This window comes from Bacteroides gallinarum DSM 18171 = JCM 13658, from assembly GCF_000374365.1.
Classification (GTDB): Bacteria; Bacteroidota; Bacteroidia; order Bacteroidales; family Bacteroidaceae; genus Bacteroides; species Bacteroides gallinarum.
In genome coordinates this window covers 1-57671 of record NZ_KB894132.1, presented here as the reverse complement: position 1 = coordinate 57671, position 57671 = coordinate 1, and the positions used below count along the sequence as shown (strand labels likewise).

General features: G+C 43.3%; 55 protein-coding genes and 3 pseudogenes (1 of these 58 running past the window's edge). 16 read left to right on the top strand and 42 right to left on the bottom strand.

What is annotated here, in order from left to right; all coding sequences use genetic code 11:
• The 4 genes in view from C233_RS24840 to C233_RS0111495 are tightly spaced (at most 10 nt apart) and all read right to left on the bottom strand, a layout consistent with a single transcriptional unit that may run on beyond the window.
• Positions 1-1356, bottom strand: the 5' portion of a protein-coding gene (locus C233_RS24840) for a hypothetical protein (protein WP_241217481.1). It extends 1005 nt beyond the left edge of the window; only the first 1356 of its 2361 coding nucleotides appear in the window; the start codon lies at positions 1354-1356; its stop codon lies beyond the left edge, outside the window.
• Entirely contained in the window at positions 1356-3980 is a 2625-nt protein-coding gene (locus tag C233_RS24835) for a hypothetical protein (RefSeq protein WP_241217480.1), read from the bottom strand. The genes C233_RS24840 and C233_RS24835 overlap by 1 nt, the downstream gene beginning before the upstream one ends.
• A 5-nt stretch (positions 3981-3985) precedes the next feature.
• A complete protein-coding gene (locus C233_RS0111500; protein WP_018667739.1) occupies positions 3986-6781 on the bottom strand; it encodes a helicase-related protein in 2796 nt (931 codons plus the stop codon).
• A 10-nt stretch (positions 6782-6791) separates the two neighbouring features.
• Positions 6792-7001: a helix-turn-helix transcriptional regulator gene (locus C233_RS0111495; RefSeq protein ID WP_018667738.1), complete on the bottom strand. Its 210-nt coding sequence runs from the start codon at positions 6999-7001 to the stop codon at positions 6792-6794.
• 428 nt (positions 7002-7429) lie between these two features.
• Between C233_RS0111495 and C233_RS24830 the strand changes: the two genes are divergently transcribed.
• The 3 genes from C233_RS24830 to C233_RS0111485 all read left to right on the top strand — a co-directional run bounded on the left by C233_RS24830 (position 7430) and on the right by C233_RS0111485 (position 9564).
• Entirely contained in the window at positions 7430-7648 is a 219-nt protein-coding gene (locus C233_RS24830) for a hypothetical protein (protein ID WP_018667737.1), read from the top strand.
• Positions 7649-7651: 3 nt separating this feature from the next.
• Positions 7652-8965: an agmatine deiminase family protein gene (locus tag C233_RS22660; RefSeq protein ID WP_018667736.1), complete on the top strand. Its 1314-nt coding sequence runs from the start codon at positions 7652-7654 to the stop codon at positions 8963-8965.
• 98 nt (positions 8966-9063) lie between these two features.
• Positions 9064-9564 (top strand): hypothetical protein, encoded by a 501-nt coding sequence (locus C233_RS0111485; protein WP_018667735.1) that lies wholly within the window; start codon positions 9064-9066, stop codon positions 9562-9564.
• 76 nt (positions 9565-9640) lie between these two features.
• Here the strand turns inward: C233_RS0111485 and C233_RS0111480 are convergent, their stop codons facing one another.
• From C233_RS0111480 to C233_RS22655, 13 genes and pseudogenes are all read right to left on the bottom strand, one after another.
• Positions 9641-10171 (bottom strand): glycoside hydrolase family protein, encoded by a 531-nt coding sequence (locus C233_RS0111480; protein WP_018667734.1) that lies wholly within the window; start codon positions 10169-10171, stop codon positions 9641-9643.
• Positions 10168-12354: a type IV secretory system conjugative DNA transfer family protein gene (locus tag C233_RS0111475; RefSeq protein ID WP_018667733.1), complete on the bottom strand. Its 2187-nt coding sequence runs from the start codon at positions 12352-12354 to the stop codon at positions 10168-10170. The genes C233_RS0111480 and C233_RS0111475 overlap by 4 nt, the downstream gene beginning before the upstream one ends.
• A 16-nt stretch (positions 12355-12370) precedes the next feature.
• Positions 12371-13018, bottom strand: a complete 648-nt coding sequence (locus C233_RS0111470) for an Lcl C-terminal domain-containing protein (RefSeq protein ID WP_018667732.1) — start codon at positions 13016-13018, stop codon at positions 12371-12373.
• Between the two features lie 5 nt (positions 13019-13023).
• A complete protein-coding gene (locus C233_RS0111465; protein WP_018667731.1) occupies positions 13024-13539 on the bottom strand; it encodes a hypothetical protein in 516 nt (171 codons plus the stop codon).
• Between the two features lie 3 nt (positions 13540-13542).
• Complete coding sequence (gene traN, locus C233_RS0111460) at positions 13543-14400, bottom strand: conjugative transposon protein TraN (protein ID WP_009275705.1); 858 nt, start codon at positions 14398-14400, stop codon at positions 13543-13545.
• An 18-nt stretch (positions 14401-14418) separates the two neighbouring features.
• A complete protein-coding gene (gene traM / locus C233_RS0111455; RefSeq protein ID WP_018667730.1) occupies positions 14419-15612 on the bottom strand; it encodes a conjugative transposon protein TraM in 1194 nt (397 codons plus the stop codon).
• Positions 15590-16009 carry a hypothetical protein gene (locus tag C233_RS0111450; protein ID WP_009275707.1) on the bottom strand — a complete coding sequence of 140 codons (420 nt, stop codon included), beginning with the start codon at positions 16007-16009 and terminating at the stop codon, positions 15590-15592. Before C233_RS0111450 ends, traM begins: the two co-directional genes overlap by 23 nt.
• A gap of 1 nt (position 16010) precedes the next feature.
• Positions 16011-16625, bottom strand: coding sequence for a conjugative transposon protein TraK (gene traK, locus C233_RS0111445; protein WP_008781805.1), 615 nt, complete (start codon positions 16623-16625; stop codon positions 16011-16013).
• A gap of 23 nt (positions 16626-16648) precedes the next feature.
• On the bottom strand, positions 16649-17779 hold the full coding sequence (locus C233_RS0111440; protein WP_018667729.1) for a membrane protein: 1131 nt from the start codon (positions 17777-17779) through the stop codon (positions 16649-16651).
• 33 nt (positions 17780-17812) lie between these two features.
• On the bottom strand, positions 17813-18544 hold the full coding sequence (locus C233_RS0111435; RefSeq protein WP_026314840.1) for a DUF5045 domain-containing protein: 732 nt from the start codon (positions 18542-18544) through the stop codon (positions 17813-17815).
• A 24-nt stretch (positions 18545-18568) separates the two neighbouring features.
• The gene (locus C233_RS0111430) at positions 18569-19312 is read right to left on the bottom strand and encodes a hypothetical protein (protein WP_018667727.1); all 744 of its coding nucleotides are present in this window, start codon (positions 19310-19312) and stop codon (positions 18569-18571) included.
• Complete coding sequence (locus tag C233_RS0111425; protein ID WP_018667726.1) at positions 19287-21845, bottom strand: hypothetical protein; 2559 nt, start codon at positions 21843-21845, stop codon at positions 19287-19289. The genes C233_RS0111430 and C233_RS0111425 overlap by 26 nt, the downstream gene beginning before the upstream one ends.
• A 9-nt stretch (positions 21846-21854) precedes the next feature.
• Positions 21855-23054, bottom strand: a pseudogene (locus tag C233_RS22655) (TraG family conjugative transposon ATPase); the annotation flags it as partial.
• 632 nt (positions 23055-23686) lie between these two features.
• Here C233_RS22655 and C233_RS0111415 point away from each other — a divergent pair.
• From C233_RS0111415 to C233_RS0111400, 4 genes are all read left to right on the top strand, one after another.
• Positions 23687-24142, top strand: coding sequence for a hypothetical protein (locus C233_RS0111415; RefSeq protein WP_018667724.1), 456 nt, complete (start codon positions 23687-23689; stop codon positions 24140-24142).
• 28 nt (positions 24143-24170) lie between these two features.
• Entirely contained in the window at positions 24171-24824 is a 654-nt protein-coding gene (locus C233_RS0111410; protein WP_018667723.1) for an exodeoxyribonuclease X C-terminal domain-containing protein, read from the top strand.
• A gap of 18 nt (positions 24825-24842) precedes the next feature.
• Entirely contained in the window at positions 24843-25550 is a 708-nt protein-coding gene (locus tag C233_RS0111405) for a hypothetical protein (protein WP_018667722.1), read from the top strand.
• Positions 25551-25629: 79 nt separating this feature from the next.
• Positions 25630-26358: a nuclease-related domain-containing protein gene (locus C233_RS0111400; RefSeq protein WP_234178416.1), complete on the top strand. Its 729-nt coding sequence runs from the start codon at positions 25630-25632 to the stop codon at positions 26356-26358.
• Positions 26359-26389: 31 nt separating this feature from the next.
• Here the strand turns inward: C233_RS0111400 and C233_RS0111395 are convergent, their stop codons facing one another.
• From C233_RS0111395 to C233_RS25070, 23 genes and pseudogenes are all read right to left on the bottom strand, one after another.
• Positions 26390-27922 carry a mobilization protein gene (locus tag C233_RS0111395; RefSeq protein WP_018667720.1) on the bottom strand — a complete coding sequence of 511 codons (1533 nt, stop codon included), beginning with the start codon at positions 27920-27922 and terminating at the stop codon, positions 26390-26392.
• Between the two features lie 344 nt (positions 27923-28266).
• Positions 28267-28989, bottom strand: coding sequence for a hypothetical protein (locus C233_RS0111390; RefSeq protein ID WP_018667719.1), 723 nt, complete (start codon positions 28987-28989; stop codon positions 28267-28269).
• Positions 28990-29021: 32 nt separating this feature from the next.
• Positions 29022-29369, bottom strand: coding sequence for a hypothetical protein (locus C233_RS0111385; RefSeq protein ID WP_018667718.1), 348 nt, complete (start codon positions 29367-29369; stop codon positions 29022-29024).
• A 4-nt stretch (positions 29370-29373) separates the two neighbouring features.
• Complete coding sequence (locus C233_RS0111380) at positions 29374-29760, bottom strand: helix-turn-helix domain-containing protein (RefSeq protein WP_018667717.1); 387 nt, start codon at positions 29758-29760, stop codon at positions 29374-29376.
• 32 nt (positions 29761-29792) lie between these two features.
• Positions 29793-30899 carry a site-specific integrase gene (locus C233_RS0111375; RefSeq protein ID WP_018667716.1) on the bottom strand — a complete coding sequence of 369 codons (1107 nt, stop codon included), beginning with the start codon at positions 30897-30899 and terminating at the stop codon, positions 29793-29795.
• 31 nt (positions 30900-30930) lie between these two features.
• A complete protein-coding gene (locus C233_RS0111370; RefSeq protein ID WP_025068749.1) occupies positions 30931-31752 on the bottom strand; it encodes a helix-turn-helix domain-containing protein in 822 nt (273 codons plus the stop codon).
• A 228-nt stretch (positions 31753-31980) separates the two neighbouring features.
• A pseudogene (locus C233_RS22650) lies at positions 31981-33348 on the bottom strand (TraG/VirB4 family ATPase); the annotation flags it as partial.
• A gap of 154 nt (positions 33349-33502) precedes the next feature.
• The gene (locus tag C233_RS0111360; protein WP_025068748.1) at positions 33503-33805 is read right to left on the bottom strand and encodes a DUF4133 domain-containing protein; all 303 of its coding nucleotides are present in this window, start codon (positions 33803-33805) and stop codon (positions 33503-33505) included.
• A 27-nt stretch (positions 33806-33832) separates the two neighbouring features.
• A complete protein-coding gene (locus C233_RS0111355) occupies positions 33833-34189 on the bottom strand; it encodes a DUF4134 domain-containing protein (protein WP_018667712.1) in 357 nt (118 codons plus the stop codon).
• 70 nt (positions 34190-34259) lie between these two features.
• Positions 34260-34556, bottom strand: coding sequence for a DUF4134 domain-containing protein (locus tag C233_RS0111350; protein WP_050541679.1), 297 nt, complete (start codon positions 34554-34556; stop codon positions 34260-34262).
• A 37-nt stretch (positions 34557-34593) separates the two neighbouring features.
• The gene (locus C233_RS0111345; protein ID WP_018667710.1) at positions 34594-35067 is read right to left on the bottom strand and encodes a hypothetical protein; all 474 of its coding nucleotides are present in this window, start codon (positions 35065-35067) and stop codon (positions 34594-34596) included.
• A 278-nt stretch (positions 35068-35345) separates the two neighbouring features.
• On the bottom strand, positions 35346-36284 hold the full coding sequence (locus C233_RS22645) for a toprim domain-containing protein (protein WP_018667709.1): 939 nt from the start codon (positions 36282-36284) through the stop codon (positions 35346-35348).
• 77 nt (positions 36285-36361) lie between these two features.
• Positions 36362-37477 (bottom strand): AAA family ATPase, encoded by a 1116-nt coding sequence (locus tag C233_RS0111335; protein WP_009275718.1) that lies wholly within the window; start codon positions 37475-37477, stop codon positions 36362-36364.
• On the bottom strand, positions 37455-37598 hold the full coding sequence (locus tag C233_RS24530; RefSeq protein WP_009275719.1) for a hypothetical protein: 144 nt from the start codon (positions 37596-37598) through the stop codon (positions 37455-37457). Before C233_RS24530 ends, C233_RS0111335 begins: the two co-directional genes overlap by 23 nt.
• A gap of 16 nt (positions 37599-37614) precedes the next feature.
• Entirely contained in the window at positions 37615-37944 is a 330-nt protein-coding gene (locus C233_RS0111325; RefSeq protein ID WP_018667707.1) for a helix-turn-helix domain-containing protein, read from the bottom strand.
• A gap of 168 nt (positions 37945-38112) precedes the next feature.
• Positions 38113-38838: a hypothetical protein gene (locus C233_RS0111320; protein WP_004309761.1), complete on the bottom strand. Its 726-nt coding sequence runs from the start codon at positions 38836-38838 to the stop codon at positions 38113-38115.
• Between the two features lie 214 nt (positions 38839-39052).
• Entirely contained in the window at positions 39053-39433 is a 381-nt protein-coding gene (locus C233_RS0111315) for a helix-turn-helix domain-containing protein (protein WP_008781816.1), read from the bottom strand.
• Between the two features lie 11 nt (positions 39434-39444).
• Positions 39445-40137: a hypothetical protein gene (locus tag C233_RS0111310; RefSeq protein ID WP_004309762.1), complete on the bottom strand. Its 693-nt coding sequence runs from the start codon at positions 40135-40137 to the stop codon at positions 39445-39447.
• Between the two features lie 140 nt (positions 40138-40277).
• Positions 40278-41381 (bottom strand): site-specific integrase, encoded by a 1104-nt coding sequence (locus C233_RS0111305; protein WP_258898367.1) that lies wholly within the window; start codon positions 41379-41381, stop codon positions 40278-40280.
• 182 nt (positions 41382-41563) lie between these two features.
• A complete protein-coding gene (locus C233_RS0111300; RefSeq protein WP_004309764.1) occupies positions 41564-43072 on the bottom strand; it encodes a helix-turn-helix domain-containing protein in 1509 nt (502 codons plus the stop codon).
• Positions 43073-43386: 314 nt separating this feature from the next.
• On the bottom strand, positions 43387-44772 hold the full coding sequence (mnmE, locus tag C233_RS0111295) for a tRNA uridine-5-carboxymethylaminomethyl(34) synthesis GTPase MnmE (RefSeq protein ID WP_025068746.1): 1386 nt from the start codon (positions 44770-44772) through the stop codon (positions 43387-43389).
• A gap of 110 nt (positions 44773-44882) precedes the next feature.
• Positions 44883-45059: a hypothetical protein gene (locus C233_RS24525; RefSeq protein ID WP_018667704.1), complete on the bottom strand. Its 177-nt coding sequence runs from the start codon at positions 45057-45059 to the stop codon at positions 44883-44885.
• Positions 45060-45318: 259 nt separating this feature from the next.
• Positions 45319-45594 carry a hypothetical protein gene (locus tag C233_RS25070; protein ID WP_018667703.1) on the bottom strand — a complete coding sequence of 92 codons (276 nt, stop codon included), beginning with the start codon at positions 45592-45594 and terminating at the stop codon, positions 45319-45321.
• Between the two features lie 965 nt (positions 45595-46559).
• On the opposite strand from C233_RS25070, the gene C233_RS0111280 reads away from it, so the two are divergent.
• Positions 46560-47372 carry a TrmH family RNA methyltransferase gene (locus C233_RS0111280; RefSeq protein WP_018667701.1) on the top strand — a complete coding sequence of 271 codons (813 nt, stop codon included), beginning with the start codon at positions 46560-46562 and terminating at the stop codon, positions 47370-47372.
• 30 nt (positions 47373-47402) lie between these two features.
• Here C233_RS0111280 and C233_RS0111275 read toward each other — a convergent pair whose 3' ends face one another.
• Entirely contained in the window at positions 47403-48443 is a 1041-nt protein-coding gene (locus tag C233_RS0111275) for an alcohol dehydrogenase (protein ID WP_018667700.1), read from the bottom strand.
• A gap of 496 nt (positions 48444-48939) precedes the next feature.
• Between C233_RS0111275 and C233_RS0111265 the strand changes: the two genes are divergently transcribed.
• The 7 genes and pseudogenes from C233_RS0111265 to C233_RS0111235 all read left to right on the top strand — a co-directional run bounded on the left by C233_RS0111265 (position 48940) and on the right by C233_RS0111235 (position 54503).
• Positions 48940-49377 (top strand): DUF6078 family protein, encoded by a 438-nt coding sequence (locus C233_RS0111265; protein WP_018667698.1) that lies wholly within the window; start codon positions 48940-48942, stop codon positions 49375-49377.
• Between the two features lie 757 nt (positions 49378-50134).
• Positions 50135-50518: pseudogene (locus C233_RS22635) on the top strand (GIY-YIG nuclease family protein); the annotation flags it as partial.
• Between the two features lie 11 nt (positions 50519-50529).
• Complete coding sequence (locus C233_RS0111255; RefSeq protein ID WP_018667696.1) at positions 50530-51210, top strand: glycine zipper domain-containing protein; 681 nt, start codon at positions 50530-50532, stop codon at positions 51208-51210.
• A 23-nt stretch (positions 51211-51233) separates the two neighbouring features.
• A complete protein-coding gene (locus C233_RS0111250; RefSeq protein ID WP_018667695.1) occupies positions 51234-51434 on the top strand; it encodes a hypothetical protein in 201 nt (66 codons plus the stop codon).
• Entirely contained in the window at positions 51427-53085 is a 1659-nt protein-coding gene (locus C233_RS0111245) for an RluA family pseudouridine synthase (RefSeq protein WP_018667694.1), read from the top strand. The genes C233_RS0111250 and C233_RS0111245 overlap by 8 nt, the downstream gene beginning before the upstream one ends.
• 49 nt (positions 53086-53134) lie before the next feature.
• The gene (locus C233_RS25165) at positions 53135-54109 is read left to right on the top strand and encodes a GNAT family N-acetyltransferase (protein WP_018667693.1); all 975 of its coding nucleotides are present in this window, start codon (positions 53135-53137) and stop codon (positions 54107-54109) included.
• 4 nt (positions 54110-54113) lie between these two features.
• Complete coding sequence (locus tag C233_RS0111235; protein WP_018667692.1) at positions 54114-54503, top strand: VOC family protein; 390 nt, start codon at positions 54114-54116, stop codon at positions 54501-54503.
• On the opposite strand, the gene C233_RS0111230 is transcribed toward C233_RS0111235, so the two are convergent.
• A complete protein-coding gene (locus C233_RS0111230) occupies positions 54493-55803 on the bottom strand; it encodes a TIGR01777 family oxidoreductase (RefSeq protein WP_026314838.1) in 1311 nt (436 codons plus the stop codon). The two genes, C233_RS0111235 and C233_RS0111230, sit on opposite strands and share 11 nt — an antisense overlap.
• 171 nt (positions 55804-55974) lie before the next feature.
• Between C233_RS0111230 and C233_RS0111225 the strand changes: the two genes are divergently transcribed.
• Complete coding sequence (locus C233_RS0111225; RefSeq protein ID WP_018667690.1) at positions 55975-57273, top strand: rhamnogalacturonidase; 1299 nt, start codon at positions 55975-55977, stop codon at positions 57271-57273.
• The last annotated feature ends 398 nt before the right edge of the window (positions 57274-57671 follow it).

Sequence of the window (57671 nt, the reverse complement as noted above, 5' to 3'; positions counted from 1 at the left end):
AGAAACAGATGTTAAGTCAATGGTATCATAATCGGCTTTTGTATTGCAGATAGATTTTGGTGTTTTATAACTAGGATTACTTACATATATTTGTGGCCCATTGTACACCATCTCATAATTATCTACATTAGGATAGAATGTTTCACGTTTAATAATGCCAGAATCTACTGCGCCTGTTTCGTGATAGCATTCTTGTATGTTAGGCTTAAATTCTCCAACGTGTTTAGGAAATGCGGCAAAAGCTTTTAAAATCTCCATTGTTTGGGTGGTATGAATAGAAACAAGTTTGGCAGACTGTGCCTCTGCTCCCTGTTCAAATGTATCAGCCATGACCTTCAATTCTTTTTCTGTAATGTGAACAATACGATCATGATGACCAGCTGTGTTCCACTCTCCATTAATTTTTATTCCTCCGCAAATACCATATCCATTGTGTGCGAAACAAGAATCGATAGTCTGTGGGGTAAAAAGATTATTAATACTATAAAAACTAATATCTTGATATCCACCATAAATACTTGTTCCATATTTTTCTCGATGACCTATTGGAAATAAATTAAAAGCATTTTGATATTGAAAATGATATCTTAAACGTCTGTATAAATCTTTACGTAAGGGCTGACCATTCGGGTCATCGTACACTCCTTCAGGGTGTAGTAATCCCATGTAACCTTTATCAGACAACATTGTAAAGCCATTCTCCAGAACGCATTTATAAAGATTGGTCTGTTGACCTTCCAATAACGGATAGTTGCAATATGCATTCGTAAATGCTGCAGAACCGGCATTTTCTAGTTCTTCATCATTATAGAGTTTTTTGAGTTGAGGTGATGCGGTAAAGAAATTTTCTCGCATAGTTCTGGCTTGAGGTGCAGAAATCTTACGGATAGCTATTTCTGGATATTTTTCTGAGATAATGCCTTGTTCATCAAATTCCAACTTCAGCCATGGTGGGTTACCACAAATAATGTCAAATCCATCGCGTAGCCAGAATACTTCAAGGAACTCCAGCATCGGGTGGAAGAAATGATAACGTTCTGACAGACGAGCTACTATTTTGAATCGCATAGGGTCATCGTCAGCAAAAAGAGAACGGCTTCCACGAGCCTCAGTGAGAAGTTCTTCTTGGGTACGAGCCACAATCTGAGCTTCTTCGTCTGTAATTCGATTAAACTCTGTATCATCTTCAGCTAACATACCTTTTCCTGTACGCTCCAAGGCCAAACGTGTACGGCGATCTAGTCGGTCATTATCAACAGCCAAAAGAGCTTCGATATCTTTCCAATATTCTTCACGGGTAGGCAGTGATATAGTATCGTCATAACTCCAAAACCAAAGAGCACACCAATAGTCCATCACAAGTTTGAGCTTGCGATAAGCATTGTTGTGACCATAGCGGGTGTCAAACAGTTTTTGTTTCTGAGCATAGCTATCAGCTTGTTCTTCATTTTAAATAACGATTCTTGCGCTGAATGGTCAATACCATCCCACACCTCCTTACGGTTGTTGGTATACTTCTCAATAGTAAGCTGGTCTATAAAATATTCTTTCAGTAAGATGTCAATCTTTGCTGAAATACGCTGTAGTATCTGAAACTCATGTGCACTAATAGGAGCTGTCCAGTCTTTCAGAATAGTTGTCATGCGTCGGTCTTCATTAGGGTATAGTTTTTTTTGTTCCTTGATGCTGCGTACGCCCAGCATATTGGCATCAGGTAAAAGAAAATGATACACTTCGTTCACCGAACGATTAACACTGTTTTTGAAAAATTTCACTTTATGTGGAGCACATTCCCACCACTTGTTTGGTTTTAATTTGGAACCGTAACGATCGGATATGCCATAGAACTGGTTCTTGCTATATACTTTCAGCCAGGCACCAATCACAGCGTTACCCACCGTAAGCCGATTGGCAAAGAATGGCGTTTCCATATCTTTATGTATGACGTTAAGCCAAAGTGAGAGTTTACCCAACTCAATTGCAGTCGGATTTAAATCCACTCCATAAACATTATGCGTTGCAATGTAAGCCTTTACCTTTTGCAATTCATCACGATAATGGTCTGGAGCAATACGCCAGTTGTGGATTCCCTTTTCCCGTAGCTGACGCTGCTGATGAAGCAGATAGGCTTCAGACAATTGATTGATTACTTCGTTCTGAAAAGCTGCAGCACCCATAGCAGGTTCTAGAATCTTCAGCTCCAGTAATTCAGTAGCATGGCGCTTGTTCTCACGAACCTCATCGATAATGGACTTCAGTGTGTATTTTACCGTACTGCGGGTAAGCACTTCTGGTGTATAGTAACTAGCTGACTTTTGGCGGTCACGTCCATTCAAACGATAGACAAAAGTACCCTTGGGTAAAATAACCGGTTCGCCCTCTTGATTACAAAGAACCTCTGAGATATCAAAATCGCTCATCCGGCTATAAGGGACAAGGAATGTTCCATCCTGTGGTTCATTGGCTTTGTGTACTTCAATATAATCTTCTTCTGCATAGAAACCACGATAAGCAAGCAGGCTCTCATACACACTACCTAATTGGTTTACACCTAAGTTTGCATAACTGATTCGGCCACAATAATTCTTTTTCTTTGACAGGGAGAGCGCACGGATTATCTCCTGCCATTTGATATTTCTGATTTTTACATCTCCCAAATGGTGTAGATTTTTATCGTTAAATAGAGGAGAATCAATGGGACGTACCCGGAAACTTTTATTGTTCGATGGTGACAGATCAACATGATGACCTTTTGCAAGCAGAGAGAACAGATGATGTATACTATCATCAAAGAAATAACCATCGCGACTGGACTGAGAGTTAAGACGCATCATTTCGAGATCCCTCAATGATTCAAGAGAATATCCCTGCTTATACACCTCATCTCCAGTAGGCAGAATTTCCAGTTCTTCACGACTTTCTGCATAGAAAAGGAAAAGCAAACGATAGACAATGGTCAGACAATCGTCTTTAACTTCTGCCTCAAAATCATCGTCGGTTTCATCATAAGAATCTGTTTCCTGAATATATTTACCGAAAGGTTTGTTTGCCACATGATGCATATAGTAGAGTGCTTCGTTTGCTAAGGTCTCAACGGCAAAGATTACTCCTTCCTTTAAATCCTTAGTTACCTCGTAGGCATTCTTATAGCTTTCTTCAATAAGTGTATCCATCAAAACCGTCTGACCATCCGCCGCAAGTGTATCTTTGCAGCACAGTAGATGAAAGAGGGCAAAGTAAAGTCGGTAGTTCTTTATCAGACCTTGGAAATATAGCTCGTCAAGAGAAAGCTGAAGATATGCACCTCTGGCCCATTTGTCCTGCTCGAAAAGGAAAACCGTATTACCTGCCAACATCAGAATATAGTGAGGACGTCGCTCTTCCGGCATTAGGAAAATCTGTGTGATTGCCTTGTTGATAATAGCTGGAGAAAAACGATACTTCTCACGATCAAGGAATCGGGACGGAATTACTTGTCTCCATTGTCCTGCATAATACCGTTGCTCGTTAGAAGCACGTTCATCTTCATATTGTTGTTTGAACAGACCGTCCGGCTCTGTATCGTTGACTGTTATCAGGTTTTGCATTTCCATGATAAGCATGGAAATGTGGTCACCACTTCGAATGATGTGGCGCACAGGGATAATCTCTGTAGGTGCGTCAGGACCTCCGTCCTTCACGACGTAAGGCTCCTGGTAGGCGTTTTCTGCATCGTAACCCAGTTTTTTCAGGAGCGTGGTATGCCAGTCATGTGTATGCTTAATTTCATCTTCTTTACGGGCGTGCGCATTGATAATGAAATTTTTATATTCTTCGTACTCTCCACGAATTTGTACATAAGGACTGCACAGCGCTTTCATATTATCCGCACTGTATCCTGCACAACTTTGTACTTTGTTTATAAAATCATCAGTGAAATAACCTGAGGGGAAGTAGTCTCCCACGTTCTGTATAAACCTGTATGTTATATTATCTGCCATAACTATCAAAGATTATGAAATACGGCCAAAAGGCGCATATAGGGTTCTGCATTATCAAGAGAGAAGAGGTCCTGATAAAATTGACTTGATTGGTCGGTAATCTTCTGAATCTCTTCTTGCTCTTTTTTGTATAAATTCTGACGTGTCAGGGTGACATCTTCATCCGGGAAAAGTGTGTTAGCGGTATCAGCCCAAAGTTTTAGTTTCTCTTTATATGCATTGAGTTGTTTCTCCATCTCATCACCAACTTTGGCTTGAGCATCGTACATATACTTCACTAATCCTTCATCTATTGCATTCTCTAGATTTGACTCAATTACTTTTATGTTTTCATCAGTCGAGCCCTGCATGAATTGTGTCAGTATAGGATACTTTTGAGTAAAGTCATAGAGTGATAAGGGACGTTCACGCAAAGCTCCTTCTTTATCTAACGGAACAATAAAGAATTTGCTCACTAAATTCTGTCCCAATCCGTTTCCATGACTTCCATAGAACAGATAATAACTCATCCCTTGTGGCAGAGTTGTACTGTGCACACACATGGCCTGTGTCTTCGGGAGCGATGCTGTAAATTTTGTCAGCAAATAATTGATAATAGGATGAATGTCATACAGCGGCAAGAATTTACTCCACTCACTTGTGGTGCTCTTTCGTGACTCAGCAATACTTTTATTCAGCCATGCTTTATCCATTGTTAAACGGAATATATTATCACGAGGAAAAGCTTCTTTAGGTATGTCGTAAAGAACATCTCTAAGCTCCTCGTTGTTTTTCACTTCTACATAAGGAACTGTTGCATCCTCATGAAGCACAACATCGCCGTGCTGAATGCTACCAACAGCCTCAAGTTCTGCAAATAAGTCTTTATAGTAGCTTAAATCATCAGAATATAATGAGAATCTTCTTTCGTAAATATTACTTAACAAACGTTCTGTTGCAGGAGTCGTAACTACAGCATCGGCTTTCTTAAAACCGCCACGGGCACGGCGACGAGTTGCAGAAGGTTCAAGAACCTCTGTATCACCCGTCATGATAGCTTTCTTAATTTCTTCTTCTTCCTTCTGAACATTATAAAGTTCCATTACACTCATAGCATCCCCCAATGTATCGTGAACTTCTTGTTCTTTCGCTCTGAGTTTGTCTATAATCGTGAAATCAGAACGTAAATCTGTATTATCACTTTGGGCAACCATATAATAGATGACAGGTGTTTGTTTCTGGCCATATCTGTCAATACGGCCATTACGCTGCTCCAATGTTATTAAGCTCCAAGGAATGTCATAGTTGAACATGATATGACAGAAATAGTGGAGGTTGACACCTTGTGAGCCGCTGTCGCTCGAGATAAAGACTTTTACCTTGCTGTCTTCTTTTGCAAAGTCGCTCACCATTTCCTCTTGTTCGGTATCTGAAAGTGAACCATCGAAACGTACTACTTGTTCGGCAGTCAATTTAAACTCACTGCAAATGCGTTTTTGCAGGTATTCCATAGTTGCAATACGTTCTGTGAAAATAACAATTCGTTCCTTGGGGTTTGCTTTCCACAATTCTGCTAACTTAGCTTTAAAAGCATCGTACCGGCTATCTTCTTTTCTATCCACCAATGACCTTACCTGCTCAGTCAATTGCATGAGTTCGTTGCTGTCATTTTTTTTTAAACGTTCCTCCAAGGTTCTGAGTGCAGCGACAGGAGAGGATAGATAACTCTTAAACACGGTTAAGGCAAACAATGCATCATTCTTCTGCTCGTCATGCAGTGAACGGAAACGTGTATGCTGGAAGCTTAAAATGTCTTCTTCCTCTGAGGTGAGTTGTACGGGAATACTCTTTACTTCACGGGTTTGAAACTGACTACGGATACGTTCATCGGATATATCATGCTTGAAGCGACGAACATAATAAGGTTGTATGTCTTCCTTGGTGTATTCTCCGTTCCTCGGTATGGATATAGGTTCAAGCATACGCATCAGGTTGGCAAATGACTCGGCACTTCCATTGTGAGGCGTAGCTGAAGTAAGTATCATTGAATCGCATTTCTGTGCCAGGAACTGAGCAAGGTCTCCACGAAGACTACTGTCGTTTGCCACTTTATGGCATTCATCAATCACAATGATATCCCAATGGGTCTTCTCTAACCATGCGCGGAAACGACCATTGTTTTTAAGTGTATCAATGGAGATGATGGTCTTATCGTAGTAGTCAAACGGATTTTTATTAAGAGGAATTTCATTCTGAATTTTTGCGACGCCAATACTGTCAAGACGTACTAAAGGTATAGCAAAGCGATTCCAAATTTCTTCCTGGAATTGTGCCAATATACTTTTCAATGCACAGACCAGAATCCTTTTACCACGACCACGACGGATCATTTCTGCCAAGAATATACCAACTTCTATAGTTTTACCTAAACCTACACCATCTGCAATCAAAAGACGTGGACGAGGTAATTCAAAAGCTTTAAGAGTAGGTGTCATCTGATAATCTGCAATATCAAAGGCACCTCCTTGTGCAATGGTTATTTTCTTTGAGAAGTAAGCATTACTACGTAAAGCTGATTCTATCAATAAACGGGTTTTTCGCCAACGTGGGTCATTATCACTTACAATTTGGGCATTGGCGGGATTAACAATCTCGATGTTGTCGTCTAAATCAGTATCGAATATGAAACTATGATTTCGTACTAATTCGCTAAGACCTTTCACATGCAACAAATGACCGCCATTATAATTGCGGTCTACATTGATTATCAGGAAATCCTCACCACGCACTGTAATGCGCTGTCCAGGAGAATAATTTATCATATCGCTATTTCTATCTTGATGGGATTAATAATTCTCTGACATCTACTTCAAGTAGGTCAGCAATTTTACGAAGTGTCTCAAGTGAAGGTTGAGAAGTGTTACTATTCCATTTGGAAATTGTAGCAGCATCTTTACCTAATTCTTGAGCTAACCACTTAGCGGTTCTTTTCTTTTCTACAAGAACTACTTTTAGCCGATTCAGTTCTTTATTCTGTTCCATCTTAAATCATTTCTATGAGGAAAATACATTGGCAACAGTTTACAACGCTGTTTTCTATGTGTTTTTCCGTATGTTTATGTTTTTATTTCTTCAATAATGCAAATCTAATAAAATTTGTCGAGATAACGTCCAAAATCTACGAGTAATATGCAAATGGATTTGCGAATTAATCCAATTATCTTGTACTAGATATTAAAAAGCATTGTATTTCTTGCATTTTTAATGGTAAAACTGTTCTGAAATAGTCGTTTTTTTTGTAAATTAGCGTTAGAGAATACTATTCTTTTCGTTTTCAGACATTGGGCAAGTTTAGTGAGTACTTTGGACAAAGTACTGCAGTACCGATGGAAACGTACTCAAGTACTTACATAGAAGTACTGAGAATGATGTTTGAATCGGATTTTTGATGAAAGAAAAAGTACATAAAAATGATAACAAAACTCAAAGAGCTAATGTCTCTGAATGGTGAAATGAATGCAGCAGAGATAGAGTCACGATTTACTCAAATAGCCAAATTGCTGTTTGAAGATTTTGCGATACAAAAGGGAGAAAAAATCTATCTTTTTAAAGAGATTGAGTTTTACTTCTACAATAAGCATCATCGTGACATTATCACTCATCCCCGTTTCTCCGATTCATTATACTGATACGTGAATGACTTTGGAGGTATTGATTTGAACTTCCCAAGTGAGATTTGTAAAAAGGATGGGATTGACAGCACTGGGAAAAAAGTAGATAAGTATATATTGGATGATAGCTCTTACTTTGGGGGCATTCTGATCCGTCAGTTAGTCAGCGAGGATAAAAGCGATATTTTAGAAGGACCCTGGGCTTGTGCAGAGCTGTTCAGACTTCATCATGCCTTAGAACAGGACAATAATTTCCCTTTTCTTGTAGAGCGAAATAACGGTATGATTGGATATATCTGTAAACCCAGATTGAATCTTCTAACCGGTAAGCAGACTATTGAAAGTAAAGTGGATTATATACTTGGAGAATATCTATCACATCCAGACCGAACAGAGTTACACGAAGCGTTTTCCTCTTTTAAGGATAAGCGATACAGATATGTGCGGTGTGACCAGTTGCTACATGACAGTGAAACAAATGAAGTCTATTTGTCACCCTGGCTGAAGGATAAGAAGGATGGACATCCGGAATTTTATCAGCGTCTGACTGATCTTCTGAAGAATTGCGGAATAGAACCCAAAGAGTTGAAATGCACCAGAGATTATTGGGCACGCGACTACATGCCAATTCAGTTGAATGAGAACGAGTTCTTGAAGTACCAATATTATCCGGACTATCTGATGAAGAGCAAGAATCCAGAGGATGCTGAAACAAGGACCGAATGTGCTAACGTACTACGTGGAATGGGGATAAGTTGTCGTTCAACAAAGCTAATAATTGACGGCGGAAATATGGTCCCATGTGGTCCTTATGTTGTCATGACAGATAAGGTGTTTACTGAGAATGGTAAAGAAAAAGGTGATGAAATGTTCAAAGCAGAATTAGAGTCAGAACTTGGACATCCTGTGATTATAATTCCATGGAAAATGCATGGTGACTTTAATGCTCGTGATACAGACAAGTATGGTCATTCGGATGGGTTTGTCAAATGGTGTGGTGGCAACAGTATTCTGATGGGCAATCATGGAGATCAATACCCGGAAGAAGCTGCTGCTATCCGACACATTTTTGAAGAATATGGCTTTGAAGTCACTGAGATGCGATTTGCGGACAAGGTTGGTTCGCCACGAACTGACTTAAATTGGGCTTACATAAATTTCGTGCAAGTCGGTAACAAGATTATCATGCCAATATTCAATATTAAAGAGGATGCTATTGCTTGGCAATATATACATGAAGCATTTCCTAATTGCGAGATTCATCAAATTGAAATGGCTGAAGTAGCAGAGGAAGGTGGTGCTTTACATTGTATCAGCTGGAACATTAGGAGATAATGGAATTTAGCTTAGAGAGGAAGCTGCATTTATATTGACTTATGTAATTTATTTAAGCTAATTCTTTGTAAATTTGTAGATTAAATTAAGGAATTTATATGAGTAGGTATTTAATCATATCAGTATTGGCAATGTTTGTGGCCATCCCTCGAATTTGTGCTCAGTCACAAGTTCGAATGGCTTTACCTAAAACACAGACGATGGTTCACAATTCTCTATCCAAAAGCAGGGCAAACAAAAGGGCAAATGGTAATTTCACTATCCCCAAAGACTTGCTTGCTAAAATGTTTGGATTTTGTGGAGTCTCAGTTTCAAATGACACTACCGGTTTTGCTTTATCCGTTGATACCTGTGCAACCAAAAGAGAGGTGAAGAAGTCTTTGTCAGAAGCAACAAATAACGAACTTACAGCGTTGGATGTTCTGAATATGTTTGTACCTGGAGCATTTTCTGATAAGGAAAAAGAACAATGGAAGTCTTTGCCGAAAGAGACCAGAAAGGCGATAATAGGTATGGTATTAACTCCTGGAGGAACACAGTGGGATGCATTGAATGAGGCTCAGAAGGCTGTTATACATGAATATAGCAATGCCAAATAGCCCTAAAATTGTCTTATTGTTAAATATAAATTTCACTGGTAAGATACAGATGCATTTTACCAGTGGAATTACATATTCATGAATCGAATAACAACAAAAATTCAGCATATCGTCGTCGCTCGATGGAAGCAATCTTCTTGCCACGCCAGTGGCAATACTTCACATAGTCATTTTTTATATTTCTGTCTCCTGAATCGAGTTTTTTCAGGATTATACTCTTTGGGTATTTACCGTCTAATCCTAAAAGCTTGAAAGCTCCAATATTATAAGCTAACGCTGCGAGCAAAAGTGAATCTTTACCATAGGGACGAAACAAGGAACATAGCTCCTTAAGGTCTTTACGGAGAAGGGCTTCTGCTTCAGAGGCAGTCATCTCGGATGAATACCTTTCTCCGGGTCGCAGTTTATGGCCATATCCAACGTAAGGATAATCTTTTTTTCGATGTAGTCCCTCATAGTACCTGATACAACAGACTGCTCTTTCAAAAGGTGGAAGCTCAAAAATAGTTAGGGCTTTAGAGAGTGGCTCAGACGGCATTACCGTCTGGGCGTTAACTCTCATACTAAATAAGAATATGACAAAAGTTGCTATTATCCTGAAATTCATTTTACTTTAAATTTGGTTATCTCGTCAATCATGTTCTTGACATCAAGATTGACACTTACGAAGTTCTGGTACAGAATACGTTCCTTGGCATCCTTTGAAGGGAAGGTGTAGAACTTCGGTATCTGATAATTCTTGTAGTCTGCTTCCTCTTCGGCAATCTTCTTCATGTCGAAATCAGTCTTGCAATAGAACTTGGAAGTTTGGAACTCGGTAGACTCCTGGATATTCATGCTGTCGCCCCGTCCTGTCTTGGTCTTGATAAAATCACGGGCAGACTGGCCGCAGATCCATCCTGTTGGCATATCCGAAATTTTACTTGCCGGAACAAGGCTGTCCATATTCTCATTGAGATTGATGGAAGTCTTGTCACGGTCAATAGTCACACCTTTTTTGAGTTGGACTATCTTACCGAAAATGTCGTTGGAAAGCCACTCCAAAGTCTCTTTTGCTCTTGCTGAGCCACTGACTACGTTACCAACTGTTGTGATAACTTTCTGCATACCTACTTTCCCATAATCGGATTCGAGCTGCGGTAATTCCTGAAAGCCCAGTGTAACACTCACTTTGTTACTTCGGGCGGTACCAATCAGTCGGTCAATCTTGTGAAAATAGAGTGTAGGCAACTCATCCACGATGATGCTCACAGGAATATTCTTACCTTGACCGGTATTCACACGGGTTACAAGACGGTTCAGAATCAGGGCATTCAAGGCACCGATGATGCTTTCCATTTCAGGGTCATTCGCTATAAGCAGATAGCTCGGATTCTTCGGATCAGACACCTTCAAGTCAAAGTCATCTCCATCCTTATGAAATATCCAATAGGATTCCTTGGTGGCCAGGCGGGATGTATAGACACGCAGCGTACCTATCATACCTTCCAACTGTTCCATCGCCTTGTTCTTCATGGCTGTCTGGAACGGTCCCAATAGGGGAGCTACTTCAGGGTCAGTCTCCAATACCTCAAAGATGGTCTGATAGTCTTGGTTCAGGAAGGATAGGATATGAGGCATGTCGCTGTATTTCCCTAACCAATATTCAGGTTCCACTTCCTTGCCTGTCTGGTCAAATACTCGGCCTGTAGGTTTGGGTCGGTGCGTCTTCGGCTCTGTGGTCATCTCTGCTATGAGGGCATGGCCGTCCTTGTCGTAAGGTACTTTCTTATAATTGACAAAGAAATAGATGCAGGCAGCGAGGAAGTTTACGGCAGAAGTCTGGAAGAACTGGTCGCTACCGCCACCGCCTTCTTTCTTTCCTTTCTGCAGTGATTCCAACAGTGTCTCGGCAGTTTCGCTGGCAGCAGCAAGGTTTCCGATATACTTCTGTTGGATAGGATTGACACGTCTGGAATACTCTACATCCACAAAGTTGATAATATTGAACTTACAGTCCTTGGGAACTTTCCCAGCTTTTTGGTTTATCTTATAATGATAGTATAATTTCTGAGCGAGTGTCGGAAACTTATAATCGTACACAACCATGGCAAAACCTTTTGCACTATGCTGCCGTATGAATGGCTCGATAATTGAGAACGTCTTACCTGACCCCGGCGTACCGACAACCCACGTACCACGGAAGGGATTGACGATGTTCACCCATCCTTTACGGAATTTTCCCTTGTAATAATAGCGCATGGGTATATTGACACTGTATTTGTTTTCCTGCAACTCCTGGCATTGTTCAAAAGACTCATTCTCGAAATTAAAACGGTCTTTAAGAAGCCCTTCCTTTAAGAACTTGGATATATTGTCAAGGGCTACATGTATACATATAGTGCCGATGATTGACGCAACCATATACAACCAGTAGTTCAAACTGATCGAATAGAATTTCATACCAATACTCTGGCCGTAAAGCCAAATAGACAATATTATTATAACGAGTCCACCAAATAACGGGTAAAAAACCTGATGACGAGCATCAAATTCCAGATGCTTCTTATTACGTGTTCCTATACAAGTAATGCAGATAAGTATAAAGGTGGCTATTTTACTCCATATAAGGTTGCCGTCCTGATAAATATACCACCGTTTTATACGGTCATGAATATCGCACAGAATGCCACCCCAATAATCCAGTAGTTCAGGATTAATGGCATATTCGAAAAATTCCACTATCAGTGACAGATAAATCAAGTAGCGGAATATTTTATACGTGGTCTGTAGTTCTTTAGTTTCTTCCATTCAAGCGGTTCTTTAATCAATTGTATAATGTGATGATTGGTCTGATTTTATGTGCTTGTGTTTTCGGCGTTTCCTGAATGGCTCCAGAGGCAAGTGAGAACAACCATGCTTTATCGGTTTCCTGCTCCTTTACTTCTGTTGATGTCCAGTACCAGCATTCATCAGGATTGTCCTGTATCTCATCTCCACCACATTTACGGATATATTCATTAATCTTATTTCTTACTTCATACAACAGGTATAGCTGAGCAACGGAAGGGATGTAGGCGCTCTGTCCATATTGCCACATGTCAAAAACAGCTTCGGCTGCAGGCGAAGTATAGGTAGAATACATGGCATGGGTATTGCTGTTCCCATCGAAGGCTGCCAGGTCTGCGGAAGTATCATGCTTTATTCCAATACTATCAGAGTAGGCGCAAGGCTCTATATCTTTCAGATAGACTGCATATCCAGTACCTTCAATATCCTCTTTTTGATTGACATAGAAAACCACGGCTATGGGTGTCTTTTCCTGTGCTTTCATTTCCTCATATCTGACGACCTTTCCATCGGTACACAGGATGTCTCCAATCTTCATTGAGGTATCCGGAGAGTCCTGATGTGCATCACATGATGCTATGGTTGCCGCCATGAAAGCGGCACAAATGGTGTGAAATATCTTCATCTTCTTTATCTTTTTGATGTGGGTATTTTAAATCCTATTACTATACCAGTTCGGAACAAATCCTTACGGTCAGGGACGATAAGGTCGCATTTGGCCTGAATATACAGTCCCCAGCCATGACGGAGTGATAAATTATGCTCGTAACCGGCATGAATACCGGCAATGAATTTATCTGTGTCACTGCCTCCAGAAGCTCCTATGCGCAGATTCCCGTAATGGTTACGTCCTCTGACTAAACAAGGTTTGTATGCGACTCCAATTCCCCATGTCCGATAGTTGTTCCAAAATGAATCAGGACAGATATGACCACATGAAGCACATTCGTCCCATTTAATATAGCCGTTGATGAAATACTCCCAAGCGTTATGGTGACGTGTTTCATGTTCCCATGCGATGGTAGCATCCAGCTCACGTTCATAAAGTGCACCAACTCCCAAGGATAAACGGTCACTGTGACTTTGTGCAAATGAAGAAATGGTACAACTGAGTACCATTATCAATGATAAGATGATTTTCTTCATGGCTTATTCCTCCATCATTAGACATGAGTTGAAAGAGTCCGCATACAGCACATCTTCATAATCGATGTCAAGGCTGATGGTTCGGCCACTGATTTGTTTCTCAGAAAGTTCAATAGTCAGGACTTTGTCATTGGGGAAGGTCATCTTCTTCAGAACTATGACATTTCTGTATCCATGCTTGAAACTTTGGGCCTTTTCGAGTGCCAAGACCGGAGTCAGCTCTATCATCTGTGCGTTGGTTGCCTTGGATATTTTCTTGTCGTTTAGCTTGATGCGCAACTCATCGATGTCAAACCGTATGTTGGTGCGGTTCTCTATGCTGAAATCCAAAAAGAAATATTCACCAACTGAGTAGATGTTATTCAACCGCATAGTCATACGATGCTGTCTGGTACTCACATTACGTATTCTCGCAGGGGAGTTCCATATCGTTCTGGCATATCTGGTCATCTCTTCTGTACTCATTGAGACTGCCGGGTTGTGGTATGGAATTTTCTCTTCCGGCTGGATTTGTTTGTCAGACACTGCCTCCTGCATACGTGTGGTATAGATGAGCGCATATTGTGTACGATAGCGTTCTGTTACAATCGTCACAATGGCAAGAATATCTCCATCGGCATGTATGTCAGCTCCTTCTTTAGGTTTGAGACGGATGGTATTGTTGATGGGCTGGTCTCCAACAACGGCATCAGTAGAGATGTCGACAAAGCGTACTGGTTCTGTGGCTGTGATAACAGTTGTCACATTCTCATTAACGGTGAGCTGTTCGATTTCCTGATACGTCTGCTGAGCCATAGAGGGGAGGGGTGCCAAAACACATACCGCCAATGCGCCGATTCTTTTAAAAGTCTTCAGTTTCATAATATCTACGTGCTTAAATTATTTTTCTTTGTTGTTTGAATGAGAATTAATTAGGTAAACAAAAGTGCCATATTTGAGCTTGGCTTTATTTTTTTTGATTGCCTTGCTGACGGCATTACTGCTTTTCTGGACTGCATTGGAAATAGCTTGCGCTCCCCATGATGCCAGACTGTTTCCAGATGTGGTTGTATTGGTGAGTGTAGATGTATTGCTTAGCGCACCGCTACCCACGTCTTTTGTCGTTTCACGGAACTGGCTGCTTGGAACATACAGTCCTTCTAATCCGTCTGTATCATAGAGGGCAAGGTTTACTTTGATAATCTCACCATCTACCATGATGCTTGTAACATTGCCTTTAACACGCTGTGAGCCAAAACCGCTCATAGTTGCATAAAGGTATGATCCTTTGGGAACAACAACTTCATTGATTTCCACATCATCTATTAATCGGAGACGGACTCTTGAGCCGTCAACTGCCTTGATGTTTTCATCTATGATGGCTTTAATTAACTTCTGCTCTTTTTCATTCTCACAGATAGTATTGAAATAGTCGGACGTTACTCTGACTTTCTTGACCACTTCCAGGGGTTCATCGTTATTTTCTTTTTCATCAGACACTTCCAGATTCTTTTCATTCCTCTTTGTAAGTGTATCCGTATCAGTCGGCAAATTTGTAGCTTGCAGACCTTGTAATCTGGCTTGGGCAATAGCCCGGTTCAGCTCCTCCATGGCTTCTTGCTCACGTTGTTTACTGAGGGCTAAGCGGTCTTCTTCAGAAGTACCGTCGCCTTGTGCGACTTCCTGACCTTTCTGTGCGCTCTCCTGTAGTTGTCTTTGCATCTCAGCGAGTTTCTCGGCTTCCTGTTTCTGAGATTCCAATTGTTTAAGCTCTTCTTCTGAATATTTTGAATCATACTCTTCTTTGTTGTCTTCTTCATTACGGTCAATGTTTCCTAAAGCAGTATAGTCATCTATTTTCCCATATGATTTAAGCATATTGTCATACTTATTGCCAATTCCATCGCCTTTCATGTTGGCATCAGGCAATTCTGGGTTCAGATAATCAGTCGTAGTGAGTCCGTTAGGAGTCTCTGCCTTCTCCGTATGAAACAGATCTATGACAAAGTAACCGACAAACAACAGGGGAAAGTAGATGATTATTGGAATCATATACTTTGGCTGCTTCCAGTTAATTTTCTTCAGTGCGTCCATCGTTCTTTATGTTTACGTTGTTATTATTAGATTCGTCATAGGCGGTAGAAGGTACTTCGTGAACACGGTTGGATGTTTCATTGCCCTTGTTATAATGTTTACGCCATATCAACTCCTGCCTTTCTGTGGCACTTTGGACGGATTGCTGCCTGTTAAACACAAATGCCATTCTGTAGATATTCAGACATAGACAGAGTATGATAAGTCCGAAAACAATGACAAGAAACAGTTTCCTGTGGTTGTTGGCAAAGTTCTGAACCATTCCGGCAAGCACATCAAGTTTCATCATACGTGCGAACTTGCGACCGGCATTGACTTCACTTTCGTATCTTTGCTTATATTTCGGATCATTCTTATCTGGCATCTTCTCTCCGACAAATAATTTTTTCCATCCCATATTAGTAGTTCATTTTGTTCTTTTGTTCAATATCCTTATTCATAAGTGTCCTCCAGTTTGTGATAAGCAATCCGTGAGGGTTATTGTCAGTTCTTGGTACACGTTTCAGTTGACCTGCAGTGACCAGTTCTCTGGTAAGAATGCTTGTCCGTCGTTCAATACGCTGTTTGCCATAATACATGAACTCCATCTTTTCCTTATCGAATTTTATACTGTCGCAGAATATGCTGAACACAGCACTCGTACCCATAATATTCGAGTAGAATCCTTTTTCCTTCAATGTATTATACTGGGCAAGACCCGTTTCGTCCACTAAATACATGGCTTTGTCCATTGTGTACTTGATATATTTGTCGTCTGGAGCCAGGGTGAAAAACAGATGGTGGAACATCTCGATGTGAGACTTAGCTTCTACGTCAAGCGTTTCGTCCATTGTGCTCCGATGAACAAGGATAGGCACATTGCCGTCCAAAACATAGACTTTCTTATGGGCATCCGAGACCATTGTCCTGGCTGTCCAAATGCTGGATATGCAGATGATGATGCAGCCTGCAAGGAAAAGGGAACATATAATCAGCACCAGTTTGATTTTGTTTTCAAGATTCTTAATTACCATAATATTCCATATTGATTTATTGCTTACATTACTTTGCTAATCATGCCTTGGGTTGATACTTTGGCTTGCTGTGCGACTCCTTCACCAAAGTTTCGAGTTGAGAATGCTGTATCACCTTCCGGTATCATCCATGCGGCCAAATCAGGTACAAGGTTGAGACATTTCAGTGCCACAATACTTGCGGCCATGAGATAACCGGCTGAGAAGAACGAGTTCTGCAGATAGGCCGCCATAGTCTGTTCACTTTCGGTAATGGCAGTCAGATTCTCCACCTGTATGCACAGGACAATATCAAATAGGAGTAGAACATAAAATCCAACGAAGTACAGCATAGCTCCGTAGAAGTGTACGGTCAGATAACGTATGAGCCACTTTGCCCAGGCGCCTTCCCATTTGGGCAGAAGACTGAATGCCCACTGTATCGGTCCGAAGATGGTCAGCATTCCCAACAGGATTTGCTGGCAGTAGATGGTTGCCCACCAACCGATGCGATAAACTATCAGAGCGATGAGCATAATGATTTTATCTAGTCCGACCACTGCACCTGCTGTGAGTGAGGTGAACCATAGTCTGGATGCGTCCTTTTCCATGTTAGTCACTTCTTCAACACCGGTCTGTTCCATCGTGGACTCAATAAGATTTGGATCGGACGTTCCTGAATGTGCTACGTCAGCCTGAGCTTGCAAGGATGTATAGAGAGTGTCCCTGACATAAATGAGTTCCTGGACTTCCTCAAACTTATCTTCTATCTGTAAGGATTCTGCCTGATAAAGGTCATGAGTATATGAACCGATACAGTTAGGAATGTAAGAAAGAAAGTCAAGGAAACACCAGCTACTTCCACTGTTGGTTATTCCCGTATCTGCAGGTGGATACCACCAACACAGAATAACGGATATTGCCAATGGCCGGAACAGTTTCATCACGTCCAGAGGCTCGTGCTTCACCATCATCTTATAAGCTATATTTCTTGCCACTACAATAGAGAACAGAGCAGCGAGAGCCATGCACATTTGGAGAATCCACCAGAACGGTCCTTGTGAACCTGTGAATGTGGCATCTGTAAGGAACTCGTTCGTCTGGAAAATCACGTCATCAATCTCTTCTTCAAGAATATTGATACCGAAATCTGAGAGTATATTTGAATCTGCCATGATTTTAGTTTCCTTTTATGTTATAATTCTCTGTTAATTGTGCCCTTCTGAATTTAGTTGCCCGGCTTCTCGCCAACGGCTAAATGCTTCGGTTGCATGAGAAGCAACATCAGTTCGTCTGTTCAAGCGGGCGGCCAACAAGGAAGCTGTCTTGTTCCTGTTGCTTAACTGGATCAGATACGCTATGAGAATTTCATTCTGATGCTCTATATCAGCATATATCGCAAGGTATTGTCTTTTCCTTTGGGCGTTTGGCATATAAGCGTCCTGGGTTTCTTTAATGACTGTCCTGAACATATTGTAGTATTCGTTCCATCGCGTTTTATCATTTACCGTACCTCCAGAACTGATGATGCGGTTGATATTCTTTTCAAAGTCTGATAGCTTGTTATTCACTTTGCTGCCTTCTGCAAGCCAGGCAATATCAATCTGTCTATCGGCAATATTGAGAGCTTCAATTTCTGCCCGCTGAGTCAGTGACGCTTGAATGCTGTCAGCTAAATCAATCTGTTGGTATGATTCTACACCAGCCAGTGTTCTAAAGCTCAGTTTGTTTTTACTCGCTGCCGATTTCTGGTAGCTGTTATGAAAGAGGGTGTAGTAGAAAGCAGGAGTTAGTCCGCCAACACCTATTTCCTGAACTGTAATCTGATTCATTTTTGTTGCATCGTGATTGTATGTCACATAAGACTGGGCAACTGCTTTGAAACAAAGCAGCATTGCACATAAACACAATGTTGTTCGATAACTGATAGAATGTACCATATCTGTTGAGTTTTAAATTGTTATTTAATAGCCTAAATAGCCCGCAACTTTCCACCGGCCAAAAGCATCGTTAATAATCTCTTCCTTGGTCTTTGCACGATAAACCTGTCTTTTCCAATATCCAATGCGTACCTGAATGTATCTCCAGGTTTCAAAGTATGCCCTGTTCAGATGCGTTCTGATATTGTCGAGTGAGTTGTTTATGTTTATTAGAATGAGATAGAGATCCGATGTAGAACAGGCTGCCGCACCGGTTGCATACAGGATTAAATCACTGACCGAACGATATAAATTGTCTCCTTCTTCGGCAATCTTTGCCAAGGCCCCGACATTGACTGTAATTATCAAGGTATCCGTGCTTACAATGTTTCCTCTGTCCAGACACTTCCTCCTGAAGTCTTCAAGCATGTCTTTATAATCACCCACACGATCACTGATGTTCTCATAGGTGTTATAGATATTGAGACTGGTCCTAAGAGACTGATACATAATATCAATAATATCAAACGCACGGGTGTATCTGTCAAGCTCTTTATTGATGTCCTTGAAACCGATATTGGCATCACTGCTGTACTCATGCAGAAGTTTGTTGCTTGCCTCCAGTGTGGATCGAACAAGCAGCAGACTTCGTTGTTGTTTATGGTCGTTGATATAAGCTTCTATGGAAGCTACATCAAAACCATATTGAGCCTTGGCTGTGAACGGGAACAATACCAAAAGGCATACAATAATCGGCAATATGTTATTCCTGGTCGTTTTCATCTTCATCGTATTTACCATTGTATGTATCTGAGTGAGCACTGGAGGCTGCCTGACGCAACCACCGTTTTCTACATTGTTCAATGAGGGTCAATCTTCTGCCACTGTCATCGTTGATATACGGGACTACGCTTTTCAACATATCTATGATGGAATGTTTGTAGTGCATCATCTTTTCCAATGATACAAGGCCGGCATAGATATTGGTGAGTCTCGTGTCAATCTGACGGGCTATTTCAAGTCTGTCGCTTGACCAGAGCAGATGATAGGTATCACCAGTATCATCTGTTTCAATAGGACTGCTTTTGGCATATTCCACAGAAGGAGTGCAATCCGGAAATTCTCTGGCCACTTCTGATAATTTTGAATTGACCTCGTTGGCTTTTTCCGCATCCGATTTGGACGGATCGAGATTGACTACTTCAACAATCTGTGTGTCACTGTACTCAGTAGTAAGCGTCCATGAAATCTGTACGATAGCACGGTGTATCTTAATCCAAAGGAAATATTTTGGTTTCCTGGCTATGGAAATGGTTGCCTTAAAGGTTATGGTACCGTTGATGTTGGGCATGGAGGCAGTACGAACGAATGTATTGCCTTCCCATGCACCCGAACCGTTCCACGACAGGTTATAGGCTGTTTTGCAATCCTGCATGATAGCCGGGATACGGTAGTAATCATCCGTGGCAGCATTCTCACCGTCGATAGCTTCCTGCTTTGCCTGTTCATACTGATCCAGTTCTGTCTCATATGAACTCATTTCAGTTTTTAGGCTTGATATTTTATCTTTGTTTGCATTGTAGGTCTGCCTGTATATTGCAGCATCCTCGACGCTTGCTGACTGGATTTTTTTCAGGAGCTCAGCGTTCTCTGTCTCCAGTGCTGTTATTTCTGATAGTACTGAGACAATATTTCCTTTCAATTCCGTTATCTTGGAGTCTATTTCAGATGTATTGATACTTCCTTCGGAAACACTTGTTGCCATAGAACATTGCTTGGTATGGTTGTTTACACTGCTTCCACAATCGGAACATTTGTATTGTGTTGAGCCTTCTCCTAATTTGGCACCGTCATGACAAGTGACGCTGATGGTTGCTGTCTCACATCCTGAGATCTTCTGGGCATTGGTAGTTTGGTAGTATTTCTTTGGGTCACTTCCCAGATAATAGGTATAGCCCTCTTCATTATCGTTTAGTTCAGACAGACGTGCGTTCATACCGGCCTTAAAGGTATTCAGGTCCATAGTGTATGAATCAAATATGTCTTCATAGGCTACTTCCTTACGATTCCAGCTTTTGGTAGCATGAATCTCGTAAGCGTATGCTTTTGCATACAATCCATTCTTTGAAGAATTAATCTTGTATGCGAGCATATAATATGAGATGCTATAGGTATAGCCATCATTGGCTTTATTCAGATTGGCTATCTGTGAACGACTGTATCCTGCATGATTCTCGGAGTTCTGGAGTGCAGCTTCACGCTGTGCGGAGGATGGATAAAAGTTTTCATCTGTAGTGCTGATTCTGTACCAGTGGTCACCGTTGATAATTGAGTTGTTGTCTTCAGGAGGATAATAGTCACAAAGTTTGATAGAACCAGCATCCACACGGTAGATGTACCACCTTTGTGTGTAGTACTGGCCGAATGCTTCATTGGCATAGTCTGTAATCCATGCCGTTGTGTTGTAATTCGACAAAGAGAAGAGATTGGCGATGCCTTCCTCTCCACCGATAAACTGCAACAAGGTATTTCCGGCATTCTTGGAAAGATTGCCGTATAAGTCGTACACATTCTCGGCTATCTCAATGACACTGCTTGTCTTGTCCATAATGGTTCCGTTAAAGGAACTGTTCCCAAGAATGGAACTGACAGCATTGCCAGCTCCAGCCGAAGCAAGGCTAACGCCCATCGCATAGAAGTTGTCTATGTCTTGCTTTAGGTTTTCCTTTGTGAAGTTTGTACCAATATTTGAGAAGCTTTCAAGCAGAACATTCCAATCCACATTGCCCAGTTCTGACAATTTCAGAATTGCTGCAAGTTCCTGGTTGATTTCAAGAAATACGATGTCCTTGAATGACAAAGTACTATTGGTAACAATAGACTCAAACTGATAACACAAAGTCTTTACCTCATCACAGATCTTATAGAGATAGCTACCCCAATAGAGGGCGTTATGAGAACTTTTAAGCATCATGCCGGCAACAGTCCATATTTTGGGCATAATTTTGGCAGACACCATGCTGTATATACGGCGGTAATAGTAGTTCTCTGTTGCACTGGTCCAAAGTCCCAGATTTGTGAGAGCTCTGCGATCGAGGAACTTGGAACTGAAGATTCCTGCAGCAGCCACTTCCGCTGCCTGATAATGTTCCCTGATCTTGGCTATCTGTTGAGCATAATACGCCTCTGTAGCAGCTTCTGTACCGAAAGCCGCCGACATTTCCGCTACAGTGCGAGTATCATAATTTACACTGTAATACTGTGCCATAGCAGGCACTATAGCACAGAGAAATAGAAGTTGTATTATCAGATAGCGTTTCATTTTCAAATCTTACATTTCTGTTTTTGTTTTGAGATTAAGAACATGTTGAGCCTGGTTCACCTTTTGTGCAAAGGCCAAAGACTTGGTTATTCCTGAAAGACTCCAATCCCGGCAATAGGCTTCTATGGCATGCTGATGGTCACACTTTAACTCTCTTTTATAGAGTTTCAAGGCTTCCTTTTCAGCTCGCTCTGTAGTGTAAGTCATGTAGCATTCACGTGGCTCTTCAACTCCAAATACGGCCCCGACACTTCCACGTCGGATAAAGACCTCACGGAAGAAACTTCGCCCTTCCTTATTTTCCAGACGATTGATAGTGAAAATTTTCTTACAATCAACATCCGTCAAACCGAGCGTGGTTTTAATCTCATCAAATCGCTCACGGAATTTGCTCTGGTCGAGCAGCATTACCACGTCTGAGTTATTGATGATAGCTTCCTTGACAATAGGACTTCCTACAATATCTTGTATTTCCTGCGTTACCACACCGACAGAAGCCCAGAACTTACGGGCTGTCTTGTATAGATACTTGATATATTCGGCCATCATGGGAGAGGCGATAGCCTTCCATGCCTCTTCGATAACCAGTACCTTACGGTTCTTCTTGATTCTCATCTTCTGGATGAATACATCCATGATGATAAGCGTAACAAGAGGGAATAGAAGAGGGTCATCCTTGATAGAGTCAATTTCAAATACGATGAAGGTCTCATCAAACAGTTTGGTGTCCAGGTTCTCATTCAGCGTCACTTCATGGCCTCCACCCTTGTAGAAGTCCTTCAACAGATAGTTGTAGGCCGCCAAGTCAATTCCCGAAAGTTTATTTTCTTCAATGATTTGCGGTATGCGGACAATACTGTACTCGTAGAAGGTGTTGAACGAGAGATTCTCAATACGACGGTTCACAAAATACTCGTCAAAGTATTCTTTGATGACTTGCTCAATAAGCCGGTCTTCCGTCTTGGTAACTACTCCCTGAGTGCCTTTCCATATAAGCATAATCAGATTCTTCAAGAAACCGATTTTCTCGATGTTCAGCTCTTCATGTTTGATAGCAAAAGGGTTCATCGTGATAGGATGCTCCTCGGTATAGCTGATATACTTGCCACCTACATACTCGCAAAGTCCCTCGTATGAATTACCTGTATCAACCAGAACCACATCAGTATTCTGTTCCCACATCTGACGTACAACGCTGTTCATGTGGAATACATATGAGAGAGTATTTGTTATTGATTATCAGGTATATAGGAAAATAAAGGTACAAAAATCTACTCTTTGAGAAATGAGGTAAAAAAGCTGTCTTTTGAGGAAGTGAACTTGGAGGAAGAATATGTGTGCGAAGATAAAGATTTAACAAAAACTTAACAATTAGCAGATATTTTTATCTTTTTGCACACATTAGTCGGAGCAGGGGTAAAACCGCAAAGGACTTGTCAATGAATTGCATTTTACCGCTGAAAAACAGATTCTTAAACACTTGGAGAGCCAATAGAGATACAAAAAGAGGGAAAATAAATCTTGAAACGCTGTTTTTTATCTATAAATGAGAGCTTTTATGGGAATTTCATTACCTTTGTATTTGGATTGGGGAAACCCCATCCGAGACATAGAAATTAAGAAGCGTTATGCTTATCTTGTGAATTGGAAACGTAGGAAATTTCACAATTACACACAAGGGTGGCATAGTGGTTCTCACGCTATAGCGTGGGCTGCTATTACTACATTCGTGTGTACAGGTTTCCTACGACCTCCAATTCAGAACGTGGCATTTGCAGTTCCACGCTTCTGCGTAAATAACGGTTCAATTGGAACTAAAAGAGCCATTGGTATAACAGGAAATGAAGCAAAAGTTTATAATTTATATTATATCTATAGCCGCTATGATAGCACTAATGACATCTTGTGCTTCAGGAAAGATTGTTCTATCTAATAATGCAAACATTAGTAAATACAAGTATGTCATTTTCGGGAAAGAAACATCTGGAGATAGAGAATTGGATGATGTTGTTATGTCTGTTCAAAATCAGATAGCAGAAACCAATCTAACAGTTTTATCGCCCTCTAACACATTAAAAATTCTTGAATGTTCGGATAGTATTCTTTCACCTAATATCCACGTCACATCTGAAAAGTGGGATGGAGGACATACATATATAACAGTAACTTTTTACGATTATAACACTAATCAAAGTGTAGCCGTTATAAAAAGTAGTGGTATTGGGATGACGGTAAGTCATGACCAAAGTATAGCCTTAAATGCAATAAGGAAAAAAATTAATGAGTTGTTCAAATAGTAAAAGCATTTTACAGCAACATAAAAGTATGTACCCACACGATAATATCTTCAACATATATTACAACATTGGCAAACGAACTCCATTCTTAGTAAAAAGATGTGAGTTGGGATTAGCTCGTTCTTCAAGCGAAGATAGACGTATTGACCCTAATCGAGATAGGACTTTTTTAGTTGAAACGGTAAAACCACGTGGTAAATACGGCAAGGCTTATGGGAAATGCTTTGTGAATGGTAAGCCGGACGATAGTTATAGACAGGAGTGCTATCCAGATATCAAAGATGAGGAAATTCCTTGTGCAGGATGTGGAGAATGGGTTTTGATTGATGTTCCCGGTGTATCGCTTGATGAAATATTTCCTATTCACAAAGCGGAAGAAGTTCTACAGTTCGGAAAATATAAAGGAAAATCCTTGGGAGATATTTATACAATGGATTACCAATATCTTTATTGGTTAGAAACAACAGATAGGTTCTTTAAAATTGACTTTGAAGAGCTTAAACGATTGTATCCAGATGTAGAAAAGTCCTCAGATATATCCATTTCCGAAAGAATTATTGGCTTTGGAAAATATAAAGGGAAAAAGTTTAGTGAAATCAAAGATGATATTTCTTACCTTAAATGGCTAGTTTCAATAGGAAAAATCTCCAATGATGACTTCAATTCATTAACAACGATATAATCAATAAAAACAAACTATATGAAAAAATGGCTTATTTACGTGCTTGGTGTAATCACAGGTGTTATACTCACATTTGCTTTCGCATTTTGCGTTAATCTATCTAATAATTCGGGAATTATAGGACTTGAAATGTTTGAAGAACCCGGAGATTATATGGAATACTCACAATTTGAAGTATTCCAAGTAGTTTCATCAGGATGCGCATTAGCTCATGCCGATGAATCATTTGGAACAATAGTACTTATTATACCAAATGAAAATCAACAATTTTATGACGACCAAAAAATCGTGCTAAAAAGTGACCAATGTGCTCAACACGTGGGAACTTATAGATATAGTACTAAAATGGATATAGAAAAAACAGTTCCGGCTGTTAGAATAATTGACGGTGTTGAATTACCGAAATCAAATAAAACAGTTTCGACTAAAAATAATTCTGGAAAGACATTGTTTGACAAACCTGGAGATTGCGTAAGCCGGAAAAATTTTGAAGTACAGGAAGTCTTGGAATCTGGTGATGCTATTGCACTGGAAATTAGAGAAACTATTGGGGGACATATATTTACTTCTGATTTAGAAGTCTTAATATTAGCTCAAGATGGCAGCAATTTCTATAACAATCAAATAGTCAAAGCTCCAAAGGGTAAATGTGCAAGACAAGTCGGTAACTATAAATATCAAAAATATGGAAATACAAAGGTAATTCCTATAGTTGCTTTCAAATAAGTATTTTGTATTGCTAATCCCATTCTAAAACATAGAACAATCAATAATGCCACTTGTACCAGTCATACTTTTAATTTGTTTGACGATAGGCATTGTATATTTTGTCTATATAAAAAGGAAAGAGCGTGAACTTATAGAACAAGTTACGCCCATTACTCGTGGGGAACGGTCGGAGCGCAGGGTGGTGTTGGAATTATTGAAAGCTGGTATCAATCCCAAAGCCATATTTCACGACTTGTACATCCAGAAAACAAATGGTGAATATACCCAAGTGGATGTGGTCGTTGCCACAAAAAAAGGTATTATTGTGTTTGAGATAAAAGATTATAGCGGGTGGATTTTTGGCAATGAACAACAGAGATATTGGACGCAATTATTAGCGTATGGAAAAGAAAAACATCGTTTTTATAATCCTGTAAAACAAAACGCCGGACATATTCAAGCTATCAGGCAAAATTTACCACATAATCCCGGCATTCCAATTTACTCTGTTATCGTTTTCTTTGGAAATAGTGAGTTTAAGGACATAACTTGCAATGCAGACAATACTTTTATTATATATCCTCGCTCTATTCGACAAGTAGTATCTAACATTTTGATGCAATCTGATGCCTGTTTTGGTAATAAGTACGAGATAATGGATTTATTCATTAAAGCTGTACAAAACGGGAATGACCCAATGATTGTTGCTTCTCAACAAAACACTGCCGCATATTACGGTCGCAACACACCGCAATCTACCTATATCACATCCTTTGGTTCTTTGTTTCGTTTGAGGGGTTTTCCGTTCCGAAAGAGATTCTGGTAGATCCATTATTCATGTGTAAAAGCATTAACAACTATAATTTGATGCTTCCATTTATTTGTCTATCAATCTTCCAATCATACTTTCCCTCCGCCACATCGCCAACCTCCTTGAGTGTATGGCGGTGTTTTATTGTGTCAAATGGCTTATTGCTTTCAGCATAGTAGCATAGCCACTCGCCGACCGCTTTCTTCTGTTCGGTCGTTTCCCCATACTCCTGCATCACACTCTTAATGTCTGCAGCTTCTTGTGGGGCAAAGACCGACTTGTACTTATCCGTGCCGAAATGGATTATCGCATCAACGGCACGCTTGAATACCTCGCTTGCCTTGTAAAGCATATCAGCAAACTGTTTCAGGATGTAACTGCTTACTTTCAGCGCATTTTGCAGCAGGCGGATGGTCTTGTCTCGCTTTTCCATAGCACGGCTTACGGCAAAGCCTATACGATGCTCCTCACCATCAATTTGCGCCTGAAGCTGGTTTATGACCTGGTCCCTTTCCGCTGCGAGTGAACGGCTCTGCGCCAAAGCCCTGTCACGTTCCGTTTCGGCTTTCAGTTTTTCTGCGGTCAATGCCTTTGCCCGTTCCTCCGCCTTGTCCTTTACGGCTTTGGCAAAGGCTTTCTTCATGCGCTCGTTCTCGGCTTTCAGCCTGGCGTTTTCCTTTTCGACTGCTGCGGACTTGCCGACCCCGACAAGATTGCCGACACTGTCCAGTATGCTGTCCACTTTCGCCTTGCGCTCATCTTTTAGCTGTTTCTCCTTTTCGGCAATTTCGTTGTCGAGGGAAATGCGGTACTGCTCTTTTGCCTTGTTCTCGCTCTCCACAAACATAAGTTCAGCTTCGGCTTCCTCCTTGGCGGCGATGGCGGCTTGCCTTGCGGCTTTCGCCTGTTCCGCTTCCTGCTTCTGCTTGGCGATGATGAAGTCCGTGCGCTCCAGATGTTCCTTGCCCGTCACCTCCTTTGAGGTGCCCCTTTCCATTTCTAAGCACTCAGCCAAAACGGTCTGCATCTCACTCATGTCCTCTTCTTTCAGCTTACAGGACTTGCCTGTTTCGTGGTTCATCCAGTCCCATACGATGTGGGCATGGAGATTGGGCTTCCATGTGGCATTGTTTCCGGGTGTTCCGTAATGCCCCTCGTCACGGTGGATGAAGATTTGCAGAGCTGTGATGCCCCAACGCTTGTTACACACCTCACAGAAACGCTGTAACTGTTCCATTGTGGTATCATCCTTGATTACGACAACACCCTCTTTGAGCGGAGTGCTGCCACGGACGATGGTCACCTTTCCGGTTTTCTTGTTTATCCGTTCACGGTCTTTGGTCTGCATCGCCCGACCTGTCTTTTCCTTGACCATTGCGGCTATCTGATTGTAGCGTTCAGCCAACGAGGTATCACCCAGTTCAGGTGCTACCCATGCTTCATTTCCCGCCATGAGGTCGGTACGGATGTAGAACTTTTCCTTGCGGATATTGGCAAGGTATTCCGCAGACCGTCTGTTATGCGCTCCGCTGCTGCCGATGTTGCACGGCTTGATGTTGATGGATGTCTTCTGTGCCATAGGGCTTGTCTATATTTTTGAGTTTTACTTCGGGTTATTAGGGCAAAGCCTTAATCGGAGGGTGCAGGGAGAGGGTCACTTCCTGCTCCGGGTTCTCAGGGGTGGAAACCACTGAGTGGAGTTTCCAAAGAGGGGGGCACTCTTTGGTCGGGTTGCACAGGGCTGAAAGTCCTTGCCGGGTTCTTAGGGCGGCGCCCTGAGTGGGACGGGGCAACGCCCAGCCCCTCGGGAGAGCCCACAACTTCGGAGTGCAGCGGAGAAGTTATAGTGGGCTATACCGATGCAAGCACGGTCGTTCACGCCACACCAACGGAGTACCGCTGAAATCCTGCGCTGTGCGCCCGTCAATCCCTGCAGCCTATGTCGGGGCTATCTGCGCCGCCAATCGTGCCGTCCAGTGCTTCTTTCGGGCTTTCAGGGCGATTTCCGGCAAGTGCCATATCATTGCTGCCTATTAAAGGAGCTTTGTCGGTTTTGCCCTCCGCACCCCGTCTGTCTTTCGGACTTTCGGAAGCCACAGACGAACAGAGGGAAGAAAGGGAGGCTGCTCCGCCTGCCATGCTGTCCGCATCCTGCCTTGGGTATTTGCAAGCGTCCGGCACGGAACATTGCCTGTTTTCCAAAAGCATATCATTAGAGTATGGTGTCCGCGCTTCATCAGTCTGTCCTTTGTGAACAGCCACAGGCTTGACATAATGGGGATTGGTCAAAAGGACACCATCCACATACCACCCCGTAAGGAAATGCAGGGTGTGTATGGAAGTGCGGTTGTTGGTTTGTGTGGTCAGCATACCGAACCTGTTAAAACTGTCGATGAGTTTTCCGATTGTCTTGCGGTTGCAGCCCATATACTCAGCCAGTTCCACATCGGATGCTGCTGCCTGTCCCACCTCCAAGGCAATCTCAACGCCCTTGATATGGAGGACGGTTTTTGTCCGCACAGCGGCAGTCATCAGCCTGTACAGGCACTTCTGCCTGTTGATGGCGGCTTTGCAGTCCAAAAGGAAATCCCACTGCCCGGCGGAAAGAATGGTGCAGTAAAGTATGGTATGTTCTTCTTTGCGCATAGTCTATGAAATTTAGATGTTACACTGCTCAGCTATCTGCCCATGCCATACCCGTGTTCCGGCATGTGGTATTCCCTGTCCGCTGCGATGTGGTTCAGCACATCCTGCAGGCGGTCAAGCTGGTCATGGTCAAGCACACGGATGGCATTGATGGTTATCTTTTGCGTGGCAATCCTGCGGTGGGCGATGTTGGTCTCGCTCATAGTTCCGTCACCGTCCGCATGGACGGAACGGAGGTAAGCATTGACCGCTTCCGTTTGTTCTTTTAAGGGGTACGGTGCTGCCCACCTGTCCTGAATGTAGCCGACCATTTTACCGACTGCATCCGCCAAGATAGGGTCATGCCGTGCGATGGCGGCTGTCAAATCTTCTGTCTTCATAAGTTCATTGTTTGTTATCCGTCTGTAAAGAGCCCGGCTTGCGCTTCTTGCCGCTGCGCAAGGCTTCAAGCCGTCTGTTGAAATCTTCCTCGCTGCCTGTTCCCGATGTTCCGCCCTGCTCAATCCACTGCATGACTTCATCCTCGAAGAAATAGAGTTTGTTGCCACGCTTGCGGTACGGTATGCGTTTTTCGGAAGTCATGGCATAGATGGTGGAAGCCGATTTGCCGAGCAGGGCGGCGACTTCTTCAAGGGTGAGCAGATTGCGCCTGCCCGTGTCTTTTCCTGTTGTCTTGCCCAACACCTCGTCCACCTTTCCGGCAAGCTGCTCCACCCGTTCTATCAGGGTGGAAACAGCCTGTGGCAGTTGCTCAAATGTGATATTACCCATATCAATCTTTTACTTTGGTTATTCTGTCCGGGTTATTTAAGTGTTATCTGTTCGGAAGCCTTACGCTTCAAATCGTTCACCACGTCCGCATAGACCTGCGTTGTCGCCACGTTGCTGTGAGTAAGCATTTTCGAGATGGTGTAAAGGTCTGTACCGGCGGCAAGCTGCAGGGTAGCGTAGGTATGCCGGAAGCAATGGAACGTGATGTGCTTCGTAATCCCGGCAGACCTAATCCAGTCTTTGAGATATAAGGGAAGCAGAGCTTGGGTAAGCCCCTTGAACACCTGCCCGGCGGAACGTCCGCCGCATAGTGCAAGGGCTTCATCGGACAGCGGCAGTATGGCTTCCGTCCTTGTCTTTTTCGTAACGATGTGCATACACCAGCCGCCGTCCGCAGCTTTGATGATATTCTCCCACTGCAGGCGTATGATGTCGCTGATGCGCAGTCCGGTAAGACAGGAGAACAGTGCGGCTGACTTTACAACAGGCTTCTCGCAAGGTGTGTCCGCAAGCATTTTCACCTCGTCAAGTGTCAGGAACTCACGTCTTGTGCTGGCTTCCTTTGCGTGCTTCAGGCGTGGTGCGATGTTTTCCTTTATCCGCCTTTCCTCATAGGCTTGACGCAGGACGCATTTCAGCTTGTTCAGGTTGTTGTTGGCAGTGGAAGCCATCATCTTACCGCCGTTGTGCGTATTGAGAGAAAGCATATAGGTAAGGAAGCCCTGGCAGTATTCCACCGTCAGGTCGTCAAAGGTGCAGCTTCCGCCGCAATACTTCTCAAAGTGCTTGTAGGCGACATTCCAGTTCCTGAAATTGTCATCGTCCGCCATTTTCGAGCGGAAGTATTCCAAGAAGCTTTCCTTGCCTCTGTTGCGGTCAAGGAAGCCGAACTCCTCATTGATGATAGCTTCGGTCCTCCTGCACTTGATAAGTTCCGCATTGCGCAGCATGGTCTTGTTGAACTCCGTTTCAAACTTCTCTGTCGGGTTGGCATAGATGTAGATGCCCAGATACTCCCGTCTTGTCAGCTTTCCGGTCTTCGGGTGTCTGACAGGTGGATAAAAGTCAAGATAGAGTGATAACTGCCCGTTCTTGATAGGTCGTTTCCTGACCGTCACTTTTGTACAAATGTTCGTCATATAAATGTGTATTTGAATGTTTGAAAATATTTTACTGTTCCCGCTTGGCTTTCGTGCTTGAGCTTTTCCGCTCGGCTTCTTTTCGCGCCGCATCCCAGTCGGCTTTCAGATAGTACAGGCGGTTGCCGTGTATGCGCTTTGTCCGTACTCCGTGCGTAAGGGCGAACCTGCGCACCTGCGTCTTGCCAAGCCCGAACAGGCGCATGATGTCGAAGCACGAATACCAATGTTCTGAAAGGTTGTTTCCCAAGCGTTCCTCTTCCTCCGCCATAGCCTTGTCCACTTCCGCTTTTGGAAAGCATTTGGTTGAGTTGGCTTTGACGCAAGGAATGGAATAACGCATACGGAAGTTGTAGAAACGCCCGTAAGTATAATTGAACTTTTGGCATATCTCCGCCATTGTATAAAGGTCTCCTGCGATGCAGTCCTTGTCCGTAAAGGTATCTCGCACGGACTGTTTGTAGTTTGCCGCCGGAATGAGCCGCCGTTTGGTCGGGCTGCCCTTTGTTTTTTTCTTTCCCTCTTGTCGTGAGAGGGCTGTTCCCTCTGTCGTTTGCATATTTTCTTTCATATTCCCTTTTGTCTTTTTACTCTGCTTGGCGAATACAGAAACGCTCCGCTTGCAGTAGGTTGTTCCCTTAATCATCAGGAAGAAATCCTCCTTGGTGATTAGTGTTGTGTGGTATGTTATTCTGCAAGCCCGTAGCGTACCTTTGTAAATCAGGTTATACACTGTGCGGTTGCTCACTTGCAGTAATCCTGCCACCTCCCCAATGGTGAGGAACGGCTTGTCCGGCATATCCCGACCGAAGTCAGGCAGACCTGTTAATTTCTGTTCTTTTTGACGGTCCATTATCGAAGAAATTTAGTTGCACATTATTGAAAGCTGTTGCACGCTGCTGAAAGGAAGCCGAACCGTGCGACCCCTCCGACGAGGTACAACTGTGGTACAAAATTACTCCAATAAGGACTAAACGCCAATAGTCAAATTTCCTGTTTGTTAAAACATATTATCTGAAAATCAAGTATTTATAACGGTTGATTCTATCTTCGCTTGCTTCCGTTTTGTCCTGTTTTTCTCCATGTGGAAGCTTTTACCACTGCCAGAAGGACCCAGACAGAAAAAATTCGAGTTATCTGTAATCTTGTTTTTGCCTTCCTTACCACTGATGTCTATTGCAACAGGGACTCCCTGTCTGTCGGTGTAGTATATTTTCAGCGGTGTTTCTTCGCTATGCTGAATCCTTTCCTTATACATAAGACATGCTGCTGCATCACTAAGGGTCAGAAAGCGGTCGTATTCAGGATTGGTGGAATAACAATTTCCAGGGAATGAATTGACAAAAAGCTCCAACTGATTGTACGACTGTTTACTGATGTGGATTCCCAACTTGCTGAATAGATTCTCCAGATGGTTGGTACATCGCTGAATATCCGTATCGATGGGTACACCAACGATAAGATTGAAATGGGTATACACCAACTGTTTGTTTTCTCTTGCGATAACATCCTGCACATTTTTAATGTCCTCCACGGCAATCTGGTTGCTTGGATTGGGCATACTTGCATGGCGGTTTTTTTTCTTTTCAAGCAGAGAAAGCTCTTTTTTCTGGTTTGGAATGAAGAGCATCTGGTTATATACGACCACCTCAGCTGACGGTATGCTGTCTAACAATGATACCATGTCTACTGGCATGGAAACATTGTTCACCTCAATGTTCGTAAACGGACGTACCAGAGAGGGGATGTTGATGCAGTCCACATCCACGAGACTATATATTTTGCATCTTCTATCACCCATGGTAATAGCTTCGTCATCTACCTTGAAATTGTTCATCGACAAATTTTTGTCCGTGAAATTCATAGAGAAATAGCGGTCTACGTAGTCACGGGCTTTATTGCCGTCAAGAAATTGGGCATCCACACCAGAGTCTTTCAATTGGTCTTTGACCTTGCGTATCTTTACCATGAAATCACGCCATTTCTTGCTGTCAAATGAAAAAAGATTGCTCTTCTTGTTTTCCTGAGTAATAATCATGTAGCTCTGACAGTCGGTATAGGAACGACCTGTGAAATAGTTGAAATATGATTCCGACAGAAATTCATGGTTATCATTACTATCGTCATGAAACTTCTTGCGGATGAATACATCTTGTTTGTGGATGGCATATCCATCACCTAATGTCTGTGCAAGGGCAGTGAAGAGATGATTGAACTCGTAGTAACTGTCAATGTCTGCCGAATATTTCTGTACCGGGTTTTCCATCTTCAGAATGGCTGAGTATTCACCGGTCTTGGTGTAAAGTACCCCGATACCGTTGACCTCTTCCACAGAGAAGTAGATATTCTGGAAGATTTTCTTGCGTTTCCCTCCAGTACCGAAAGCCATGACTGAGATAGCCATACCAATAAGGATTGCCACAAATGTTAAGATAACGTATAGAAACATTGTTCTTTGAATTTATTTTTCGATTACTTATCAGTTACGTTCACAATCTGAGAGTTGTCGTATAAATTATGTTAGGCTCATCCTAACGGGAGGGTGAGCCTAACCACACACTATTCAAAATCCAACTCTCTTGCTCATTTATCATGTTGACCTATTAAATCTTATGTGCATTGGCATAAATGAATATGCCATGTTCCTCTTTCTTGGTGTGCAATCCTCTCCTTTGTTTGAAAAAGATAAGTGCAGCACCGATGCATAGAGTGACAGCAAGGACGATGAGTCCGGCAACAAATCCGAGGATACAATACACTATGATAAAGCTGAGAATACCTCCACCTACAGTTGCTGCAGCCCAGGTGATATACCTGCCTTGGAATCCCATAAATTCAAGGGGTTTCTGAAGCCCCTTAAACATGGGATAGCTGACGTATTGATGATTGTTCGATTCCTTTGTCATGATGAATCCATATCGCTTGGATAATAGTTAGATACCAAAGAATAAAGGCAAAGCCTGTGCAGCAGCTACAAGGAAGATACATGCACCAACAACCATCATAATCTTTTTCTTGACGTCCTGCTCTTCATTGTTCATTGCAATGTAAACGCTGATGGCACCGACAACGGCAACAACACCGGCTATGGCATAACAAAGCTTCACCACGTATGGAACGTACTTTGCTATTTCTTCCGTAACTGTAGTCAGCGCATTTGTTCCGGCAGTGTAGTCTCCTGCAGCATTCTGAGCATAAGTGGCAGCTACTCCGCAAAAGAGCAACATGGCCAGTGTTCCAATACGTTTAGCATTGAAAATCCTTTTGGTTAAATTCTTGATTTTCTTCATTTTTTTGTTGTTTTACAGTTAAAAAATTAGACACGTTATCCTTACTTGCTTGGTTATTTATTTTTTACTTTTATACAATATTATAGCCAAAGAATGCAGGGAAAATGATAGTTGCTCCAATCATAAACAGGCAAGCTCCAACCAGCATCATTATTGATTTGGTCACATCTCCTTCACCGGTATTCATTTTGATATAGATTTGTAAAGCTCCTATAATTGCTACTATGGATGCAATAGCATAAAGAAGATATACGACATAGAGCATCATTGTGACCGTAAAATCATGGGCATTACTCAATGCGTCAGCACCCCAGCTGTAGTCAACACCACCGCATTTAGCAAATGCCGACTGAGGCTGGAGGAACATGAAGCCGAAACAGGCAATAAAAAACAGTTGTTTGATTTTACAGTTTATCGATTGCATTCCTTTTCTCTATTTTTCTTTTGTTGTGTTTGTCGTTGAGATTTTGCATGAACTCATCAGGATAGAAACTGTATTGAGGAACTGCCTCTATCTCTTCCATGTTTTCTTCGTTTTCTTTATTGAGTTCTGCACTTGTAGTAGTCTGTTGAGTGGATTTAGACTCTTCCTCTTCAGGAGGGGAACTGTTGCTCTGCTTATTGCCTGTTGGAATAACTACCCGAAGGCCGTCGTCTGTTACTTGCTCTGTGTATGTCATGTCACTACCTTCAGGACCATCATTATGTTCTTCCACGGAAACCGGCACTTCTTCATTATCCATGCTGCTGACATCAATGGTCTCTTCATCCGTTTTCTTTTCGTCTTTCTTACTATGAAGGTCAAGGGTAATCATTACTGAAAAGTAAACCACATAAACAAAGGTGAGGACCAATACGAATATTACAAATCCTGGCATTCTCAATCTGATTTTAATGTGTTATTATAAATATATTTTATACTCAGAAGATAAAATTGAAAACCAATTTGCTCCTGTAACATGACAAAGGAAATGAGTTTTATGGTATTCCGATAAAAATATGCCGATTTGCATTTCAGTATTAACATACATTTGTTTAGAAGTATGATATTCTGGTAAAAATCATACTATTAGAATAAAAACATCACAAAAAAAGGAGGCTCTCTTGTGGGGAACCTCCTTAAACTAATAGAACAGACTTATTATTTTTGTTACTCCTATACTATTCCATTGATGACATCGTTTAGATCTTTGAAATTTGGGTATCTGACAGATTCATCAATTACCTTGTTTGAATATTCGTCTTTGATTTTCTTTGTTGTAGCTATACCGGCAGCATCGTTGTCAAGATAACAGTGTACTACATCATATACCTGGAGATATGGAAGTGCAGTTTTAATATTACTGATTGAATTAAGAACAATATAATCACAGTCGTTTTCAACACAAAGTTGTATATCCATCATCCATTTTCTGATACTTGCATACGTGAGCATATCAAAGAAACCTTCAAATATGCAGCATTCTGAATGTGATTCACCGTTGGGCTTTATTACGGATATTGTTTTCTTTCCGATACTGCGTTTGCAGTATTTGTTTCTGATTTCCATACCACCATCTACATTTTCAAAGGCTATGGCATAATAATGTTTATCATTGATATGATAATGTATTTCCTTACAGAACTCCTGAGCAACCTCGAAGTCAACACGTCTTTGTAAAATATATCTTTTCAAATTGGGATGACTGAGCTTGCTAATACGATCAATGAAAGTAATACTTTTTCTTTCATTACCCTTTTCTGCTATATGGCTCTCATTCCACGCATTTCTTCTTTGTTGTTCTTTGGTCATCGCTTCATAATCTTCAGCATATTTGAGATTATGGTTCTTAATCTGTTGTTCAAGATAAGTAAGTACTTGATGATTATTCCATGAAGGGTGCATCTTCTGAACAAGATTTATAATGTTTCCTCCTGAGCTGGCCCCAAAGTCATTCCAAAGATTTTTTGTAGGACTGACATTGAAAGATGGAGACGATTCTGCTCTAAAAGGAGATAGATACCAGTAATTACCTCGATGGATATAGGCATACTGATAACCTTCCGTTTCAAGGAACTGTACAATACTGACTGATTTTATTTCATCTATGGTCATGGCATATCAATAATGTCTAATTGGGCTTATATAAGTTTAGTATATATATATACCCTGTTAAACTTAAACTCATAAACTTACTTTAACGGCAGGAGTGCAGGATGATAATGATAACCGTCTTTGTCTTTGGTAATCAGTTTGCGCTCACAGAAGATTTTAAGCATATCCTTAACTGCATTGTCCCCACGCTTGTAGCCTTCTTGTGCGTAAGCCTGACTGATTGCTTTCACCAGTTCAAGATACCTCTGTGGACTCTCACCTTCAAAAACAGTGCGAAGTACTTTGGCATGTAAGTCATCTGGCAGAGATGTCAAGGGCTTATCTTTGGGTTTGACTACTGTAATATGATAGCCGTCATCCAAGACGGGGAGAGAATTGTCGTCAATGTGAAATGCCCATGAAGAAAACTCCTTGTCTCGCATGTGCATAGGCCTGACTTCACTGATGTTGGAATCCTGTTTGTTCTTGCTGATTATCAGAACTGTCTCAGCCTTGTTTTCAAGTTCGGTACCAATATGACCTCTGGTGTTATTGTCATTCTTGTTAAGATGCAGCACGCAATGGATGTGAAGATTGTACTTGCTTGTCCAGGCCATGAGCATAGTCATCACATCGGTTGATTCTTTGGCATTGTTAATGTCATACATGAGATCTCGTAAGCCGTCGATAATGACCAATCCTACACCCTCAAATGTTCTTAGGGCATAATCTATGAGGGCAATACGGAGAGTAGGAGTGAACTCCCTTAGCCCATAGAACTTGATGCGTTTATCTTCCTTTGTCAGACTCAATCCTGCAAGGCGGTAGATGCGTTCTATCACATTGTGGCAGTGAAACCTACTTTGTTCTGTATCGAAATAGAGGATTTTGCGTTTACCATCAGGAAGACTGGCCCGGTATTTAAGAACCGTTGAATTGTTTACCGCTGCTGCAACCATTGCTGTAATATTAAAAGTTTTCTTGCTCTTTGCTTTACCGGTGGATGCGCTGAAATTACCAAAGGTTGCTATGGTACAATCTCCAACCCATAAAATCTGTGGTGGAACAGGAGGCTTTTCACATGCCTTTATTTCTCCTTGTCTCAGGTAGTTGTCTAATTCCTGGTCGTTGAATGTACTCTTGCTTAGCATTCCGACTTCAAGAGAGCTTTCCACTGAACATTCCTTATCATTACTGTTTTTCCTTCTTATCATGACATAGTTCTTTTTTATTATCATTTTTTGAGGAACTTATGACAACTTCTGACTTTTTCAGTAAAGCAGTCAGTTGAGCATCTGTATAAACCTCCTTTTTATTATGTTTCTTCTTTTTCATTGTAATATTCTATTTATCATTTTTTTTGTTTTGCTGGCACTACATGATTCTTACGCATCCATCTCAGGAGTTCTTGTCTATTGAAATAGATGGTTTTCCCTTTGGGCTTAAAATGTGGAATCTGCATATTCATAGTGAGTTTATATATCTGGGATTGTGATATTCCCAAATACTTTGAAGCTTCTTCAGTGGTCAACATTTCTTTAACCACATATAATCTTTCCTCAATCTTTGCAAGACGTTCATTGAGTATTTCTGGATTAATACTATTAAGTTCTCCAATTTTCATTTCCAAGAGTTCTAATCTCTTTTTTAAGATGCTGATTTCAATGTTACTGGTTCCCATTTTCTAATGATTTAATGTTATACAATAGGGAGTACCCCAAAAGCTGAATCGATTCTGGGGTAAATATACTCCTATTGTTATTTTCGCAATTTGAATGTCTCCTGTCAGTTTAAAATGTCAGGGAGAGTGTCAGGGATTTTTCTTTCAATTGCTTTACATTGTTTCACTTCAATACATTTCTTTCAGTTGTTTTACTATATTCACATATTCTTCTTCAGGAAATGTAGCAGTAGTATTCTTTAGTTCTGTAAGACGTGAACTGATTGCTCCACGAGTTGATGGTATCATACTTTTCTGTGGGGCTAACATTTTATTTCTTACTACAAGTGATACCCAATTATATGGAATCATTTTTTGTTGGGAAAGAGAATATAACAGCTGAAGTATATAGCGCAAGTTTGTGGCTATAAGAGTCTTTTTTAATGTACAGTTAAAGAACTTTTCAATAGTATTCTCGTCAACAGGGGTAGTGAAGAAATTCTTTCTATTGGCAAAATCTGTGATAAGTTTAATTTGCTTTCTGTTAAAGGATGCAAGTCCATTGGAGTCCTTTAATATAACTTCCACATGGTTAAACTCATTAAGCATTTTAGAGAAGTCTGTCTTTTCGAATGTAGATTTAGTGAAGTACTTCTCAACAAGATCTTTTCTGTCGGTCAGTAATTCATAAACACAGAAAAGATTTTGGAAATGTTTTCGTATTGCTTCCTCATCAGATGTGAAAACAGGAAGATGATAACTGATTAAGTCATTTACATAGCGATTGTAAATTTTTCTATCATTAATTACTTCAGTTTGATAATGCTTGTAACTGACTTTAAATAAGTCCCAAAGCTCATCTTTGGACAGCTCAATCTCTTGGTTTGTGAAATGATTGTTACATTGTAAATACAAAAAGAGAGAGCAAAGAGTGTTGATTCTTTTTACTCATAAATTAATTTTTTTTGTGTATAAATATTTAATTCTATTTCTATGATCATTTGTTTATATACTATATTGTAATTATCACTGATCACTTTGCTAAGTGCTTTTAAGTGATATATGCAAAAAAAATAGCCTACATTAGATAATCCTTAATGCGGGCTATTTATGAATTCGCATTTCTCTACTATTTCCTTCGACTTGATCTTTTGCTGAGTATTTGATTGATTTCTGCTGTACTGATTGGCTTTTCAGTTTTACAACCAGACTCAACCCATTTGATGAGATCATCCCTGAAAAATGTGTATTTCTTACCTTTCTTGTTGACTGGAATTTGTCCGTTCTGTATATAACAGTACATTGTCGATTTTTTTATTTTGAGAAATTCACAGGCTTCTTTTACATCCATTGGAATGTGTTCAGATGGAGACTTTTGATTAGATTGACGAATCTCTTCATGAAGTATTTCTATGGACTGTTCAAGTAGATCACATTTTTTAAGTATATCTGACATAACTCTTGGTATGTCATTAAAGGTTATCGGATTATCTTCTACGTATTCTTGCATATATAATTCTTTTAATAATGAAACTCGTAACTATCTTTATCAGGAATGTCAATTTCTATTTTACATTTCCCTTTTTGTCTGAGTGTACGCCTGATGCTTTCAATTTCAACGTCATTAAGTTCTTTAGGAAAACAGAGCTTGATGAAGGTAGCTCTGGTTTGTCCACTCCAACCAAGCCGTTCTCCTATATTCCAGGCATAATGTCTGATGTCGAGTGTGTTTAACTGACCATTTGTTAATACAGAATTGATACACGATTCTGGAATCTCGTAAAGTTTAATGTTCTGGCATAGGGTTTCCAGACAATCATCTGTCATGTATGGTGAAAAAACAGTATATGTATACTCCTTGATTGCCTCATATCTGTTAACCTCCAAATGGTCCTGTTTATTTTTATAAATCTCACGCATAATCTCTGCTTTATTCTTTTCTGAAGTAGCAGGTTGTAGAGAAGTGATGCTATTATTAATGATTATGCGCTTCTCAGTATGTAACCTGTACAGGACAGTTATTATACAAACTAATAAAGATAATAAAATGAGGTATAACAAAATCGGCAATGGGGATAACATTAGGTTATTATTTTCTGTTGCATTAGTGCTTGTGACCACCCTGATAATATATGGAGCGGTCACAAACAGAATAATGGTAATAATGTTTGAAATGAGAAGTATCAGTAAATTCTCTCTTATCTTTTTTGTCATTGCAATTGGTTTTTATCGTATTACTTTATTGCAAATTTATAGATAAACTTACTAATTGATACTAGTTGTTACTAATAAAATCTCTCTAGAAAACATTATTTATGTTTCAGTGTTTCAATGATTTACGCTACTATTTATTGTCACTTTTTTGATTTTCCTTTCTCTTTCTTTCTCTTGGTTTCTGCATTAACATTTATGTTTTCATTTTCTTGCATTTCCATTTTTACATTTGTTAACCTAATTCTATCAGCTGCTTCTCGTGTTTTCGGATCAGCATGTGAAGCATAGATTTGAGTGGTACTTACATTCTTGTGATTAAGGAGATGTTGTACTGTGTAAATATCAGTTCCAAGTTCAAGCTGTAAGGATGCGTAAGTATGTCTGAAACAGTGAAAGGTAATATGTTTTTTTATTCCACATTCCTTAATCCAATCTTGCATGACTCTATATGTCATAGTACGATTAAATCCTGAAAAAATATATTTATCTGTTGTTTGTGGCTGAATTAGTTCATAAGCATCATCACCGATTGGAACCTGTGTCTGACGCTGAGTCTTTACACATTTAAAATCAAGATAATGTCCGCCATCTGCATATGTTTGGATATTTTCCCATTTTAAATTGAGTATATCACTTATACGTAATCCACTCAAACAGGAAAATATAGCGGCTTTTCTTACTACTGGAACTGAACATTCTGAGTTGTATAGTTTTCTGACTTCCTCCAGTGAAAGGCTTTGCTTGACTGGTATTGTGCATGGAATATTATCCAAAAGGGATGCTATGTTATCTACAAGTCTTCTTTCCCTATAGGCTTTAGTTAAAACTTGTTTGAAGATATTCCAATATGCTGAAGCTGTATTTCGTGATATAGGCTTGTTAACCATGACTTTGCCTCTTGCTGATACTTTCGTGTCTAAGAGATATTCTTTATACTTGTTACAGAATACGGTATCAAGCATTTCAAATGTACATTTGTTGTGGCAGAACCTGCTGAAATGTTTATAGGCTGCATCACACTTCGCAAAGTTTCTGTTGACAATATTCTTGAAGTATGCAAGAAAGTCCTCCTTTAGACGGTCCTGGTTAAAGAAGTCATATTTCTCATTAATTACCTCTATGAATACCTTACACCGAATAGCTTCAGCTTTTGCCAGAATAGCTTCATTATACTTTTTCTGTTGTGTAGAAATGGGGTTGGCATATATATACATGCCAAGCGAACGACGACGAATCAGTTCCATTGTTTCAGGATTTCTATAGCCTGGCCAAAAGTCCAGAAATAATGATTTAGTACCATTTCGTCTATCTCGCATACGGAGAGTTACTGATTTACAATACTGCATATTATTTGTTTTTATAGTTTTATGTCTCAAAATTCTCGAATGATATATTGCTGACATCGGTAAATTGAAAGTAAATATCACTATATATCAATATTTGCTATAAAATCATCTTCTGAGAACCGTTTTTCCATTAACCGGTCAAATTCTTCTTTTCTAAAAAAGATGAATTTCTGCTTCTTTACTCTGGTGAGCTTATAGTGATTGACGTAATAGAAGACAAGTGAATTTGTAAGATTATATTTCTTTGTAGCTTCTTCTACGGAATAATACCTGTCTCTACCAACAAAATATCCATTCTTTATTTCCTCTATGTGTTGTTTGGAATAATAGGTACTACCATACTCAACCTTTGCTGGAATCTTATGTCTATGAATAAAAGAGCGTACACCATCTGCTGTCATTTTAAATGTTGTACGCATTTCCTCTGGCGTTATCCAGTCTGTGATTTCTGCATACTTATTCTTTTTGTTGTATAACAGGTCAATGGATCCCTTCTCATAGAAATTAAATCCTTTCAGTGCTATCTTAGGTATGTTGTTCTCTCTTGTTATAACTCCAGCATGCTTTATTGATATTTTAAACATCTCTGCTACCTCATCAGTAGAATAGTATCCTTCAGGAGTTGCTGGACAGATTTTTTCCTGTTGCTTTGCCGTGAAAACAACCTTTTCTTCACCATTTGACTTTATTAGTGGAGTTGAATTTTGAAGACGTTGATGCATGATATTATCAAAATCCGTCCGATAAATCATGGTGAATTTTCCACGCTTTTCAGTCTTAATGCTATAGGTCTTTAGAGTATAACTTACCTGATCTTTAGTTATGCCATACTTTTGCATAGCTTCTTCATAAGAGTACCAGTCAGGATCAATTTCATCGGTCTTGTGTTTTATACAATCTATATGAACCTTAGAATAATAAGACCTGCCATTTCTCTTTACCCTGGGAACCGCATGGTATTTTACAAAACAAAGAGCCGCACCCTGAGTCATATTGTACATTTCCATGATTTGACTCAATGTGTAATAGTTATCAATGTCTATGACATCAAGAAGCTCAGAGAAATTTGCGTCAATAAGCTTTTTACTGTAGAAAGTATTACGCCCTTCGTAAACTTTAGGGATGCCTAATCTGTCACAACGTCCCCATACAGCTTTACGTCCAATTTTATACTTATCCATAATCTCTTGTAGGGTATAGTATTCTTGTTCTTGCTTACGCTTGTAACTTCTTTTTCTATAAGGTCCTGCATCCTCAAAGTATTTGTCAAGATCCTCACGACGGACAAGGGTTTTTCTACGTATTCTCACTGCCTTGATGATTCCGGAATAGAAACATCTATAAACAGTGCTAACACTCATATCAAGTAATAAGGCAACATCTGAGGGTGTCAAAAATGGTCGTGAAGCAACTGCATCTCTTTCTTTATCAAGAGCTGCTTCTTTTTCACTTTCCCGGACACTTTTTTTACGTTTTGCTTCACGTTTGCGAGATGCGTCACGTTCGCACTCTCTACAGCAGTATTTATTTGACATCTTGGATGCAATAAACTCTGCTCCACATGTTAAACATTTCTTTAATATCTTCATCTTTTTGGCATGTTAAAATCGTCCATTTCCTTTGCAGCAATTTTCAGGTATTTGCAGGAATTTTCACGAGGTGTCCAACATGTCAACGGGCGCACATTTATCACTTTTGCAGTTTTTGCATAAGGTGCCATATATGTCATTTTCTCATTGCCATTTGGTCGCAAAATTTAGGGATAGGAACGATATTTGAGCCAAATTTACCCTTAAAAACTGGTTGTAACAAGTTTCAAATGGAAAGTGTTAAAATGAAAAAAGCCACCAAAACGGTGGCTTTCAGACAGTTAGCGATATATTGTAATATTGTTGATAATCAGCTACTTACCGATACAAAAGTTCCGAAATATATTCTGCAACACCATATCATTCGTTACTTCTCCTGCGATATCATTCAGATGAAATATACATTCCCGAATATCTTGTGATATAAAATCGCCGGAAAGGTTATTTGCCAAACCTTCCTGGACACGATAAATGGCTTCCAAGGCATTGGTTAAAGCTTCATAATGGCGGACATTAGTTACGATGGTATCGTTTTGAGTAATTGCGGGGAGGTGGGCGGAAGCAATCAGTAGCTGTTGAAGTTCTTCGATATGCTCACGCCTCTTGGCAGATATGGCGATTGACTTTACACTGTCAGGAAAGGCGGTAGGAACGGAATTTTGCATATTCGTTACCAAATCCGATTTGTTGTAGACAAGAATAAGCTGTTTTCCTGCACAATGAGGCAAGAGCTGGGCGGACAACTGTGAAATTTGAGTATCCGCATCCGTAGCATCAATCATCCAAAGGACAATTTCCGCTTGCTCCAGTTTTTGAAAAGTACGTTCGATGCCGAGACTTTCGATGACATCATCAGTTTGGCGGATACCCGCCGTATCGATAAAACGGAAAATGATACCGCCGATGTTAACCGTATCCTCTATCACATCGCGCGTAGTACCATGAATATCGCTGACAATGGCTCTCTCCTCGTTGAGCAGCACATTGAGCAATGTAGACTTTCCCGCATTCGTTTCGCCGATGATAGCTACCGGAACGCCATTCTTAATGGCATTTCCTACACTGAAGGAGTTAACGAGCCGAAAAATAACCTTTTCGATATCATCTGCCAACCGGCAAAGCTCGGAACGGTCGGCAAACTCCAGCTCCTCATGGTCACTGAAATCCAGTTCGAGTTCGATGAGCGAAGTAAAATGAAGCAACCGGTCGCGCAGAGAAGCCAGCTCTTTGCTGAACCCGCCACGCATCTGGCTCATGGCAAGGCGGTGAGTGGCGGCAGACGATGAAGCGATAAGGTCGGCAACGGCCTCTGCCTGGCTCAAGTCCATTTTACCGTTAAGAAACGCACGCTGGGTATATTCGCCCGGTCCGGCCATACGGCAACCGTTTTTGATAAGCAACTGCAACACCTTCTGCAGAATATAGACAGACCCGTGACAAGTAATCTCCGTACTGTTTTCGCCGGTATAAGAATGAGGGGCACGAAACAAACCGACAAGCACCTCATCTACCACCTCGGCATCTTCATAAATCCGTCCGAAAGTGAGAGTATACGGCTTGCTGTCCTCCAACCTCTTACCGGCTGCGGCAGGAGTAAAGATACGCGACGTGATTTCAATAGCTTCCGGTCCGGAGACACGAATACACCCGATAGCTCCCCCCTGGGCGGTAGCTATGGCGCAGATAGTATCTTGATTCATCATTTCCAGCTTGTTTTTAGGAAGGCAAAGATAATGGTTTCTTCCCATAAAAACGATAAGATGACACAAGTTATCCGTTTCTCCTCCCCGACTCCGCGACACCGGCTATCCTATTCCTCCCAACCCTTATGCTTCCTTTTCCGAGTATAAGTCTTTTTAGAGCTATGTATCCGATGCGTGGCATGAAATCCGGGGCCAAGCAGTTCCTGTTCCGCTTCGCGGTTTCCTTTTTTGACAGCCTTGATGTAATCATCGAGGGTGATTTTATCCTTTTTCGTCTGTTTCATGGTATCATTCCGTTTTTTTCCTCCCCTCTGTACACAAAAGCACAGAGGGGAAGATGTCAAAAGACAGTTACAGGCATGTCTGCCTTTCTTTCTCGATTTACAATAAGCCAAAGCTACGCCGAAGTTTTCCTTCCGTCTCTACCCAACGCTTGCAAGACTTTTTAAGCCATAACGATGTACGGCTCTGTCAAACGCCTACAAAACTCCAGGCAATGTTTACCTCTCGACATAACTTTCCCCTTTCTACGTAACCGGGCATTCAATCCTCCGCCTCTTTAATAATGCGCAAAGTCTCCCGTTTATACTCCCCACGATTATACTCCTCACCCCTACACATACAGCAACTACACGGAGTACCCGTAGTTTTGTAAACCTGCGCCCACTTCTCCCCAGCCAGTTCGAACCAGTGAGGATGTTCATAACAACTGCCGTCTTCACGAATAATGCAACTCCCATAAGCAGCATAAAGAAGCATGCGAGCCTTGAATAACCGATTCTGTTGTTTACGTCTCCAAAGTTTGTTTCTTTTGTCCATCGTCTCTTTGTTTTAAAGTTAGTATGAACAATGAGACGATTTGCTTGAGATTCAGTATATCCATAATTATCTGATTTTGATATAGAATGCGTACAAAAGGTATGCCAAACTACCTGATATACCGCTACCTTATACAGCAAACTCATAAAGTAAGCCTTCATCGCTGCTACGCAAGAAACAAGAGACAAAGGAAACATTATGGCGATAAACTCAAACCCGTAAAGCCCTATAAGCTTACCTGCGGAAGAAATATTGTACAACAAAGATTGCCAGCCAGCCCGACGAGCCTCCCATAAATGATAACTACATGACTAAGCCGATTCATCATTAACCGTGTTCCGTCTTTATCATAATTCATAATACCATTGCCATGTGGAAGAAACTGTACTGGAACTACGACTATAACCTACACAGCAGAATGGCTTTACATGTAACGCACAAACATAATCCCTAATCCGACCTCTAACCCGCCACTCTCCCCCTTCCGCCGACAATGCAAAAGTACATCCCCCTAACCGCTTACATAAAAAATCAATCGCTCCCCTACCTGTTTCTGTTCTATTTTACCTACTTTTGTAACCGGATTTTCGACAAAAGAACATCTAACAAAAGAACATTTAACAAAAAACATCCGGCAAAAGAACACAAGACAAAAGAACATAAGAAGATAAGAAGAAAAGAACACAAAGAAGAAAAGAAGAAATACAGTGCGGGACGTTCAGGATACTCCGCAAATAACGCTAAATTGAATTTCCTGCACCTTCACCCCCGTTTACCAAACGGCTGCCCACACCGACTAAAGTAAACCGATTAAAGAAAAAGAGACTGATAACAACTATGATAAATCGAACATAGCGGAAAAGAACGACACCCTAACCGGCGACTAATACCTTGCAACACCCCTATTAACGTAAGGATAACCGGAAATAACGCACCGCAGATTAAAAACATAAAAGAACAACCATATGGCAATCATCGAGATAACCACCCTCTCCCACTCCGGAGTAGAAATATTCAGTACCCTCACCGAAGCCCAGCTACGCAACCGCCTCGAACCGGTCAAAGGCATCTTCATTGCAGAAAGCCCCAAAGTAATCTCCGTAGCCTTAGATGCAGGCTACGAACCCCTTGCACTCTTGTGCGAGCAGAAACACATCACGGGCGATGCCGCTCCCCTTATCGAACGCTGCGGAGACATCCCGGTCTATACCGGTAAAAGAGAACTGCTCGCCACACTCACCGGATACACCCTTACCCGCGGCGTTCTTTGCGCCATGCGGCGTCCCCGGCTGCGCAGCCTCGAAGACATCTGCCGGACAGCCCGCCGCATCGTGGTAGTGGACGGCGTAGTAGACACCACCAATATCGGAGCGATTTTCCGCTCGGCCGCCGCACTCGGCATAGACGCCGTGCTGCTCACACCCACCTCCTGCGACCCACTCAACCGCCGTGCGGTAAGAGTATCCATGGGGTCAGTGTTCCTCGTACCGTGGACATGGCTGGAAGCTCCCCTTAGCAGGCTCAACGAACTGGGGTTCCGTACGGCAGCTATGGCACTTACCGACAACTCTATCCCTATCGACAGCCCCGTGCTGGCAACCGAACCCAAGCTGGCTATCATAATGGGAACCGAAGGAGACGGACTGCCGCACGAAACGATTGCCGAAGCCAACTATGTTGTCCGCATACCCATGTCACACGGAGTCGATTCGCTCAACGTAGCCGCCGCAGCCGCCATTGCCTGCTGGCAACTCCGCGCGCCGGATACCGGCAACTAACACCCTCCGGCAGAAAAGACAGCGGACTGCTTACCGCCTCCCCTCTACCGCCACCTTAATCACCCCGTACAGCCTGTTCTCGAAAATCCGGTAAGCCTCCTCAATCTCGTTCAAGGAAAACCGGTGCGTGATAAGCGGAGTAGTATCTATCCTCCCCTGCTCAATCAGGCGGAGTATCTCCGCACAGTCGCAGCCGTCCACCCCACCCGTTTTAAAAGTCAGGTTCTTTCCATACATATCGGGCAGAGGAAGCAGTTGCGGCTTGTCATAAAGAGCTACGACCGTAACCGTTGCATTGGGACGGGCACACTCCCATGCCAAGCGGAAAGTATCTTCGGCTCCGGCTACCTCCAACACCACATCGGCGCCGCCGTGGTCGCTGTTACGAAGCACGAACTCCTTACAGTTTTCCGGCTCCGTCACCAGCACGCCGGGATAATGCTCGCGGACGAACCGTATCCTCTCAGCAGACTTTTCACAGACGATAATCCGCTTAGGCCGTTTCAGCATCACACATAGCAAAGTACAAATTCCGGTAGGCCCGGCTCCGATAACGAGAACCGTATCCTCCTCCGAAATCTCCGAGATACGGGTTGCCCAGAAACCCGTAGCCAGAATATCGCCCACAAAAAGCGCCTGCTCATCGCTCACCGTATCGGGAATGCGGTTCAGCCCCCGGTCGGCATAAGGAACCCTGACATACTCCGCCTGACCGCCGTCTATACGGCATCCCAAAGCCCAGCCACCGTTTGCATCAGTACAGTTGTTCACATATCCGTGGCGGCAGAAAAAGCACTCGCCGCAGAAAGTCTCCACATTCACAGTTACCCTATCGCCCGGCACGACGGAAGTCACTCCACTCCCCACCTGCTCCACGACACCCACCATTTCGTGCCCCACCGTTATTCCGGGAACGGCACGCGGCACACTGCCGTGCTTGATGTGCAGGTCACTGGTACAAATACTGCCGAGCGTTATCCGCACAATGGCATCGCGCGCATCCTGTAATACGGGCTCCGGCTTTTCCAACAATTCGAACTTCCCGCGTTCGACGTATGTATATGCAAGCATAATCTTCCTCCTTTACTGTCAGTTTCTATTTTGCTGCGAATATAATCATTACATTCCTGACAAAAGAACCGTAACCGGAAAAAGTTCGGCTCACTTACGTTACACCCGGCATCCCATGCAGGCAAACCCGCAGCAGACGGCTCCCGCTCCGGAACAAGCCGCCGCCCAGCACAAACGGCACACACAAACAGCACACACCTCGTCATCCGTATTCCATACCGGAGAAACAAGAAAGCCTCGTAACCGCCTCGAGCCTCAACCGCCAGCCCCTACAACCGGACAGAAAAAAAGGATAGGACAGAAAGTACAGTACGATACAGTATAGGACAGAAAAGAAGAAAAGGAAAGAAGAAGGCAAAGGAAGGAAGGAAGAAAGAAAGGAAGAGAAGAACGAAACGAGAGAAAAGCAAGAAAACCGGGAAACTTTTCACTATTTCCTTTCCCCTCCCCGGAAAAAGACCTTACCTTTGCCCGATACATCCTAATATCGATAAACATGAAACATTCCACAGAAAAGCCGCTGGCGCCTTACAGTTTCCCACGCTGTTTCAACGCCCCATGCCCGAAAGCCGAAACCTGCCTGCACCGCCTTGCCGCCGTACGCGACACTACCGAATACCCGTCTATCCCCACTATCAACCCGTTGTGCATCCCCCAGGACAACAACCTATGCCCCTACTTCCAGTCGGTACAAAAAGTACATGTGGCATGGGGAATCAGCCACCTGCTCGACAACGTTCCCTACAAACACCTGCACACACTGAAAAACCAGCTCATCTCCTACTTCGGCCGGGGCAAATACTACCGTTTCTACCGCGAAGAATCCTACCTTTCTCCCGAAGACCAAGCATACATCCGTAAAGCATTCCGTCAACACAACATAGGCGAAGAACCCGTTTTTGACACTTATAGCGATGAATATAACTGGTGGTAAAAGCGATTCCGCTCCCTATCCCGTAAAACCAAATAACCAGAACTCACCACAGATTACCACAAATTCACACAGGCTTAAATTAAATCATTGATTATCAATAAACACAATCCGTAGTAATCCTGCGCAGCCTGCGGTGAAAAAGAGTTTCGACGCCTCTCAACAGTGCAGAGTACGGCAGCAAATACGCACGCCCGTTTCATCGAGATAACGAGATAACGCATTAGTTCACAGCAGTGAACAGTTTGTTCCAATACACCAAAACACTTTGTTTTATATATAGTGAACACTTTGTTCCAACGCACAAAAACACTTTGTTTCACCATATAAGAACATTTTGTTCCACCACATAAAAACACTTTGTTTCACCACATAAAAACACTCCGTTCCACCACATAAAAACACTCTGTTTCACCACATAAAAACACTCTGTTTCACCATAGGAAAACAAAATGTTCGCGTGCTATAAAACAAAATGTTCGCACTGGCGAAACAAAGTGTTCCAACCTGCCGAACAAAGTGTTCCGCATAGGAAAACACTCTGTTTCATACGTCGGAACAAGCGGGCAGCAACATGCAAACCGCCACCCCGCCGTATGCCAATGAAGGATACACCAGGAGAAAAAAGCAAAAAAGCAGCATATAAACCGTCCGGATGACAAGGATAAAATATCTTTTTTTATCTTTGCGAAACAAACATGCGCCGGCAGTAAACAGCGGGACATCTTTGTAGAAACACTTTTAAAAACATCCGACCTCCATGGGCAAGACAGTAACCACATACCTAATAGACGGCGACCCGAAAGGAACCCAATACGCATTCATCAGCAACAAGATTTGCCAGATGTTCGTAGTGCCGCGTTCCAACCTCTCCTACCTCAACGAGCAGGAGAAACTGCAAAAGCCCGCCTTCTACATCCTGACCGGCGAAGACGAATCCACCAAGCCGCAAGCTTACATCGGCGAAACGGAAAACTTCAAGGAACGGGTAAAAGACCACGACAATAAGAAATCATTCTGGCAAAAAGCGCTTATCTTCGTATCGAAAGACGCCGACATGACAAAAACAGACGTGCAATACCTCGAATACAAGGCGATAGCAGAAGCGAAGAAAGCAATTAGAATAAAAACAACCCGGAATAAAAACCGAACGATATGAAAAAGTGTCTCACCGGATTTCTGGCATTAGCCCTGCTGTGCAGCGGTTGCGGTACGAGCCGGACGGTATCGGGCGACCCCGATGCGATATTTGCCGGCGCCGCTATCGGCAGCAACATAGGCGGCGCTATCGGCGGACTGATAGGCGATGCGAACCACGGCTGGCGAGGCGGCTACCGGGGCTCTGCTATCGGCACGATTATCGGAACCATTGCCGGAGCCGCTATCGGCAACGCCCTCTCCGCCCCCAAACAAGAAGAATACAGTTACCGGATAGAAAGGACGGAACCCGACATACCTCAACCCGGAACCGCTCCCGCCCCCTCCGCCCTCGACAAGCTGAGGATACGTAACATACGCTTCATAGACGACAGCCGCGACCACATAATCAGCTCCGACGAAAGCAGCAAGGTGGTTTTCGAAATTATGAACGAGGGCGAAGAGACGGTATACAACGTAGTCCCCGTAGTGGCTGAAACCACGGGGGCGAAACGCATCTACATCTCCCCGTCCGTAATGATAGAGCAGATTGCCCCGCGCAACGGGATAAAATACACCGCCAGCATCCACGCAGGCAGCCGGATAAAAACGGGAAACATCACCATACGCGTAGCCGTTGCCGACGGTCACGGACAGCAGTACGACTGGCAGGAATTCTCCCTGCCCACCGAACGATAAAGAACCCCTCAACAGCAATACTTATGGCCGACAACTATCTGGAAAAGCAATACGAACGATACCAGGCACGGAAAGCCGCCTGGGAAAAAGAACGCAAATACGGGAAGAAAAAGAAATCCGTACATCCGCGTCCCTTGCCGCCGCAAGATACGGACGGCACTGAAAAAGACGGTAACAATACTCCCTGCATAACGACCGGCAACGATACCCCGACCGATGACTGACTCCACCCTGCTGCATAGCTTCCGCACACCCGTAGCAGGCATACCGCTGCCGGAGAAGTTCACTTTCCCCTTTTGCTACACGCCTCATCCGCTCTGCGTATCGGCAGCGGAGGAGGTGCAGGACTACCTTGCCCGGCAGGACGGCTGGCAAGAGGAGCTGGCACAAGGCAAGATGTTCGGCGTATTGGTGGTGGAAACGGAAAAGGGCGAGATAGGATACCTGGTAGCCTTTTCCGGCATTCTGGCAGGAAAGAGCGTGCATCCGTTCTTCGTGCCGCCGGTTTACGACCTGCAACAGCCGCAAGGCTTCTTCAAGGCAGAAGAAGAACAGATATCGCATATCAACGCACGCATCGCGCAGTTGGAAACGGATGCGGAATATACGAAGCTGCTCTGCCAGCTAACCGCATTGCAGCAAACCGCCGGGGAAGCATTGAAAGAGGCCAGGCAACAGATGAAAGCCGCCAAGGAGAAACGGGAGGAGCGGAGACGGCAAGCCTCCCTACCCGCCGGTTGCCGGATTACGCCCGAAGAAGAAAACGCCCTGATACGCGAAAGCCAGTTCCAAAAGGCGGAATACAAACGCATGGAACGGGCATGGAAAGCACGGATAGCTCCCCTGCAACAGGCCGTCTCCGCCCATGAAGCCTGCATACAGGCATTGAAAGCCGAACGCAAGGCACGCTCCGCCGCCCTGCAACAAAAACTGTTCGAACAGTTCAGGATGTTGAACTACCGGGGAGAGGTCAAGACCCTCTGCGACATTTTCGGGCAAACAGTACACAAAACCCCGCCCGCAGGAGCCGGCGAGTGCGCCGCCCCCAAGCTGCTGCAACAAGCCTACCTGCACGGGTGGAAGCCCGTAGCCATGGCAGAATTCTGGTGGGGAGCATCACCTAAAACGGAAATACGGCATCACGGGCATTATTATCCCGCCTGCAAAGGCAAGTGCGAACCGATACTGAAACATATGCTGCAAGGGCTCGAGGTAGACGAAAACCCGATATTGAAAGAGTTGCAACGCACCGACAGGAAGCTGGAAACCGTGTACGAGGACGAATACCTGGCAGTAGTCGGCAAACCGGCGGGCATGCTGTCCGTACCCGGCAAGGAAGATGCGGTGTCCGTGTACAGCCTGATGCGCCGACAGTATCCGGATGCGGACAGCCCGCTAATTGTACACCGCCTGGACATGGATACATCGGGGCTGCTGGTTATCGCCAAGACCAAGCAGGTACACCAACACTTGCAGGCACAATTCAAAAACCGCAGTATCCGAAAGCGTTACATAGCGTTGCTCGAAGGCACGGTAGTTCCGGATAAAGGGAGAATCGAGCTACCGCTATGCCCTAACCCGCTCGACCGCCCCCGGCAAATGGTGCATACCGGTTACGGCAAGCCCGCCATAACGGATTTCGAGGTACTGGAACGTAAGGACAACCGTACCCGCATCGCCTTTTATCCCCGTACCGGACGCACGCATCAGCTCAGGGTACACGCCGCTCACCCGCTCGGGTTGCACTGCCCCATTATCGGCGACGGGCTTTACGGAAAGAAAGCCGGCCGCCTGTACCTGCACGCCGAAACGCTGGAGTTTATCCACCCGGTGACCGGAGAGAAGATAAGCATTACCCAAGCGCCGGACTTTTAATCCGACAACCAGTAAACAATGAACAGATAACCAAAACAACCGATATCCGATGACAATCCTCCGCCCTACCCCGCAAGATTACGACGAGCTTATCAACGTATGGGAAGCCTCCGTACGCAGTACCCACCACTTCCTGACGGAAGAGGACATACAGTTCTACAAGCCACTGGTGCGCAACCGGTATTTCCCGGCGGTAGCGCTGTATATCATCCGCAATCCGGAAGGAAAAGCCGCAGCGTTCATGGGACTGGACGACGAGCTTATCGAGATGCTTTTCGTACATCCCGACGAGCAGGGAAAAGGGTATGGAAAGCACCTCATACAATACGCCCTCCACGAAAAGCATATATATAAGGTAGACGTCAACGAGCAGAACGAGCAAGCCTGCGGCTTTTACCTGCATATGGGCTTCCGCCCTGTCGGAAGGGATGAAACCGACCCCGACGGAAGGCCTTTCCCCATACTACACCTGCAATGGGCATCCGCTCCGGACATCACGACGGAGCGCCTGCGGCTCCGCCCTTTTACAGAAAACGACTTGCAGGACTTTTTTGAATGCTGCCGCAACCCGAACTTAGGAAACAATGCGGGCTGGAAGCCGCATAACACTATAGAAGAATCGAAAGAGATGCTTCATACCGTATTTATGAACCGGGAAAACATCTGGGCAATCGCCGACAAAGAGAGTAACCGGGTTATCGGCTCTATCGGCCTGATACCCGACCCCAAACGGGAAAACGCCCAAGCCAGGATGACCGGATACTGGCTGAAAGAAAGCCACTGGGGAAACGGATTAATGACGGAAGCTTTGCAGGCGGTCTTGAACTACGGTTTCGGGACGCTCGGCCTGAGCATCATCACAGCCGATTGCTACCCCTTTAACCTGCGTTCGCGGCATATACTGAAGAAGCTGGGGTTCGTATGCGAAGGCACGCTGCACCAGGCAGAACAAACCTATACCGGTGAGGTTTACGACCACCTGTGTTACTATTTGGATTTAAATTCGTACAAACAAAAACAATAAGTTTATGAGAATACATCACATCGCCGTCTGGACTTTCCGTCTGGAAGAAATGAAAGAGTTCTATGTCCGTTACTTCAAAGGTACGGGCAACGACAAGTACGTCAACCCCAAGAAAGGATTCGAATCCTACTTTATCCGCTTCGACGGGGGAGCCGAACTGGAACTGATGAGCCGTACCGACGTACAGAATACCCCTATCGAAGAAAACAGGTTGGGGCTGACGCACTTCGCGTTTGCCCTCGGCAGCAAGGAGGAAGTACTCGGGCTGACGGAACAATTGCGTAACGCCGGATACGTCATTGCCGGAGAGCCGCGTACCTCGGGAGACGGCTATTTTGAAAGCGTCGTGCTGGACCCCGACGGTAACCGGGTGGAGTGCGTGTTCAAGGCATAGGCAGATTGCCCGGGGCGAACAGCATCCGCCTGGTATCGTAACCCCGTTTCCGGGCTGAGGCAAGCAGTGCATCCAGTACCCGAGGAGGCAAAACGGGTGTGCGGCTCAATATCCACAGATATTTATCGGAGCTGCTGCCCACCAGGGCATAGCCGTAATTCTCCTTATCGAGCTCCAGCACATAATAATCGGAATAGAACCATAGGAAGAAAGCGACTTTCAGCCTGCCGGGTTCTCCGGTATCCGGACAGTAGGCGCGTCCTACGGCATGCTTCTTCACTCCATTCTTATAGCCGGCATTCTCTACCCGTATCCTGCCGTCGGGACGTAGCGTATAAGTGGCCGTTACGCGGGTCATACCGCATTCGAAGGAGTTCTCGTAACGGGCTATCTCGTACCAAAGCCCCGCATAGCGGTCGATGTCCAAAGACGTTACCGTACGGACATCCGGCAACCCCAGCAAGTGTTCCACGGTAGGCACGAAGAAGCCGAAGCCTGCCTCGAGCAGTCGCAGGGGATAAACGTTCTGCCCGCCCAGCCATGCGGAAGCCCTTTCGCCCAGGATACCCCGGAAGGCAACAGACGGAACGGGCAAAACAGCCCAGGCACGGTAGGTCTTCGCCAAAGCGGAGGCAAGCTGTTTCAGCGAAATCCGCTGCGGTGAAACGAGGTTATAAACGCCGGCGGTTTCCTGATGTTCTATAAAAAAGGCGAATGCCCTGCACACGTCCTGCATTGCAATCCACGGAAAGGCTTGTTTGCCCGAACCGGGTACGACCGAGAGCTTCGTATGCTGCACGGGAGCCGCCATTGCCCGTAACGCCCCGCCTTCGGGCGACAGCACGACGCCCAGCCTGGCAATCACCAGCCTGGTGTCGGCAGGACATTCCGCCGTAGCCGCTTCCCAATCGCAGCATAAGGATGCCAGAAAGCCGTCTGCCGCAACCGTATGATACTCGTCGTATTCCGCCCCCGGCGGGTAATAGCCCGTTGCCGAGGCGGAAATCATCGTCTGGGGTTTCCTACCCGCCGATTTCAGTGCAGATACCAGCCGTGAAGTGACTTCTACACGGCTTCGGTATATCTCTTGCTTATACCGCCGAGTCCACCGCCTGCCGATTGGAGCGCCCGCCAGGTTAATCAGGACATCGCACTCCTCCAGCGTATTTACCAACCGTGTAAAGGCATCTTCCCGAAAGAGGCTGCGCGTCAAAGGAATTATCCGGTGTCCCTGCTCTGCCAGATACGCTGCCAAATGTTTCCCGATGAAGCCGGAAACGCCGCTGATTGCAATCTTCATAATCATTGTTTTACCGTTATAACAGCCTGCAACGCTTTTTAGTTCATAGCGCCCGGCAGCGAAAAAGTCATTTTACACAGAAATAAAATCAACACCTTTCGCCGGGCATTGCTCTAAGTTTCCTATGTTTGCGACATAATTCACAAGCTGATTTTAAATTTATTGTAAACCATGAGAATCATCGCATTTTTATTTACCGCATTTATCGGCATGCAAGTGTTCGGGCAGGAGAAATTCCCCGACGGCACGCCTATCCCCGACTGGTTCAGGCAGAACGAAATCGTCAATATCGAAACGCTGGGAAAGAAATATACCATTACCGATTATGGGGTGGTAAACGACAGTACAATCCTGCAAACAGAGAAAATACAGGCAGTAATCGACCGGGCGTCCCAAAATGGCGGCGGTGTAATCGTCGTTCCCAAAGGAACTTTCCTCAGCGGTTCTATCTTCTTCAAGCCCAAGACGCATTTATATCTGGAAGAGGGTGCGGTGCTGAAAGGAAGCGACGACATCAGCAACTTCGCCATTGTCGATACCCGCATCGAGGGTCAAAGTCTGAAATACTTCGCCGCCCTGGTAAATGCCGACAAGGTTAACGGATTTACAATCTCCGGCAAGGGTACGATTAACGGTAACGGACACCGGTACTGGAAATCGTTCTGGCTGCGCCGGAAGGTTATCCCCAAATGCACCAACATGGACGAGCTGCGTCCCCGCCTGCTTTTCATATCCAACAGCAACGATGTGCAGATTTCCGGAGTGCGCCTCATGAACTCTCCGTTCTGGACTACGCATATTTACCGTTGCAACAACGTAAAATTGCTGAACCTCTACATTTTTGCGCCTGCCGCCCCGGTGAAAGCACCGAGCAGCGATGCTATCGACATCGATGTATGCAACAATGTACTGGTGAAGAACTGCTATATGTCCGTAAACGACGATGCCGTAGCTCTTAAGGGCGGCAAAGGACCGTGGGCGGATAAAGACCCCAACAACGGCAGCAACACAAACATCATCATAGAAGATTGCACATACGGTTTCTGCCACAGCGGACTGACGTGCGGCAGCGAATCGATACACAACCGCAACATCATCCTCCGCCGTTGCAAAATCAGCAACGCCACCCGCCTGTTATGGTTGAAGATGCGTCCCGACACTCCGCAGCATTATGAATATATCCTGGTGGAGGATATTACGGGCGATGCCAAGAGCATGCTGCTTATCAAGCCGTGGACTCAGTTCTTCGACCTCAAAGGCCGCAAGGATATTCCGCTCTCACGCGCCAACAACGTGACCTTGCGCAATATCGACTTGAGCTGCGATATATTCTTCAACGTCAGCAAGTCCGACCAGTATGAGTTGACGGACTTCACTTTCGAAAACCTGGATATCAAGGCGAAGAATGCCGAATGCGACAAGGAGATTATATCGAATTTCGAGTGGAAGAATGTTAAGGTGAACCGATAACCGGTTTTTCACTGCCGGATTGCACACGATTCACCACGGATTGCACTGATTAACACAGATTATTTTTCGGATAACCGGTAACGGAAACATCCTAATCTGTGTTAATCAGTGCAATTCGTGGTGAATTTTTATAGGGATATTCAGTAAATGTCCCTAAAAATCAAGATGGCATATGAAGATGATAGAGCATACTCACTTCATATGCCATTTTTATAGTCCTATTCCTGTAATTTCTCACACAATCTTACCCTACAAGACATGACGCTCGGGAAGAAGTCTGAAGACATCTTCTGCCTCTGCCTGTAAAATCATATCATGCCGCTTTCACCGTCCTGTTCCTGATCTTGTCTATCATCAGTACGGCATTTGCCGTATGTATTCCAAAGAAAATCCACAGG

What these genes read in the sequence shown, in the direction of transcription:
- C233_RS24830 (WP_018667737.1), top strand. Translation starts at nt 7,430, where the DNA reads ATGATAACAAAACTCAAAGAGCTAATGTCTCTGAATGGTGAAATGAAT.
- C233_RS0111425 (WP_018667726.1), bottom strand. Translation starts at nt 21,845, where the DNA reads ATGAAACGCTATCTGATAATACAACTTCTATTTCTCTGTGCTATAGTG.
- C233_RS0111370 (WP_025068749.1), bottom strand. Translation starts at nt 31,752, where the DNA reads ATGGACCGTCAAAAAGAACAGAAATTAACAGGTCTGCCTGACTTCGGT.
- C233_RS0111500 (WP_018667739.1), bottom strand. Translation starts at nt 6,781, where the DNA reads ATGATAAATTATTCTCCTGGACAGCGCATTACAGTGCGTGGTGAGGAT.
- C233_RS0111470 (WP_018667732.1), bottom strand. Translation starts at nt 13,018, where the DNA reads ATGAAGATATTTCACACCATTTGTGCCGCTTTCATGGCGGCAACCATA.
- C233_RS0111255 (WP_018667696.1), top strand. Translation starts at nt 50,530, where the DNA reads ATGAAAAAGTGTCTCACCGGATTTCTGGCATTAGCCCTGCTGTGCAGC.
- C233_RS0111435 (WP_026314840.1), bottom strand. Translation starts at nt 18,544, where the DNA reads ATGGTACATTCTATCAGTTATCGAACAACATTGTGTTTATGTGCAATG.
- C233_RS0111325 (WP_018667707.1), bottom strand. Translation starts at nt 37,944, where the DNA reads ATGGGAACCAGTAACATTGAAATCAGCATCTTAAAAAAGAGATTAGAA.
- C233_RS0111355 (WP_018667712.1), bottom strand. Translation starts at nt 34,189, where the DNA reads ATGAAGAAAATCAAGAATTTAACCAAAAGGATTTTCAATGCTAAACGT.
- C233_RS0111345 (WP_018667710.1), bottom strand. Translation starts at nt 35,067, where the DNA reads ATGCCAGGATTTGTAATATTCGTATTGGTCCTCACCTTTGTTTATGTG.
- C233_RS0111495 (WP_018667738.1), bottom strand. Translation starts at nt 7,001, where the DNA reads ATGGAACAGAATAAAGAACTGAATCGGCTAAAAGTAGTTCTTGTAGAA.
- C233_RS0111475 (WP_018667733.1), bottom strand. Translation starts at nt 12,354, where the DNA reads ATGGAAGAAACTAAAGAACTACAGACCACGTATAAAATATTCCGCTAC.
- C233_RS0111485 (WP_018667735.1), top strand. Translation starts at nt 9,064, where the DNA reads ATGAGTAGGTATTTAATCATATCAGTATTGGCAATGTTTGTGGCCATC.
- C233_RS0111235 (WP_018667692.1), top strand. Translation starts at nt 54,114, where the DNA reads ATGAGAATACATCACATCGCCGTCTGGACTTTCCGTCTGGAAGAAATG.
- C233_RS0111405 (WP_018667722.1), top strand. Translation starts at nt 24,843, where the DNA reads ATGAAAAAATGGCTTATTTACGTGCTTGGTGTAATCACAGGTGTTATA.
- C233_RS0111225 (WP_018667690.1), top strand. Translation starts at nt 55,975, where the DNA reads ATGAGAATCATCGCATTTTTATTTACCGCATTTATCGGCATGCAAGTG.
- C233_RS24525 (WP_018667704.1), bottom strand. Translation starts at nt 45,059, where the DNA reads ATGAAACAGACGAAAAAGGATAAAATCACCCTCGATGATTACATCAAG.
- C233_RS0111380 (WP_018667717.1), bottom strand. Translation starts at nt 29,760, where the DNA reads ATGGGTAATATCACATTTGAGCAACTGCCACAGGCTGTTTCCACCCTG.
- C233_RS0111440 (WP_018667729.1), bottom strand. Translation starts at nt 17,779, where the DNA reads ATGGCAGATTCAAATATACTCTCAGATTTCGGTATCAATATTCTTGAA.
- C233_RS24530 (WP_009275719.1), bottom strand. Translation starts at nt 37,598, where the DNA reads ATGAAAAAGAAGAAACATAATAAAAAGGAGGTTTATACAGATGCTCAA.
- C233_RS0111465 (WP_018667731.1), bottom strand. Translation starts at nt 13,539, where the DNA reads ATGAAGAAAATCATCTTATCATTGATAATGGTACTCAGTTGTACCATT.
- C233_RS0111385 (WP_018667718.1), bottom strand. Translation starts at nt 29,369, where the DNA reads ATGAAGACAGAAGATTTGACAGCCGCCATCGCACGGCATGACCCTATC.
- C233_RS0111415 (WP_018667724.1), top strand. Translation starts at nt 23,687, where the DNA reads ATGAAGCAAAAGTTTATAATTTATATTATATCTATAGCCGCTATGATA.
- C233_RS0111395 (WP_018667720.1), bottom strand. Translation starts at nt 27,922, where the DNA reads ATGGCACAGAAGACATCCATCAACATCAAGCCGTGCAACATCGGCAGC.
- traM (WP_018667730.1), bottom strand. Translation starts at nt 15,612, where the DNA reads ATGGACGCACTGAAGAAAATTAACTGGAAGCAGCCAAAGTATATGATT.
- C233_RS0111230 (WP_026314838.1), bottom strand. Translation starts at nt 55,803, where the DNA reads ATGAAGATTGCAATCAGCGGCGTTTCCGGCTTCATCGGGAAACATTTG.
- C233_RS0111480 (WP_018667734.1), bottom strand. Translation starts at nt 10,171, where the DNA reads ATGAATTTCAGGATAATAGCAACTTTTGTCATATTCTTATTTAGTATG.
- C233_RS0111430 (WP_018667727.1), bottom strand. Translation starts at nt 19,312, where the DNA reads ATGAAGATGAAAACGACCAGGAATAACATATTGCCGATTATTGTATGC.
- traK (WP_008781805.1), bottom strand. Translation starts at nt 16,625, where the DNA reads ATGGTAATTAAGAATCTTGAAAACAAAATCAAACTGGTGCTGATTATA.
- traN (WP_009275705.1), bottom strand. Translation starts at nt 14,400, where the DNA reads ATGAAACTGAAGACTTTTAAAAGAATCGGCGCATTGGCGGTATGTGTT.
- C233_RS0111275 (WP_018667700.1), bottom strand. Translation starts at nt 48,443, where the DNA reads ATGCTTGCATATACATACGTCGAACGCGGGAAGTTCGAATTGTTGGAA.
- C233_RS0111280 (WP_018667701.1), top strand. Translation starts at nt 46,560, where the DNA reads ATGGCAATCATCGAGATAACCACCCTCTCCCACTCCGGAGTAGAAATA.
- C233_RS0111300 (WP_004309764.1), bottom strand. Translation starts at nt 43,072, where the DNA reads ATGAAGATATTAAAGAAATGTTTAACATGTGGAGCAGAGTTTATTGCA.
- C233_RS0111305 (WP_258898367.1), bottom strand. Translation starts at nt 41,381, where the DNA reads ATGGAACTGATTCGTCGTCGTTCGCTTGGCATGTATATATATGCCAAC.
- C233_RS0111245 (WP_018667694.1), top strand. Translation starts at nt 51,427, where the DNA reads ATGACTGACTCCACCCTGCTGCATAGCTTCCGCACACCCGTAGCAGGC.
- C233_RS25165 (WP_018667693.1), top strand. Translation starts at nt 53,135, where the DNA reads ATGACAATCCTCCGCCCTACCCCGCAAGATTACGACGAGCTTATCAAC.
- C233_RS0111450 (WP_009275707.1), bottom strand. Translation starts at nt 16,009, where the DNA reads ATGGGATGGAAAAAATTATTTGTCGGAGAGAAGATGCCAGATAAGAAT.
- C233_RS0111350 (WP_050541679.1), bottom strand. Translation starts at nt 34,556, where the DNA reads ATGTTCCTCCAGCCTCAGTCGGCATTTGCTAAATGCGGTGGTGTTGAC.
- C233_RS0111360 (WP_025068748.1), bottom strand. Translation starts at nt 33,805, where the DNA reads ATGACAAAGGAATCGAACAATCATCAATACGTCAGCTATCCCATGTTT.
- C233_RS0111335 (WP_009275718.1), bottom strand. Translation starts at nt 37,477, where the DNA reads ATGATAAGAAGGAAAAACAGTAATGATAAGGAATGTTCAGTGGAAAGC.
- C233_RS24835 (WP_241217480.1), bottom strand. Translation starts at nt 3,980, where the DNA reads ATGGCAGATAATATAACATACAGGTTTATACAGAACGTGGGAGACTAC.
- C233_RS0111410 (WP_018667723.1), top strand. Translation starts at nt 24,171, where the DNA reads ATGTACCCACACGATAATATCTTCAACATATATTACAACATTGGCAAA.
- mnmE (WP_025068746.1), bottom strand. Translation starts at nt 44,772, where the DNA reads ATGAATCAAGATACTATCTGCGCCATAGCTACCGCCCAGGGGGGAGCT.
- C233_RS22645 (WP_018667709.1), bottom strand. Translation starts at nt 36,284, where the DNA reads ATGACCATAGATGAAATAAAATCAGTCAGTATTGTACAGTTCCTTGAA.
- C233_RS0111310 (WP_004309762.1), bottom strand. Translation starts at nt 40,137, where the DNA reads ATGACAAAAAAGATAAGAGAGAATTTACTGATACTTCTCATTTCAAAC.
- C233_RS0111250 (WP_018667695.1), top strand. Translation starts at nt 51,234, where the DNA reads ATGGCCGACAACTATCTGGAAAAGCAATACGAACGATACCAGGCACGG.
- C233_RS0111265 (WP_018667698.1), top strand. Translation starts at nt 48,940, where the DNA reads ATGAAACATTCCACAGAAAAGCCGCTGGCGCCTTACAGTTTCCCACGC.
- C233_RS0111390 (WP_018667719.1), bottom strand. Translation starts at nt 28,989, where the DNA reads ATGCGCAAAGAAGAACATACCATACTTTACTGCACCATTCTTTCCGCC.
- C233_RS25070 (WP_018667703.1), bottom strand. Translation starts at nt 45,594, where the DNA reads ATGGACAAAAGAAACAAACTTTGGAGACGTAAACAACAGAATCGGTTA.
- C233_RS0111375 (WP_018667716.1), bottom strand. Translation starts at nt 30,899, where the DNA reads ATGACGAACATTTGTACAAAAGTGACGGTCAGGAAACGACCTATCAAG.
- C233_RS0111315 (WP_008781816.1), bottom strand. Translation starts at nt 39,433, where the DNA reads ATGCAAGAATACGTAGAAGATAATCCGATAACCTTTAATGACATACCA.